Genomic DNA, 41,815 nt, shown 5'->3' with positions numbered 1-41,815 from the left:
GATAAAAAAAATACATTAGGATATTGTGTTAGCTATAACGTTGAAAGAACAATCGATGGTAAAGTCAAATCAGAAGAAAAAGATAAAAATAACTTTATCTATGTTGATAAAAATAAACCATTATCAATCTTTACAGGTAGTGAAGACTTTATAAAAGATGTTTGTGGAGATAGTTTTTACAATAAATATAAAAAAAATAATAAATAAAATATAATAAATGAGTATTTAGGCAATTATAGATATTGTTCTAAATACTCATCAAACACTTGTAGGTATCTTTTCGGTTAAAAATAAATGTTTTAATCGATGTATAGCAATCTAACTCTTACTTATTTCCATGCGTAATTTTACTCTATTTCATATAATCATTCGTAATTTCTAAATCACAAGAAATCACAGAGTAGTAATCACTGCCACAATGACAACAATAGAGCACCAATCGCTCATTCTCTAATTATGTCTAAATAGGTTTAATTCTTAAATACTATGCGCTTTTATCACGAATAATATTAGAACAGTTTTAATCTTAGAAACGAACCTTATTGACTTCAAAAATATCAAAATTTAAAAATAGCCAGTCTGTTTACTTATTAAAACCAAGCATTGTATCAAGGACTTTATCATCAATATAGAAATTAAAATCATAGCGTTGTCTATCAATATTATGACTAAATAACGTAATATCAGATTATTATATTTCTTCACAATCCTACCATTTTAAAATTAATATTATTATATTTAAATTATCTAAAAAATAACTTTATTAATAAATATTATAAGTCGACAAATTTAAAATTTTCATTTAGTGTTTTTAATTTAATGTATCTATATCTTAGAATAATTTTTCATATAAGGAATATTATGAAAGAAACAAAACATTATATTATTAATGAAATGTCTTCTTTTAAATCTCCATATTATGCAGATATCACATCAGAAAACCACCTTATAGATTCTATTAAAAATAAAAATTTAATAGTACCCAATATATTAGGAGAATAAAATGAAGATACTTAATAAATTAATAGTTACTTTACTATTTATTATCAATCCTATTTTGGTAGAAGCTTATCCAATAGTCAAAGATGCACAATTAGTTCCCGGATATAACGGTTTAGAATTACGTTATGACCAAAGATTACCACTTATTGCACCCTATCCTAGAATTGCTGAAGATGTGTACCCTTTAATAAAAAAAGCAGAGAAAAGTAGTAATGCTAACGATACCTATCTTATTGCATCTATTTTTTTTAAAGGATGCTCAAAAAATATTGATGATAATGATAAAGCACAATGTGTAGTATCTAATTATTTCTTAGATAAGACATTAAAACTAGATAAAAATCATGGATTAGCTTTATTTTATCAAGGTGTTATTTTAGAAAATGGTTACGGTATTGAAAAAGATATTGATAAAGCAATTCAAAACTATGACAAAACATGTCGAATAAAAGGGAATCGTATTATTTCAGCTTGTGACGCTCTTTTTTTGATTTATTTACATGGCGAAAGAGGAGTGACTCAAGATATTAATAAAGCAAAAGAATATGCTCAATGGGCGGCAGATAATGGCGATAAAGAATATAAAGGATATATCACTAATTGGCATTATATACTTTTCTCTCTCGATCAAAGAAAAAAAATAAAACAATGTAAAGAAAATGGAACTCATGTTTCTCTCTGTATTCAACAGAGCAACAAAGAACATATAGAATATAACGAAAAATATCTGATGAAAAATAAATAACTCATAAAAAAACCAGTCAACTTACGTTAACTGGCTTATATTTTTATCGCTAACTCAATATAAAATTAAGTTAATCGCATAATCTCTTATTGGTTATGAGAGCTACTACGACGACGTGGTGTACCTTCGCTGTTGCCACGACCACGGAAGTTACCGCGCTCGCCACGTTCACCATTACCACGACGTTGTGCTTGATCACCGCTAGAATTACGACGACCACCTTGTGGTTGACCATCACGGCGACTGTTGTTACGGCGCTCACGGTAAGGCTGAGCATCACCCACTAATTGCATATTCAGTGGTTTGTTCATAATGCGAGTACGTGTGAAGTGGCCTAATAAATCACCTGGCATACCTTTTGGTAATTCGATAGTTGAGTGTGAACCATACAACTTGATATTACCAATGTAACGACTGCTGATATCACCTTCATTTGCAATCGCACCAACGATATGACGAACTTCAACACCATCATCACGACCCACTTCAATGCGGTATAAATCCATTTCACCTGCATCACGACGTTCACGACGTGGAGAACGTTCACGATCATTATCACGACGACGATCATCACGATCGTTAAATTCGCGACGAGGACGACGAACAGGATCGGGTGGTAAAATCAGAGCGCGTTCACCTTGTGCCATTTTTAATAATACGGCAGCGAGTGTTTCCATATCTAATGCTTCATCACCTTGTGGTGCAAGCTTAGGTAATAGAGCGCGGTATTGATCTAAATTGCTGGTTTCTAACTGTTGAGCTATTTGTTGTGCAAATTTTTCTTGACGACGTTGGCTGATAAGTTCTGCATTTGGCAGTTCTACTTCAGGAATAGTCATCTTCATTGTACGTTCGATATTACGCAGTAAACGGCGTTCACGGTTATCAACGAATAAAATTGCACGACCAGCACGACCAGCACGGCCTGTACGACCAATACGGTGAACATAAGATTCTGAATCCATAGGGATATCATAGTTCACAACAAGGCTGATACGATCAACATCAAGGCCACGAGCAGCAACATCTGTTGCGATAAGAATGTCTAAACGACCATTTTTTAAACGCTCTAGTGTTTGCTCACGCAATGATTGGTTCATATCACCATTTAGCGCAGCACTGTTATAGCCATTACGCTCTAACGCTTCTGCAACTTCTAATGTTGCATTTTTAGTCCGTACGAAAATGATAGCAGCATCAAAATCTTCAGCTTCAAGGAAACGAATTAAAGCTTCGTTTTTACGTGCGCCGAATGTCATCCAATAACTTTGGCTGATATCAGGGCGAGTTGTAATACTGCTTTGAATACGTACTTCTTTAGGATCATTCATAAAGCGACGTGTAATACGGCGAATCGCTTCTGGCATTGTTGCAGAGAATAACGCTGTTTGGTGTTCTGCTGGGATTTTACTTAAGATATTTTCAACATCTTCAATAAAGCCCATACGTAACATTTCATCAGCTTCATCTAATACTAAGCCTTTTAATTTAGATAAATCTAACGTACCACGGTTTAAGTGATCTAATAGACGACCAGGTGTACCTACAACAACTTGAGGTCCTTGGCGTAAAGCACGTAATTGAACGTCATAGCGCTGTCCACCATAGAGAGCAACAACATTCACTTTTGGTAAATGTTTAGAAAAATCTTCAATTGCTACAGCAACCTGAACTGCGAGTTCACGAGTCGGTGCTAAAACTAAAATTTGTGGCGCTTTTAATGATTCATCAAGATTGTGTAACAAAGGTAGGCTAAATGCAGCAGTTTTACCACTACCGGTCTGTGCCATACCTAAAACATCATTACCGTTTAAAAGAAAAGGAATACATTGTTGCTGAATTGGAGAAGGCTTCTCGTAGCCTAAATCATTCAGTGCAGTCAAAATTGGTGCTGATAAACCTAGATCAGCAAAAGTCATATCGGTTTCAGTACTCATGTCACTGTGCCTCATTTATTATGGCAGCCAGTTGACATAACGTACCGCATGGTTTGTCGGTCTTTATCATCTAAAATGTGAACTGGCTCAAATTATGTTATTAAACGAACAAACAAGCCCTCATCTTTGATAGATGATGGCTTAAAAACTTATAAGAGAAATGTTCGTCAGCTATTGCTGGTCCGATTCTGCTAGGTCTTCTTGTTGGCCTAACAGTGCTAATTCCAACAATGCGTAGCGGTGCTCAACAAAGTTATGTGCGTTGTTGGCAACCGTCAGCTTGAATAACGCTGTTGCGCTATCCGTATCCCCCAGACTTAGGTAATATTTACCTAAATAGAAGTTAGTTTCACTGAGATGCTCAGCGAGCGAAGTGTTATCGGTTGAAGCTTCACGTAGTCTCGACATGAGTGTTTTTTCACTAATATCACCTAAGTAAAACTCAACTATATTCCATCCCCATTGCCCTGTTTTGTTCGCTTTTTGGTAACGCTGATTCAGCTGTTGTTTTGCTGTTTCAGGATTTATCTCTTTTTCAACAAGATATAACCAAAGCGAACGAATAGGGTCATTTGGATCGACCTGATAAAACGCCTGCAGATCATCCTGCGCCAATTTTAATCGTTCACCGTAGTATAAAGCGATACCACGATTAAAACGCGCATTATTGTAAGTTGGATCAAGCTCTAAAACAGAATCAAACGCTTCATAAGCAGCATCGTAATTCACTGCTTGCGTAAAATAGATACCTAGAAAATTAAAAATTTCTAGCATATCTGGTCTTATCGATAGCGCCATTGAAAAATCATTACGCGCTAATGCTCGTAAACCTAGACTATCATACAGCACACCACGCTCATATAAAAGCTGTGCATATTCATCTTCAGTTAATGAGCGACTCGCAAGAATTTGCTCTATACGAGCCAGTATTACTTCTTGTTGTAGAGAAGGCTGTAATGGAGTTGCAAAAATCGCATTCTGACGCCATTCAGGACTAGAGCTGCATCCAGAAATGAAGATGAAAACAGCAATAGAACAACTGCGCAGAAATGTTTTCATTTCTCACTCCCAAGTCAGACTCTTTCAACAAAAAGCATTTAATGACATCCTAATTGTCAAACCAAAATAAGTCTCTACCGATATCTATCTAGATACCGGTAGTAGAATATCATTAATTAGCTGAATCTTCAGAAGAAGTTTCAGTAACTTCTTGCTGAGGTGCTTGCGCTTCTTTCATGCTCAAGCGAATACGACCTTGACGGTCAATTTCCAGCACTTTAACTGGTACTTCTTGGCCCATAGTCAGATAATCACTCACTTTCTCAACGCGTTTGTCTGCGATTTGAGAAATATGAACCAGCCCTTCTTTACCACCGCCGATGGCAACGAAAGCACCAAAATCAACAATACGAGTGACTTTACCATTATAGATGCGGCCAACTTCGACTTCTGCAGTGATCTCTTCGATACGAGCAATAGCAAGTTTCGCCTGATCACCACTAGTTGCTGCAATTTTAACAGTACCGTCATCTTCAATTTCAATCGTTGTACCAGTTTCTTCTGTTAATGCACGAATAACAGAACCACCTTTACCGATGACATCTTTGATTTTATCTGGACTAATTTTGATAGTGTGAATGCGTGGGGCAAACTCAGAAATATCAGCACGAGGTTTGCTAATCGCTTCTTCCATAACACCTAAAATATGCAGACGTGCGCTTTTCGCTTGGTTAAGTGCAACTTGCATGATTTCACGTGTGATACCTTCGATTTTGATATCCATTTGCAGTGCGCTAACACCGTTATGGCTACCCGCTACTTTAAAGTCCATATCACCTAGATGATCTTCATCACCCAGAATATCAGAAAGAACAACAAAGTTGTCACCTTCTTTAACTAAACCCATTGCAATACCAGCAACAGATTCTTTAATTGGAACACCCGCATCCATAAGCGCTAATGAAGCACCACATACTGACGCCATTGAAGATGAACCATTTGATTCTGTAATTTCAGAAACAACACGTACAGTGTAAGGGAATTCTTCAATTGTTGGCATTACCGCTAATACACCACGTTTTGCTAAACGACCATGGCCGATTTCGCGACGCTTTGGTGATCCCATCATTCCAGTTTCACCTACTGAATATGGAGGGAAGTTATAGTGCAGCAAGAAAGTATCAGTATGCTCACCCATGATGTCATCAATAGTTTGAGCATCACGTGCAGTACCTAATGTTGCAGTGACTAATGCTTGTGTTTCACCACGTGTAAACAGTGCAGAACCATGTGTACGAGGTAATAAACCCGTACGAATGTCCAAGGCACGAACCATATCTTTTTCACGACCATCGATACGAGGCTCACCCGCAAGAACACGAGCACGAACGATATCTTTCTCTAAACCAGAGAAAATATCATTAATTTCGCCTTCGTCTAAAGCCTCATCTTCTGCTAATAATGTGCTAACAACGTCATCACGAATAGCATCGATTTGCTCATAACGTTCTTGTTTTTCTGTAATACGATAAGCATCACCGATACGTGTTTGCGCTAATTGTGCAATACGGTCATGTAAAGCTTGGTTGATGGCTTCAGGCGCCCAATCCCACTTCTCTTTACCAACTTCAGCAACGAGTGCATTGATGTTTTCAATCACAATTTGTTGTTGGTCATGACCAAAAACAACTGCGCCAAGCATTTGTTCTTCTGACAATAAATCAGCTTCTGATTCAACCATCAGAACCGCACCAGATGTACCTGCAACAACTAAGTCTAATTGGCTAATTTTCAGTTCATCAACTGTTGGATTTAACACGTATTGACCATCAACAAAGCCAACACGAGCAGCACCAATAGGACCATTAAATGGTACACCTGACAACGCTAATACCGCTGAAGCACCGATCATCGCAACGATATCTGGATTAACTTGTGGGTTAACAGAAACAACAGTTGCAACGATTTGAACTTCGTTTAAGAAACCTTCAGGGAATAATGGACGTAATGGGCGGTCAATTAGACGCGCAATTAACGTTTCACCTTCACCAGGACGACCTTCACGACGGAAGAAACTTCCTGGGATACGACCAGCAGCATAAGAACGCTCTTGGTAGTTAACAGTTAATGGGAAGAAATCTTGCCCAGCTTTCATTTTTTTCTTAGCAACAACGGTAACAAAAACAGCAGTGCCATCCATGTCAACCATTACCGCAGCAGTAGCTTGGCGAGCCATCATTCCTGTTTCAATCGAAACGGTATGTTGGCCATATTGAAACTTACGAACTGTAGGATTCAGCAAAATAATATCCTTTATTTTTTTGGTCGCTCTATTTTTTAGCGACGATAAATAATTTTCTCCGCTACGTCCCCTCGCGACTAATGAAAACATTTAGCTTATTTTATAAAGTGTTAAATGCTTTCATTAGCCGCGCGAATTGTCGTAACTAGAGACTAAATAACAATCACCACATTAAAACATAACGACTAATATTAAAAATAGCAATTTCTTACTTGTCTATCTTGTAGACTAGTAGAAAAGGGGCCAACAGGCCCCTTTCCACTGAAACTCGCTTAATTAGCGACGCAGACCTAAACGTTCGATCAGTGCAGAATAACGAGCAACATCTTTACGTTTCAGGTAGTCTAGCAGATTACGACGGCTAGAAACTTTACGCAGCAGACCACGACGGCTGTGGTGATCTTTCTTGTGCTCTGAAAAGTGACCTTGCAGGTGGTTGATTTCTGCTGTTAACAGTGCAACCTGAACTTCGCTAGAGCCGGTATCGTTAGGACCACGACCGAATTCAGCAACGATTTTCGCTTTCGCTTCAGTACTTAGAGACATAATAAACTCCAAAATGATTTAAAATTTTCAGATAGCCAATCTCTAATTCAGCTATCCAACGCAGCCACCTAAACAGATAGCCGCATTATTCTACGCTCCAAACACACTTAGCGCAAGAATTGCTATTAAGTGTTATTTTGGGCGCTATAATCAACAACCAGTCTTTTAGGAGCAACTAACCCATCTTTGATGGTAGCAAGGCCAATAAAAGTGTCTTCCTCACCTTCTGTTACTCTGAGCCATTCACCTTCATTAATTTGATGATTAACTCTAACAGGTTGCCCTAATTTCAGGTAGCTTGCGATAACACTCGTTAAATTAACTACTGGGAAGTGTGCAACCGCCGTATCCATAGGTAATAATAGCGCATCAAGCGAAATAAATGGATCTTCTTCTTGCAATTGTGCGTGTTCAATCATTGTTTTTAGTTGCTCAAGCGTGACCATTTTTTCTTTAGGGTAATCTGCAACTTCTAATCGACGTAAAAAAATAACATGTGCACCACAATGTAGTTTCTCACCAAGATCATCAATGATTGTGCGGATATAGGTTCCTTTTGAGCAATGGATCTCAAGCTCTAATTCATCGCCTTCCCAGCGAATAAATTGTAATTCATAGACAGTAATAGGTCTTGCTTCGCGCTCAACCTCAATGCCTTTTCTTGCATATTCATATAGCGGCTTACCTTGATGTTTTAATGCAGAATACATTGAAGGGACTTGCAATGTTTCTCCGCGAAAACTCTCTAAGGCGTCATCTAAAGCTTGCTGTGAAAATATAACAGGACGTTCTTGTATAACTTCACCATGTGCATCAGACGTATCTGTTCTTTGACCTAAACGCGCAATCACACGATAACGCTTATCTGAATCCAATAAAAACTGCGAGAATTTAGTCGCTTCACCTAAACAAATAGGAAGCATACCTGTCGCTAAAGGATCTAATGCGCCCGTATGTCCTGCTTTACTGGCATTGAACATACGGCGAACTTTTTGTAATGCATCATTAGAGGAAATATCTTGGGGTTTATCGAGTAACAATACACCGTTAATCTCACGCCCCTTACGGCGACGCCCCATTATTCGTCCTCTTTATGGCGACGCTTTTCATCATCTTTAACAACATTAGACACAAGGTTAGACATACGCATACCTTCAACTAATGAATTGTCATATGCAAATGTTAATTCAGGAACAACTCGTAAACGCATCGCTTTGCCTAATAAAGAACGAATAAAGCCGGCAGCTTCATTTAACGCTTTAAGACCATTCTCAACACGCTCTTCATCACTTTCTTCACCATGAGATAGGTTTAAGAAAGTCACAAACACTTTTGCATAAGCAAGGTCACGAGAAATTTCAACACCCGATACCGTTGCCATTCCAATACGAGGATCTTTCACTTCACGTTGTAAAATGATGGCGATTTCTTTTTGCATTTCCTGAGAAACACGTTGAGCACGGCTAAAATCTCTTGCCATTTTATCTCTCCCTGACAATAAGGCTTCTCCCTATTGCCACTGTTAATTTAATTCAAACCTAAAAATCTGATATCTAAAGAGTATACATAACATCACATTTAACAACTGCTTTCTGTTAATTATCTTTAGAACATAAAATTTTCTTTGTGACTATTTTACCTTGTTCTATCGCTTTCATAAATTGAAGAAAGCAAATCTATTTCGGTTATGTTGAAAAAGGAGATTAAAATAAAGGAGGATAGAACAAAGAAAGGAATAAAAAGGGAGCCACTAAGCTCCCCTTTCAAACTAAACGTATCTAATTTAAGAAATAGAACGTTTGATTTCGATAATTTGGAAGACTTCAATCATATCGCCAACACGGACATCGTTGTAATTTTTTACACCGATACCACATTCCATACCATTACGGACTTCGTTGACGTCATCTTTAAAGCGACGCAGAGATTCAAGTTCACCTTCGTAAATAACCACGTTGTCACGTAGAACACGAATTGGATTATTACGTTTGATATTACCTTCAACCACCATACAACCTGCGACTGCACCAAATTTAGGCGATTTAAACACATCACGAACTTCTGCAAGTCCCATGATTTCTTGTTTATATTCAGGCTCTAACATACCGCTCATTGCCAGTTTGATCTCATCAATCAGACTATAAATAACGGAATAGTAACGTAAATCAACGCTTTCTTGTTCAATAATACGACGCGCAGATGCATCAGCACGAACGTTGAAACCAAGAATGATAGCATTAGAAGCGGCTGCTAATGTTGCATCTGTTTCAGTGATACCACCAACACCTGAACCAATGATTTTTAGTTTAACTTCATCAGTGGAGAGTTTAGCTAATGCATCAGTAATTGCTTCACATGTACCTTGAACATCAGTTTTCAGTACAATGTTCAATTCAGAAACTTTACCTTCTTCCATGTTAGCAAACATGTTTTCCAGTTTAGATTTCTGTTGACGAGCCAGTTTCACTTCACGGAATTTACCTTGACGGTATAATGCTACTTCACGTGCTTTTTTCTCATCACGAACAACAGTAGCTTCATCACCCGCAGAAGGTACGTTAGATAAACCTAAAATTTCAACCGGCATTGAAGGACCCGCTGATTGAACTTCTTGGCCTAATTCATTACGCATTGCACGAATACGTCCGTATTCGAAACCACACAGAACGATATCACCTTTATTCAAGGTACCTTCACGAACAAGGATAGTTGCGACAGGACCACGACCTTTATCAAGGTAAGATTCAATAACCGCACCACTTGCCATGCCTTCTTTCACTGCTTTCAGTTCAAGAACTTCAGCTTGTAATAAGATAGCATCAAGTAATTCATCAATACCTAAACCTTGTTTTGCTGATACATGGATAAACTGAGTCTCACCACCCCAATCTTCAGGCAAGATGCCATATTGAGATAGCTCAGTTTTAACACGATCAGGATCAGCTTCGTGTTTATCAATTTTGTTCACAGCAACAACAACAGGAACGTTTGCTGCTTTTGCGTGTTGAACCGCTTCGATAGTCTGAGGCATCACACCATCATCCGCAGCTACAACGAGCACAACAATATCAGTGACTTGAGCACCACGAGCACGCATTGATGTAAATGCAGCGTGACCTGGGGTATCTAAGAAGGTGATTTCACCTTTGTCCGTTTTAACGTGGTAAGCACCGATATGCTGAGTAATACCACCCGCTTCACCTGATGCTACTTTCGTTGAACGAATGTAATCGAGTAATGAGGTTTTACCGTGGTCAACGTGACCCATGATGGTAACAACTGGCGCACGAGATACTGCCATTTCATCGCTAGTATCACGGTCATTCATTACTTGTTCTTCTAACTCGTTTTCACGACGTAAGATAACTTTATGACCCATTTCTTCAGCAACAAGCTGTGCTGTTTCTTGATCTAAAACCTGATTAATGGTTGCCATCGCACCCATTTTCATCATGGTCTTAATAACTTCAGAGCCTTTAACTGCCATTTTGTTAGCAAGGTCAGCAACAGAAATAGTTTCACCAATAACCACATCACGGTTTACCGCAACGGCTGGTTTATTAAAACCTTGCTGTAATGTGCTGTTTTTACGGCCTTTACCTTTTTTGTTACTGCGACCAGCAGCACGTGCTTCTTCACGATCTGCTTTTTCAGAATGGCGATTATTTTTCTTAGGACGAGGGGCTTTTGCAGGGCGACTACGTCCACGTCCACCTTCTACTTCAGCATCACTTTCATCTTCAGCATCACGAGCATAACGAGATGTTGTTACATGATAGTCTGAACCTTCTGTTTCAGTTTTAGGCTCTGCAGTCCATTTTTCCGCATTTTCTTCCGCTAAGAGGCGTGCTTTTTCTGCTGCAACACGAGCTTCTTCTTCGGCTTTAAGACGCTGAGTTTCTTCGGTTTTGCGTTTCAGTTCAGCTTGTTCAGCATGACGACGTGCTTTATCCTGATCTGCTTTATCAGCTTTTGGTTTCTCGTTTTGTTTCACTTTATCTTTTTCCGCTGCTTCGCGCTTAGCTAATTCCGCTGCTTCACGTTTTGCTTCTTCAGCTTCACGTTTCGCTTTTTCTTCGGCTTGTTTCTTAGCCGCTTCTTCAGCTTCACGTTTTGCTTTTGCTTCAGCTTCGCGCTGTGCTTTCTCTTGTGCTTCGCGCTGTGCTTTTTCTTCTGCCTCGCGATGCGCCTTTTCTTCCGCTTCACGCTGAGCTTGCTCTTCCGCTTTTGCTTCAACAGCATCACGGTTCACATAAGTGCGTTTTTTGCGGACTTCGATGGCTACTGATTTACTTTTGCCACCTGTACCAGGAACACTTAACGTACTACGTACTTTACGTTGTAACGTTAATTTTTCTGGTTGGCTAGTTGAGACGTCTTTATCACGATTCAACCAAGCCAGTAAGGTTTCTTTCTCTTGTTGGGAGACAGAATCAGAGACGGTCTTCTTAATACCGGCATCAGCAAACTGCTGTACCAAACGTTCAACCGGTGTCTGAATCTCTTCTGCCAGTGATTTTACTGTTTCATCTGTCATTCTGTTCCTTCCTGCTCAGTTGTTACGCATCATTCCCAAACCAGCAGATATTACGTGCGGCCATAATGAGTTCGCCTGCGCGCTCACTACTTAAACCTTCAATATCAGTTAGGTCGTCGATACCCTGTTCGGCAAGATCTTCCAGTGTGCAGATACCACGGGCAGCTAGATCAAATGCTAAAGAGCGCTCCAAGCCTTCGAGAGCTAATAAGTCCTCAGCTGGCTGGTTATCGCCAAGACTCTCTTTTTGAGCTAATTCAATTGTCGTTAAGGCAGCTTTTGCTCTATCACGTAGAGCTTCAACGGTATCTTCATCTAACCCGTCGATCGCTAACAGTTCGTCAATTGGTACATAAACTAACTCTTCAAGGGTAGAGAAACCTTCTTCAACTAAAACAGTTGCGAAGTCTTCATCAATGTCGAGATGCTTAGTAAATATTTCAATGGCTGCGTTTGCTTCCGCCTGATGCTTGGCATTCAGTTCATCTGCAGTCATGACGTTTAATTCCCATTTGTCATCACCACGATGTTTTTTCAGTAATTGTGCGGCTAAGCGTACATTCTGACCATTTCGGCCAATTGCTTGAGCCAGATTACTGCTTTCAACTGCCACATCCATTGTGCATTTATCTTCATCAACAACAATAGAAGCAACATCTGCCGGAGCCATTGCATTAATTACGAATTGTGCAGGATTATCATCCCACAATACAATGTCAATTCGCTCGCCGCCCAATTCACTGGAAACGGCTTGTACACGTGCGCCACGCATACCAACACAAGCACCGACTGGGTCGATACGTTTATCGTTGGTTTTTACAGCGATTTTAGCACGAGAACCTGGATCACGCGCTGCTGCTTTAATTTCAATGATCTCTTCGCCAATTTCTGGCACTTCAATGCGGAATAGTTCAACCAACATTTCAGGACGAGAACGAGTGACAAAAAGCTGAGCACCACGTGTTTCAGTACGTACATCATATAAAACACCGCGTAAACGGTCACCAGGGCGGAAGTTTTCACGTGGTAACATGTCTTCACGTAAAATAACCGCTTCTGCATTATTACCTAAATCTAAGGTGATATTATCGCGGTTCACTTTCTTCACAACACCTGTGATGATTTCACCAAGTTGTTCACGAAATTGGTCAACAACCATTGCTCTTTCAGCTTCACGTACTTTTTGTACGATAACTTGTTTAGCAGTTTGTGTTGTAATTCGGTCAAAAGTGACTGATTCAATTTGATCTTCGATGAAGCCACCTAAGTCAATTTCAGGCTCTTCATATTTTGCAGCGTCAAGAGTGATTTCGCGAGTAGGTTGAGTCACTTCCTCAACCACAAGCCAACGGCGGAAAGTATCAAAATCTCCCGTCTTACGATCGATGCTAACGCGAACATCTATCTCTTGCTCATATTTTTTCTTAGTTGCTGTCGCTAGTGCAATTTCCAGTGCCTCGAAAATCTTTTCACGAGGAAGAGATTTTTCATTAGAGACCGCTTCCACAACAGCCAGAATCTCTTTGTTCATCCTAGTTGCCTCTTCAAAACTCAAAAGTGGGGTACCAGGTTAGCTTTCTGGATGTTGCTCAGTGCGAACACTTCGTCTTTACCATCCACAGTAACCGTGATCATTTCGCCATCGACAGACTTAATAGTGCCCTGCCATTTGCGGCGGTTTTGCATTGCAATTCGCAATACGACAGCGACTTCTTCGCCGACAAATTGCTCATAATGCGTTGTAGTGAATAAAGGTCGTTCTAAACCAGGAGATGAAACCTCAAGGTTATAAAATGTTTGAATTGGATCTTCAACATCCAGCACAGCACTCACTTGGTGGCTAACATCAGCACAATCATCAACAGTGATACCTTCTTCACTATCAATATAGATACGCAATGTTGATACTCGACCACGAATAAACTCAAGACCAACAAATTCAAAGCCTAATGCTTCTACTGGTGCTGAAACCATCGCTGTTAATTTTTGCTCTAATGTGGACAAACCCACCCCCAAGGCATAAAAAAAGGGCCTATAGCCCAGTATTCTATTCTCTAATAACAAAAAACCCCGAAATTCGGGGCTTTATGCAACTGGACCCTGTAACTTGCCGTTCGAGGTAACCGCTTCTTACGGCACATTCCACTCAGGATCATAATCGATATTCAAGATGATTAATGAGAAAAGTGCTGTATTGTTAGAAGTGGTTGCGGGGGCTGGATTTGAACCAACGACCTTCGGGTTATGAGCCCGACGAGCTACCAAACTGCTCCACCCCGCGTTCGAAAAACGTGGCAAATTTTACGCTGATAACAAGCAAAACGCAAGCTATCTGGAATAATGGTGCCGAGAACGGGACTTGAACCCGTACGCCCGTTTTGTAGGCACTACCACCTCAAGGTAGCGTGTATACCAATTTCACCACCTCGGCACATTAATGAGACTGTTATTATATCTAAATTAACAATCTCATTTAAACTTTACTAACTTACTGAGGAATATCTGTATTATTTGTTGGCGCTACAGGCGGAGCTGATTGTTCAGCTTTTTTTGCTTCTTCTGTAGTCTGCTCGATAGACATCCACTTACTGTCTTCACGTGCAGATTTATTAGCACTTAAATTACCTAAAATTAGGCAAAGGATAATAAATACTGCTGCTAAAACAGCGGTCATACGGGTCATAAAGTTTGCTGAACCGCCTGAACCAAATACCGTACCGGAAGCACCTGCACCAAAAGAAGCGCCCATATCAGCACCTTTACCCTGCTGTAACAGGATCAGACCAACCAGCCCCGTTGCGGCAATGATAAGAATAACAATGAGTGCTGTATACATTTGCGTTACCTATTCTATGGAACTTATCGCGTTTACGATAACCTTCGATTGCTTCACCCGCTATAGTTCAACGACCTTACTAAGCGGGTGTGAATACTAACCAAACCTGAACTGACAAGCAAGGTTATTTTTCTATAAAGTGATTGATTGAAGAAAAAAACAGCAATTAACCAACATGCTTTACAGCGTCTGCAATTCGATTTGCCATCGCAGTCACTTGCTCTTCATTTTCGCCTTCAACCATTACTCTAATTAATGGTTCTGTACCCGATTTACGCAAGAGTACTCGACCTTTGCCAGCAAGCTCTTCTTCAACCGCTTTAGCGACTTGCTGAACTTGTGCTGATTGTAATGGATCAGTATCACCTGTAAAGCGAACATTAACCAAAATTTGTGGTAATAGTTTCATACCACTACACAAATCATGCAAACTCATATGGTTACGAACCATAGCACTTAATACTTGTAAGCCTGCAACAATACCGTCACCCGTTGTCGTTTTATCAAGTAAAATAATGTGCCCTGAGTTTTCAGCACCTAAACGCCATCCTTTTTCTTGTAATTTTTCTAACACATAGCGGTCGCCCACTTTTGCTCTAAGAAAAGGAATGCCAAGTTCTTTTAATGCTATCTCTAATCCTATATTGCTCATTAATGTACCAACAGCACCACCACGTAATTGTCCTTGGCGTAATGCTTCTCTGGCAATAATATAGAGAATTTGGTCACCATCAACTTTTAAGCCTTTATGGTCAACCATGATAATTCGGTCACCGTCACCGTCAAAGGCTAAGCCAACATCAGCCCCTTCTTCGATTACACGTTTTTGCAACATACGAACATCTGTTGCGCCGCATTCTTTATTGATATTAATCCCAGTAGGATCGCATCCAATCGTAATAACATCAGCACCTAACTCACGAAAAACATTAGGTGCAATGTGATAGGTTGCGCCATGAGCACAGTCAACAACGACTTTTAAACCATTGAGATTATTTTCACTCGGGAATGTACCTTTACAAAATTCGATATAACGACCAGCAGCATCAACAATACGGTTTGCTCTTCCTAGTTCTGCTGATTCGACACAAGTAATCGGCTTTTCCATTTCCGCTTCAATCGCTTCTTCTACTTCATCAGGTAGTTTTGTACCGTCAATTGAGAAGAATTTTATGCCATTGTCATAATAAGGATTATGAGATGCTGAGATAACAATACCCGCTTCAGCACGGAAAGTACGTGTTAAATAAGCAACAGCAGGCGTTGGCATTGGTCCTGTAAAAGAAGCAGATAAACCCGCGGCAGCTAAACCCGCCTCTAAAGCAGACTCCAGCATATAGCCAGAAATACGCGTATCTTTACCGATAATGATTTTTCGAGAACCGTGACGTGCCAACACTTTACCCGCAGCCCAACCCAGTTTTAATACAAAATCAGGAGTAATTGGGCTATCACCTACTTTTCCACGAATACCATCTGTTCCAAAGTATTTACGTTCGCTCATTCATTATATTCCTTAGCAGAAAGAGTGGCTTGTACGACTTTCATCGCATCAGCAGTCTCTTTAACATCGTGCACACGAATAATTTGTGCACCTTGCATAGCAGCAATCACTGCACACGCCACACTTCCAGCAACGCGTTGTTGTGGTGGCACATTTAATAATTGCCCAACCATTGATTTACGTGACATTCCGGCAAGAATAGGTAAGCCAAAATGATGAAATTCATTCAAATGGGATAATAACTGGTAATTATGTTCTAAATTTTTACCAAATCCGAATCCGGGATCAAGAATAATTTTATCTCTTTCAATACCCGCATTAATACAGCGTTGAATATGTTCACCTAAAAAAGAGTCAACATCTTTGACCACATCGTCATAATGAGGTGAATGTTGCATTGTCTTAGGTAAGCCTTGCATATGCATAATGCAGACGGGTAATTTTGTTTTTGCAGCCGCCTCAAGCGCACCCGGCTCTTGTAGTGAACGTATATCATTGATAATTGAGGCCCCTGCATTTGCAGATTCTGTAATGACTTGTGCTTTTGATGTATCAACTGAAATCCAGACATCAAATCGCTGGCTTATCGCCTCAACAACAGGAACAACACGATGTAACTCTTCTTCTATTGAGACATCACTTGCACCAGGTCTTGTCGACTCACCACCGATGTCGATGATAGTTGCGCCTTCATTAATCATTTTTATTGCGTGTTCAAGCGCATGATTAAGAGAGTTATGAGTACCACCATCAGAAAAGGAATCTGGTGTAACATTTAAAATACCCATAACTTGAGGTGTTGATAAATTAAGCTCTTTTCCTCTAGCAATTAATTTCATTTTGTCGATACCTTCAAAAAAAAACCCCAGAAGCCTGGGGTTTGTATTTATAGCTTACTCACTCTTGAAAACCGATAAGGTTTAGTGAGTATTATCATCAGAAGGTGCATCACTGTCTGACTCAGGATTATTTTTTGGCTCATTCGTCGCATAAGTTTGAGTTGGCTGTGCGTTTGTACCGCCATTACCTTCCCAACCTGCTGGTGGACGAACATCTCGACGATTCATTAAATCATCAATTTGTGGCGCATCAATAGTTTCATAAGTCATGAGTGCATCTTTCATTGTATGAAGAATATCTAGGTTATCCATCAATATCTGGCGAGCACGAACATAGTTACGATCGATAATTGCTTTAATTTCTTCATCGATTGTGCGCGCTGTTTCATCAGACATATGTTGCGCTTTAGCAACAGAACGGCCTAAGAATACTTCTCCATCCTCATCAGCATATAACAATGGCCCTAATTTCTCAGAGAAACCCCATTGTGTCACCATGTTACGAGCAATATTCGTTGCAACTTTAATGTCATTTGAAGCACCAGTAGAAACATGCTCTTCGCCGTAGATAATTTCTTCAGCTAAACGACCACCATAAAGTGTTGAGATTTGGCTCTCTAACTTCTGACGACTTGCACTGATTTGATCGCCTTCAGGTAAGAAGAAGGTTACACCTAATGCACGACCACGAGGAATAATCGTTACTTTATGAACAGGATCATGTTCTGGTACTAAACGGCCTATAATGGCGTGTCCTGCTTCATGATAAGCTGTTGATGCTTTTTGTTCTTCGGTCATCACCATAGAACGTCGTTCAGCACCCATCATTATCTTATCTTTGGCTTTTTCAAACTCAACCATTGAGACAACACGTTTATTTCCACGAGCTGCAAACAATGCTGCTTCATTAACTAAGTTAGCTAAATCTGCACCAGAAAAGCCCGGTGTACCACGTGCTAAAATTGCCGCATCAACATCCGGTGATAATGGAACTCGACGCATATGAACTTTAAGAATTTGTTCACGTCCGCGCACATCAGGTAAACCAACAACAACTTGACGGTCAAAACGACCAGGACGAAGTAACGCTGGGTCTAAAACATCAGGGCGGTTTGTTGCAGCTATGACGATAATACCTTCATTGCCTTCAAAACCATCCATTTCAACCAACATTTGGTTCAGTGTTTGCTCACGCTCATCGTGACCACCACCTAAACCTGCACCACGTTGACGGCCAACGGCATCAATTTCATCAATAAAGATGATACATGGAGCTGCTTTTTTAGCCTGTTCAAACATGTCACGCACACGGGAAGCACCGACACCGACAAACATTTCAACGAAATCAGAACCAGAGATGGTAAAGAATGGTACTTTCGCTTCACCGGCGATAGCCTTCGCTAATAATGTTTTACCTGTACCAGGAGGACCAACCATCAGAATGCCTTTCGGGATTTTACCCCCTAACTTCTGGAAACGACCTGGATCACGTAAGTATTCGACTAATTCACTAACTTCTTCTTTAGCTTCATCACAACCTGCAACATCAGCAAAGGTTGTTTTGATTTGATCTTCGGTCAACATGCGCGCTTTACTTTTACCAAAAGACATCGCACCTTTACCGCCACCACCTTGCATTTGGCGCATAAAGAAGATCCAAAGACCAATCAGTAATAGCATAGGGAACCAAGACACAAAAATTTGAGTCAACAGGCTTTGGCCTTCAAGAGGTTCACCCGACACTTTTACATTACGGTTCATTAAAGTGGTCAGTAGGTTGTCATCACGCATTGGCATATACGTGCTGTACTTTGAGTTATCTGTTTTAGTTACATTAATATCATAACCACTTATGCTGACTTCGCGTAACTGGTTATTAGTTAACTCATTGATAAAGGTAGAGTAATCCACCTTACGACTATTCGAATCGCTGGGTCCGAAGCTCTGGAATAATGACATCAAAACGACTGCAATGACTAACCAGAGGATCAGGTTTTTCGCCATGTCACTCAAGGGATTAACCTCATATTACAACTGTGTTAACAAATAGCTTTAGGGTACTAAAGTTTACGCCCTGTGGCTACAATATATACCTCACGAGAACGAGATCGCGAAGCGTCTGGTTTACGAACTTTCACCTTCGTAAACAGGGAGCGTATTTGCCCCAGGTATTCATCAAAGCCTTCTCCCTGAAACACTTTGACAATAAAACTTCCCCCGGGAGCCAGCACATCACGACACATATCAAGCGCTAACTCTACTAAATACATGGATCGAGGAATATCGACCGCGGGAGTCCCGCTCATGTTTGGAGCCATGTCAGACATGACAACCTGGACTTTATTTTCACCTACTCTATCAAGCAACGCCTTCAACACAAGTTCATCACGAAAATCGCCTTGAAGGAAATCGACTCCAACAATAGGATCCATAGGTAAAAGGTCACATGCAATAATTCGACCTTTGCTTCCTAACTGCTGTACGACATATTGAGACCACCCACCTGGAGCAGCACCTAAATCGACAACGGTCATACCTGGTTTAAAAATATTATCACTTTGCTGAATTTCATCCAGTTTAAACCAAGCGCGAGAGCGAAACCCTTTTTTCTTTGCTTGTTGAACATATTTATCACTAAAATGTTCTTGTAACCAGCGGCTAGAGCTTGCTGAACGTTTCTTATTGGCCATTGCGTTTTCCAACTATCATACACTTAGTAATCAAAAATTTTACTTTTTACACTCATTTTACCTTGTCTTGACGACATTTTATGGTGATAAAGGTGAGATGGCGTTAGAATAGACGGTTTTCAATCCCAACCAAGCAAAAATTAATGATGACTCTTAACAAAAAACAAATTCAACACCTGAAAGGGCTCGCTCATCACCTAAATCCTGTCGTTATGATTGGTAACAACGGACTGACTGAAGGCGTTCTCGCAGAAATTGAAATCGCTCTGGCACACCATGAGCTTATCAAAGTCAAAATCGCAGGCGAAGATCGAGATGTTAAAAACTTGATCGTAGCAGCGATTGTGCGTGAAAGCGGTGCACAGAATGTACAAGTTATAGGAAAAATTCTAGTTCTTTATCGCCCTTCACAAGAACGTAAGATTATTCTACCTAAATAAAACTTGCACCTTTATATAAAAATGCCATAACTAACCCTATGGCAAAAAAGGCCTTTTCAGGCCTTTTTTATATTACCACAGGATAGCAATCTAGTTTCCCATAGAAACGTAAAATTATGAATTAAATATACTCTACGTTTAAAATTTCATACTCAACTTGACCACCAGGCGTTGTAATAACAACTGTATCATCTAATTCTTTACCGATTAAGCCACGTGCGATAGGAGAATTAACTGAAATTAAGTTCTCTTTAATATTCGCCTCATCATCACCGACAATACGGTAAGATTGCTCTTCTTCTGTATCAACATTGAGCAATGTCACTGTTGAGCCAAAAATAATACGGCCAGAATTGGTCATTTTTGTAATATCAATAATTTGAGCATTCGATAACTTTGCTTCAATTTCTTGAATTCGCCCTTCACAGAAACCTTGTTGTTCACGCGCAGCATGGTATTCCGCATTTTCTTTTAAATCGCCGTGTTCCCGCGCTTCTGCAATAGCCGCGGTAATTTCTGGGCGACGAACACTTTTTAAAAATTCCAGCTCTTCACGTAATTTTTCTGCACCAAGAACTGTCATAGGGATCTGATTCATGTGTTAATACCTCAATACTATTCCTAATAAAAAATAGGTATCATCCTGATTTTTTATACTAACAACACAGAGAGAAGCACGAATTTGCTCTTCTCAAGACAAAAAAAAACACAGGCAACCTGAAATGGTGCCTGTCTCTATATATTCTATTTGTGAATTTAGGCTAGGTTAGCCTTCTTTCATATTATTAGGAAATAAAAAAATCCTTTCCTACATCTTTAAACTAAATCTAACACAACAAAAGAAGAGCTTCACGCCTTATCTTGCTTTTGAAATGCTTTTAGTTTGAAAAGCCACATACTAAGTCACAGCAAAGAAACAAATAAATAGACATATTCTGATAATAGAGATATCACACGTACTACCGTTTACTTTTGCCCTCATTGCCCTTTAGTATTAGCTTCTGGTAACTCATACTGTAACGTCATTACGCTATAATCACAGATAGAGAAATTATGCGCTTATTATCTACCGTTAAACGAATACTTTGTACGTTAAGTATTATTAGTTTTTCAACGCAGGCTCTTCCTGTTGAAAACTATATAGAAAATCTTCCTCAAGGGACTCAAGTTGGCTTAATCACGCAAAATGTTGGCGCCTCTTCTCCTAATCTGAATTATCACGCAGATCAATTAGCACTTCCAGCGAGTACACAAAAAGTGGTTACAGCACTGGCTGCATTGCTTCAATTAGGAGGTGATTATACATTTGTCACCACAATGGAAACTGAAGGAAAAATAAAAAAGAATCAGCTTGATGGTTCTCTTATTTTCAGATTTAGTGGCGATCCTACATTAACTCGCCAACAATTAAGAGCGATGGTTACCGTATTGAAGCAAGCAGGTGTAACTCAAATAAATGGCGATTTATTAATCGACACATCTGCATTTTCAAGCCATGACAAAGCACCTGGCTGGGTCTGGAATGATATGACACAATGTTTTAGTGCACCGCCAAGTGCAGCCATTGTCGATAAAAATTGCTTTTCAGTATTACTACAAAGTGGCAATAAAGAAGGTGATATTGCCACTATTCGTAAAGCGTCTTTTTATCCTGTCACCGTGTTAAGCGAAGTTGAAACTTATGAAAAAGGTTCAAATCGTACGCGCTTTTGTGAATTAGATGTCACTGTTCGTGATTTAAATACCTATGTCATCACAGGCTGTATACCTAAACGTGAAGATGCTGTGCCACTTATGTTCTCTATTCAAGATGGCGCACACTGGGCAGGTACGCTTATTAAAGAAGAATTACAACGAGCAGATATTACACTTAATGGATATGTTAAACGTCGTTCTCAATATAAAGAACCCGTAACAGTACTTGCACAAACACAATCCAAACCATTACATAATTTACTCACAAAAATGTTAAAAGAATCTGACAACATGATTGCAGATACTGTATTTAGAACCATTGGTCGTGAATATTATGGTGTAGCGGGTACTTGGCGTTCTGGATCAGAAGCTACCCGTGCTATTTTGAAACAAAAAGCAGGTATTGATTTAGGTACAACCATCATGGTTGATGGTTCTGGTCTTTCTCGCCACAACCTCATTGCACCTGCAACAATGATGCAAGTATTGCAGTATGTTGGACAACATGATAGCGAATTAAATTTTATCTCAATGCTTCCTCTTGCTGGCCACGATGGCACATTACAATATCGTGGTGGTTTTCATGAGGCCGGTGTTAATGGCAAAGTTTCAGCCAAAACAGGTTCATTAAAAGGGGTTTATAACCTAGCTGGATTTATGACGACAGCAAATGGACAGAAAGTTGCCTTTGTACAATATGTCTCAGCTTATTCGCCACCGACACAAAATCGTAATGCAGGTCGTGCTTATTTAGTGCGCTTTGAAACAAAGCTTTATAAAGATATGTATAACAATCGCTAAATATATTGTAATACAACATGATATGAAAGAAACGCCTGATTTATCAGGCGTTTCTTTTAGGTTCAGATAACAACGACATTAATCGAGGTTTAAATGATTAGCGTTTATAGATAAATTCTACGCCATCATCATCTTCTTCATCCCAATCATCGTCGTCGTCTTCGTCAAAGTCCGGATTTTCTAACTGCTCTTTGTGGTAATCATCCCACATAAAGTCAACTTTCTCTTCATCCGTTGTCACGATTGATTTATCTTGTTCACGAGGTGTTACATTGAGGAACTCCATGATATCCCAACAGAGTTTTTTCACGCCGTCTTGGTTAATTGCCGCTATCATGTAATAGTCGCCTTCCCAACCCAGTGCCTCAACAATCGCTTTTGCTTTTTCTTTCGCTTCTTCAGGAGAAAGAAGATCAACTTTATTAAAGACTAACCAACGTGGTTTTTGTGCAAGCTTTTCGCTGTATTTTTCTAATTCAGCAATAATGATCTTCGCATTTTCAACAGGATCTGATCCATCTATTGGATCGATATCAACTAAATGAAGTAATACACGGCAGCGTTCTAAGTGTTTTAGGAATTGGATACCAAGACCAGCACCATCAGCCGCACCTTCAATCAGACCTGGAATATCTGCAACCACAAAGCTTTGATGACTATCCATACGCACAACACCCAAGCTTGGCACTAGTGTTGTAAATGGATAATCAGCAACTTTAGGCTTCGCTGCTGAGACTGCTCTAATAAAGGTAGATTTACCTGCGTTAGGCATTCCTAGCATGCCGACATCGGCTAATAGCATCAGTTCTAGCAAGACTTCACGAGATTCACCTGGCGTACCCATTGTGCGTTGGCGTGGCGCACGATTAACCGAGGATTTAAAGCGTGTATTACCTAATCCATGGAAGCCACCTTTGGCAACCATTTGTTTTTGACCATGAACAGTCAAATCAGCAATAATTTCGCCAGTTGCCAGATCGCGAGCTCGTGTTCCTACTGGCACGCTAATTGTAATATCTTGACCACGTTTACCGGTACAATCCCGACTATGGCCATTCTCACCGCGCTCAGCACGATAAGATTTAGTAAAACGGTAATCGATAAGGGTGTTGAGGTTTTCGTCTGCAATCATATAGACATCACCACCATCACCACCATCACCACCGTCTGGTCCCCCTTTCGGGATATATTTTTCGCGACGAAAGCTTACACAGCCGTTACCACCATCGCCTGCGACGATTAGGATCTTGGCTTCATCAACAAATTTCATGATTTTACTCCGTATGATAGCCATTAACGAGCTGGATGGCCGAATTTACCCAGAGATGGCCTTTTTTAAATATAAAAAGCCCCGCAACAAATTTGCAGGGCTTTTGACTCGGTATTTAAAGGACCGGTAATATTATTCAGCGTCGATGCTGATAAATTTACGGTTGTTTGGACCTTTAACTTCGAATTTTACTTTTCCGTCAGCTAATGCGAACAGGGTGTGGTCACGACCACAACCAACGTTAGTACCTGCATGGAACTTAGTACCACGTTGACGAACGATGATGCTACCTGCTAATACAGCTTCACCACCGAAACGTTTAACACCTAGACGTTTTGCTTCAGAATCGCGACCGTTACGAGTCGAGCCGCCAGCCTTTTTGTGTGCCATTAATCTGCTCTCCTAAACCTTAAGCGATACCAGTGATTTTAACATCAGTAAACCACTGACGGTGGCCCTGTTGTTTACGGCTATGTTTACGACGACGGAACTTAACAATCTTAACTTTGTCGCCGCGACCGTGAGCAACCACTTCCGCTTTTACTTTAACGCCCGCAAGGATTGGAGCGCCAATTTGAATGTTGTCGCCATCAGCGACCATCATAACTGTGTCAAACTCAACTGTTTCGCCAGTTGCTACTTCGATTTTTTCTAAACGAATAGTTTGACCTTCGCTGACTCGGTGTTGTTTACCACCACTTTGGAAAACCGCGTACATATAAACTCCGCTTTCCGCACACTCTGATATGTATAATTTGAGTGCACAATTAAAATATTCACATAGGGCGCGAATTCTACGCAACTTTGGTGCCGATGACAAGTACAGATCGCAAACTACCGTTAAAAAAAAGAGTTTTTTACACGATATTTATTTCAGCCATTTTTAAAGTACAATCTAAATTATAAGAGAGTAAAATCTATGGCATGATTATTTTTTATTAATATAACGCGCTCATTGGCGAGCCAAAGTCGAAAAAACATGAATTTAGAATCTATTATAAAACTGACATCCGCTGACATGGCTGCGGTAAATGAGGCAATCCTTTACCAGCTTAATTCAGATGTTTCTTTGATAAACCAGCTAGGTTATTACATCATCAGTGGTGGTGGTAAAAGGATCCGCCCGATGATCGCGGTACTAACAGGGCGTGCATTAGACTATCAAGGGGATAAACATATCTCTGTCGCTGCACTCATTGAGTTTATTCATACAGCAACATTATTACATGATGATGTGGTGGATGAATCTGATATGCGCCGAGGTAAACAAACCGCCAATTCTGTTTTTGGCAATGCGGCAAGTGTTCTTGTTGGCGACTTCATCTACACACGATCTTTTCAGATGATGACAGATCTTGATTCAATGCGAGTCTTGAAGTTGATGTCTGGTGCAACGAATGTGATAGCAGAAGGTGAAGTGTTACAATTAATGAATTGTAATGATCCGAATATCTCAGAAGATGATTATATGCAGGTCATTTACAGCAAAACAGCCCGTCTATTTGAAGCGGCATCTCATGCTTCTGCGATCCTTTCTGGTGCAACACCAGAACAAGAAAAAGCCTTCCAAGATTATGGACGTTATTTAGGTACTGCCTTCCAACTTATTGACGATCTACTTGATTATGATGCCGATAATACACAACTAGGCAAAAATACAGGGGATGATCTAGACGAAGGTAAGCCAACCTTACCTTTATTACATGCAATGCATCATGGAAACGAAAAAGAATCTCAGCTAATTCGCCAAGCCATTGAACAAGGGAATGGTCGCCATCTATTAGAAACGGTTTTAACAACAATGAAATACTGTGGTTCTTTAGAATATACTCGTCAAAGAGCAGAAGAGGAAGCAGATAAAGCCATTGAAGCTTTATCCATTATTTCTGACTCGCCTTATAAAGATGCACTTATTGGACTTGCACACGTCGCAGTGCAACGCCAATCATAATTTGCGCTCAAGCTATCATAAGCTTAATAAGGCCCCTCAGAGCGACTATGTCGTCTCTGGTGGGCTTTTTAATTTTTTTAGCACTTCTTCATTATCTTGCTCAATTGCGTCTTGATTATCTGCATCAATATAACTAATTAACTTTGCTAATCCTTCACGCAAAACAAATTTTACAATTTTTTCGCGTTCTGATTTGGTAAGTTGATAATAAGCCTCAACCCAAATCAAAAATCCATCTTGACGTTTAGTTAAATACTCAGCAGGAGGCTCATGGGCGGCCAATACGCTGATAACTTCATCAGGTAAGCTTTTTACTGAATATTCGACGGCCTTTCCTTGTACGCCTCGTTTACGGCGGTTTTCCCACCCTTCGCGACGCGCCATTAAGTTAACGCCTTGCGGTGAATTGGGTAATCCCGCAAGCCCCACTAATTCTTTTGCTGTATACCATTCTTTTTTCATGATCTCATCTCACATGCAACTAAGAGGTTAGTCAGATATCTGTTGCGGATAACGCAATGAACCATTCTTTAAAATCACTTAATTATTGATGATTTTTTCTATAAAACTTCTAATACCATCGCGTAATATCAGCTCGGTTAATAATTTTTGCTCACCATCATTGAGTTGTTGGAATGCTTTCATCCAGATTACAAGTGGTTCCTCTTGGCTTAATTTGTAATGTGCTAATGGTTCATAAAGTTTCAGAGCAATTAAAGTTTCTTCAGGTAAACAGGAATAGTGATATTCAACACCATTACCTTGCCTATTCGCCTTTTTTTGTTTTTTCCAAGATTCACGTTTTGCTTTCGCATTTACACCTTGTGGTGATTTAGGTAATCCTCCTAAACCGGTCAATTCCATTGCCGTATACCACTCTTTTTTCATTGTGTTTCTCTAAAATTGTTATCAACTTCAAAAAAGAAATTATTAAGAAAAAAATCAGAAATATTTTTAGAAAAATAATGTTATTTTATTTTCTAAATAATCAGTTTAAATGCTTTTAGGCATTTCTAATAAACTGTTATTTATACCACTAACACAGCATTTAATTTTATAAAAAAAGGATTAAAAATGATTTCAAGGAAATCTGATTGGCATCCTGCCGATATTATTGCCGCACTCAGAAAAAGAGGAACAACACTTGCAGCTATCTCTCGCAAAGCGGGTCTAAGCTCTTCTACGCTGGCGAATGCGCTGTCACGACCTTGGCCTAAAGGTGAAAAAATCATTGCTGATTATCTTGGTGTAGCACCTTTTGAAATTTGGCCAAGTCGTTATTTTCATCCTGAAACAGGAGAATTACTTGAACGAAAAATTCGTGACAAAAGTAATAATTAACTAATCATTACTTACATTATAATTAATAAAAAAAACCGCTGATATAGTATCAGCGGTTTTTATTTAAATTAATATTATTTTATAGGAAAAAATAATTAGTTTATTTATTTATAAATTCTTCACCAAGAATTATATCTTTTCTCAATACATCAAGCATGTTATTCAGCGATTGTTTTTCATAATCACTTAATTTACCAATAGGTAAATATTCTTCGATACCATTTTTACCTAAACGAACAGGTTGTGCGAAGAAACGCGCATATTCGCCATCACCTTCAACATATGTGCATTCAATAACCTCTTTTTCGCCATTTAAAGCGCGAATTAATGAAAGACCAAAGCGTGCAGCTGCTTGTCCCATTGATAATGTTGCAGAACCGCCACCTGCTTTTGCTTCTACAACTTCAGTTCCTGCATTTTGGATACGTTTTGTCAGTGCAGTCACTTCTTCATCAGTCCAAGAAACGCCTTCAACTTGCGATAATAGAGGTAAAATGGTAACGCCAGAGTGTCCACCAATCACAGGAACATTCGTTTTTTGAGGATCTTTGTCTTTTAATTCAGCAACAAACGTATTAGCACGAATAATATCAAGTGTTGTGATACCAAATAGACGTTTTTTATCGTAAACCCCCGCTTTTTTAAGCACTTCAGCTGCAATAGCAACTGTTGTGTTCACTGGGTTTGTAATGATACCAATCAGCGCTTTAGGGCAGTTTATAGCGACTTTTTCAATAAGGTTGCGAACGATCCCTGCATTTACGTTGAAAAGATCAGAGCGATCCATACCAGGTTTACGTGCAACACCTGCAGAAATCAAAACAACATCGGCGCCTTTAAGGGCTGGAGAAGGATCTTCACCCGCAAAACCTTTTACAGTAACGTCAGTCGGTATATGACTTAAGTCTGCTGCAACACCTGGTGTAACGGGAGCGATATCATATAAAGAGAGTTCACTACCAGCTGGCAGCTGATTTTTAAGAAGAAGTGCTAATGCTTGACCAATACCACCTGCTGCACCGAGAACTGCTACTTTCATTCTGATACTCCTTAGTTGACTAAATAGTGGAACGTCTTTGAATACTCACTATTACGCAAATCACTTTGAGTAAAAACAATTATTTAACAGTAATATTGCATAATAAGACATTTGTAATAAAAATAATATTTACCATATTCTAAACAAAATGCTTATCTGTTAATGAGATAGTGGACACTCTTTTAAGAAAAAATTCCAATAAATATAATAAAGTGTTAACTAAACCATCTTAAACATAGCAACTATCTAACGTTATCATTTATTTAACAAGTATTTTACTTTAGATAGATTAGCGCATTCATAACTGATAATTAAACCTTTTTGTGCGCTCTTTATTTTATTATTTTTACAAACCTATTTTTCTCTTTTACAACATAATGTTGCATAAAAATTCACTTCTCAGCATAATATAATGGTTAATGATAACTCACTAAAGGTGAACTATGCGCACTCCATCGAAGCAAGAAGACTTGGTTAAAGCGTTTAAAGCCCTGCTGAAAGAAGAAAAATTCAGTTCACAAGGCGAAATAGTGACTGCATTACAAGAAGCGGGTTTTGATAATATTAATCAATCTAAAATTTCTCGAATGCTGACTAAATTTGGTGCTGTTAGAACGCGTAATGCAAAAATGGAAATGGTGTATTGTCTTCCTACTGAGCTTGGCGTACCAACAGCAAGCAGCCCATTGAAAAATTTAGTGCTTGATATCGACCATAACCATTCTGTTGTGGTGATAAGAACCAGCCCTGGTGCAGCGCAGCTAATCGCTCGCTTATTAGATTCATTGGGAAAAGCTGAGGGTATTCTTGGTAGTATTGCCGGTGATGACACTATTTTTTCAACACCTGCACCAGGATTTACAACAGAAGAATTACGCGATGCTATTTTAAATCTGTTCGATCAAGAACTGTAATTTATTTCTGTTTGCCAATATGCAACATTCTATTTGAATACTTCAAATTGAAATTAAAGCCACTGAACAATGTTCTTGTATCAGTGGCTTTATTATTTGTTTTTCTAATTAATACTGATTATTAGGTAATTTTGGCTCAGCTAATTTCGCTAATAGTTTTTTATGAATACCACCAAAACCACCATTACTCATAATTAATATATGATCACCAGGCTGAGCGTCTTTGGCTATCATATCAACTAATACATCAATATCCGTACTCCAACGCGCAGGTTGTACACATTTTTCAGCAATATCACTCACTAACCATTGAATATTAGGTGGCTGAAATAGAAAGACTTCATCCGCTCGACCTAGTGATGGCGCGATATCATCTTTGCTAATGCCCATTTTCATCGTGTTCGAGCGAGGCTCTAAAACAGCGATAATTCGAGCTGTACCACCAACCTTACTACGTAACGCTTCTAGTGTGGCTAAAATTGCCGTTGGATGGTGAGCAAAATCATCATAAACACAAATTTGATTAGCTTCACCACGTAATTCTAATCGGCGGCGAGCATTAATAAATTTATCAAGTGCTTTGCATGCATCTTCAGGTAAAACACCAACATGATGAGCAGCAACAATTGCCATCAAACCATTTTGCATATTATGCTCACCTGACAAACCCCAATGCACTTCACCTACACATTCACCTTTGTGAAACACTTCAAAATGGCTACTGTCGTTGATTAGTTTTTTTGCTTGCCAATCGCCTGTTTCACCCGTGTATTCCTGCTCACTCCAACATCCCATGCTAATGGTCTGTTTTAAGTTCATATCGTTATCAGGCATGATAATTTTGCCACTGCCAGGAACAATGCGAACAAGGTGATGAAATTGTTTTTGAATAGCAGCGAGATCTTCAAAAATATCAGCGTGGTCAAATTCAAGATTATTTAAAATTAATGTGCGTGGTGAGTAGTGTACAAATTTAGAACGTTTATCAAAAAAAGCACTGTCATACTCATCAGCTTCAATCACAAAAAAAGGACTTTTACCTAACTGAGCTGACACTTGGAAATTGCCAGGTACGCCACCGATTAAAAATCCAGGCTCATAGCCACAGTCTTGTAAAATCCAAGTAAGCATACCTGCTGTCGTCGTTTTACCATGTGTTCCTGCAACGGCAAGTACCCAACGCTCAGGTAAAATGTAATCATGTAACCACTGAGGACCTGATGTGTATGGTAAGCCTTTTTCAAGTACAGCCTCAACACAAGGATTACCACGAGTCATCGCATTACCAATAATAACCATATCAGGAGCGGGATCGAGTTGTTCTGGCGAATACCCTTCAATAAGTTCAATACCTTGATTTTCTAACAAGGTGCTCATTGGGGGATAAACATTAGCATCTGATCCTGTCACTTTATAACCTTGCTCTCTTGCAAGAATGGCAAGGCTTCCCATAAAAGTGCCACAAATACCAAGAATGTGAATATGCATGAATTTATTTCCAATAGCATGAAGTTGGTCACTATTCTAACGATCAAATAGCAGATTAGAAACGGATTAACCTTTGAATCATCCGATTCTTTGGATAAACTTGCCATCACCTAGGAGATTTTTCTCCTTTTTTACCTTACCCACTTACATTCAGGACCTGCGTCATGAAAACATTAGGCGAATTTATCGTCGAGAAACAACAAGATTTTCCCCACGCGACTGGCGAACTAACCGCATTACTTTCTGCTATTAAGTTAGGGGCTAAAATTATTCATCGTGATATTAATAAAGCAGGGTTAGTCGATATCCTTGGCACTAATGGTATTTCAAATGTGCAAGGCGAAGCGCAGATGAAACTGGATCTTTATGCGAATGATAAACTAAAAGCGGCATTAAAAGCGCGTGGTGAAGTTGCAGGTATCGGCTCAGAAGAAGAAGATGACATTGTTATCTTTGAAGGCGATCGTGGCGAAAATGCAAAATATGTCGTTTTAATGGACCCACTAGATGGTTCTTCAAATATCGATGTAAACGTTTCCGTTGGGACTATATTCTCAATTTATCATCGCATTACCCCTGTTGGGCAACCGGTTACTATTGATGATTTTCTACAACCAGGAAATCGCCAAGTTGCGGCAGGCTATGTCGTTTACGGTTCATCAACCATGTTAGTTTATACAACGGGTTGTGGTGTACACGCCTTTACTTATGACCCTTCTCTCGGTGTTTTCTGTTTATCTCATGAAAGTGTACATTTCCCACCAACGGGTAATATGTATTCAATTAATGAAGGTAATTATATTAAATTTCCATTAGGCGTTAAAAAATATATTAAATATTGCCAAGAACAAGATGCCGCAACGAACCGCCCTTATACTACACGTTATATCGGATCTTTAGTTGCTGATTTTCACCGTAACTTATTAAAAGGCGGTATCTATATTTATCCAAGTACAGCAAGCCATCCAACAGGTAAATTACGTTTACTCTATGAATGCAATCCAATGGCATTCTTAGCGGAGCAAGCTGGCGGTAAAGCGAGTAATGGTAAAGATAGAATACTCGATATTCAGCCTAAGGAGTTACATCAGCGTATGCCTTTCTTTGTGGGTACAAAATCCATGGTTGAACAAGCCGAAAGCTTTATGGCGCAATATCCTGACGAGGAATAATGCGTTAATATCCTTATCAGAGTAAAACATATAGATAACCGGATCTTCTGTATCCGGTTTTTTGTGCTTTAAAAATAGCCAATAGCTCTCTTTTATCTCCCCATTATGCGTAAATAACCAACAATCTACGGCAAAAAACGGGTATTGTTAAAGACTTTTCGTTATACTATGAATCACGTTAATTTATTTTTTCATAGGAAATTTTTTATGAGCCTGAATAATGTTCCTGCTGGTAAAGAGCTACCAGAAGATATCTATGTTGTTATCGAAATCCCAGCAAACGCGGATCCTATTAAATACGAAGTAGATAAAGAAAGTGGTGCGCTGTTTGTTGACCGTTTCATGTCAACAGCAATGTTCTATCCATGCAACTATGGTTACATCAACAACACATTATCTTTAGATGGTGATCCAGTAGATGTGCTAGTTCCAACTCCATATCCTTTACAACCTGGTTCAGTTATTCGTTGCCGTCCTGTAGGCGTACTAAAAATGACTGATGAATCAGGTGAAGATGCAAAATTAGTTGCTGTACCACACACTAAACTCAGCAAAGAATATGATCACATTAAAGATGTAAACGATCTGCCTGAGTTATTAAAAGCACAAATCAAACACTTCTTTGAACACTATAAAGATTTAGAAACTGGCAAGTGGGTTAAAGTTGACGGATGGGAAGGTGTAGAAGCAGCTAAAGCTGAAATTCTGTCTTCTTTTGAGCGTGCAAAAAAATAAGTATTACGTCATATCTTTATGACGAAGTCGCTATTGTTGATGCGATGTAAAAAATAAGCTCTTTTTTAAAGAGCTTATTTTATTTGTGTCTTATTTTCTTATTGATGTGTTAATTGCTTTTTGTTTTCTAAAGATAACTGTATTATCAATACTATGCCCGCCATTAATGTTATTCCAATAGATATTATCATTAGTAAATAAATAATCATTATTTCTCCTGTTGATAAAAATAAAATAGTGCCAACAATAGGTAAAATAAGCTGATTAAATAGAATAATTAAAGAAGAAATACTAGCTAACTTATCAATAGGAATTATTTTTATTCTTAATATTCGAAAAATATTTCCTGTAAATACTTTTCCTATAATAGAAATAGCATAGCAAAAAATAAATATAAAAAATGATGATGAGAAAATAATAAGAAAAGAAGAACTTACAATAATAATCACTAACGAAAAAATAAGTAATTTAATTCTACCTACACATTGTATTATATAGCTATATAGATAAGTACCTAAAACACCACAAACACCTGCAATAATATCAATAAAACCAAAATATTTAATAGGAAGATTAATCACTCTATCAATTAAAGCCGTTCCACTAGCTTCAATTAATCCATCAAACATATTATTACCTATTGCCATAAAAGTAGATAAAAGCAATATAGGTGTAGAAAGTAGATAAATAATATTAGCACTCGTTTTTTTATAAATATTAACATCATTATTAACTTTATTATTATTTCGTGAAACATCATGATAATAAAAAATAAAAAATATAATATTAATTAAATAAAATACTAGTGAGAAAAATAATAGATATTTATATCCACTATCAATAAATATTATTCCTATCGCAGGGCCAACAATCATCCCTAAAAAATCCATTCTAGAAAGAAGATTAACATGATTTTCTTTATCATCACTGATTAAAGCTATTATTTTTTCATAAGAAAGCAATGTTTGAGAATTTCCTATGGAAATCAAACTTCCCATTATGCCAAAACAGATAGCAATCATTAAATCAGACGAGAAAGTTACTAGTATTAAAAAAAGACAACCTATAATCTTACAACTATCGGAGATAATAGAGACTATCCTTATCCCTAAATTATCAATATATTTACCAATTAAAGGAATTAAAAAAACCCTAGGTAACCACCATAATGCGTATGTCAATCCAGCATATTCAATGCTTTTTGTCAGTGAATATACCATTACTGGCGCCAAAAAAACCATTAAGCCATCAGCAGTTAGCACAATAAAAAGCATATAAAAAAAGACGATACGCATAATGTGTATTAAACCTTTTCTTTTATGAGCACTTTAATAGGATTATTATTTTCATCAAAAATAATAATCGATTTTGGCGTGTTATGAGTTGGTGCTTCTTTTATCATTTCTTGTTGTTTCAGTGCTAAATGCTGATAGTAAGCTAAATCTGCCTCTCTAGTATTGACTTTAAAGCTTTGATAATTTCTATTATTAATTGGCCAGTCAATAACATCATGCCCTGGTATATATTCTTTATTGTCATCTAGATAAATAACGGGTCGATTCACAGTTGTAATATTTTTCAGATTAAAAAGTGCATGAGCAACACCGCAAGGAATCACTAATTCAACATTGGCTGCTGGTGAAAAAGTAATTTCATCTTCTAAAAAAACGGTTTCAGAACCTTCTCGCATATCCACCAATTTGAGCGTAATCAGTGAAGATGAATGCCCCAAAAATGTTAAATGATCTTCTTGCCCTAAATGTATTCCATAAGAATCAAAATCATAATTCTCATTTCCATGCTCAACAAGATACATGGGAGATTGCTTTGTTAGCGGTACAATGCCACTTAATTTTCCTGTTTTTAAAGAAGGTAATTCTCTAAATTCAACGCCTAATATTGCTGATTGTGGTAATGGCATTACTGCGGTTTCACCTATTTTCTCTCTTATTTTTATATTGATTTCTTTACCATCATCTAACACCATTTTTCTTGTTTCGGCGTGAACAAATAAATGCTTTTTTATATTTTCATGTTGGATTTCAGCAATTCGGTGATATACAAAATCTGAGGCTTCTTCTGTCATTGGTTCAACCCCTTCTATTTCATCAATATCAATATGCTCAGGAATATTTATCACGTCATTATCAGGTGACCAAGCTAGTGTCTCTTGTGCTAATTTATCGATTGAAGGTAAAAATAATGTATAACTATTTAACGTAAAAATATTTTCTAAATGATGAAAGGTATGTGCCACACCTGGTGGAATAATCAATGTTTTCGCAGATGACGGAGTAATATAAAACGTTAACATTGATTTGAATGTAGGAGATCCCTTACGACAATCAATAAATTTAGCTAATATTTTATGATTTTCATCACCTAAAAAAGTCAATGTATCTTGTTGACCAAGATGAATACCATATTGCCCATATTTAAATTGATCTTCACCATAATAGATAATATTTATAGGATAAGTTGTTGTAAAAGGAATAACATAAGCACCTTTTTTACCATTATTAATTCGCCATCGATAAATCCAATGTAAACCATCAATATTTATATCTTTGTTCAATTCAATAATATCCATATCCATTTTATATTCCTTAAATAATAAGCAGTCTTACGACTGCTTTATACTAAAACGACATGACTTCAATGTCATAGCCTAATTCTTTTGCACTCTCCAATAATGTCGTTAAATTAGCTGTATTTAATTTAGAATATTTATCATCTGCCGGTGCATTCTTTATGCCTGCGAGATAAGCTAGTTTATCGAATGTAGCTGATACTACTGTCTTCGTTTGCAATAATGCATCAGTAAAATCATTACTGATAGATTCTTGTGTTATCGGATTTTGGGGTGATTTATACAAACAAGTAAGTTGGTTTACTTTATTCATAGAATATCCTCTTCAAATAGATGAATAAAACTAAAATGAAACAAAATCTAGATTACATTTTATAAACAAAGTATTTCAAGGAAATTTTAAGCATTAGTATTTATTTAATTTAAAAACAAGAGTCCATTAATAACTTTCATATACATTCAGATAAAAAAGATATTAATTATTTTTCTTTTTTTTATTTATGAGTTTATTTTATATAAATTAATTAATATGTGTTTTTATAATGTCTAAAAAGACTAATAAGAGAATACATTAATAAAAATAGAGATAGCGCCCCACAATATATTAATAAAAATAATAAATATGAGGAGTTAAAAAGTATAAGCAGATTCTAACTATCATCAATAAGAATGGCTCGATAACCGTAAGCTATCAAGCCATTATTTGTATATATTACGTATACGGCTATATTTTTACTCTTCTTCGTGGCGCTTAAGCCAATCACCACTTTTTATCTGGCGTAATCCATCAACAGGATGCTGATAAAGATAGATCCAAGCACTACCATAAGGCGTTGAAATCAGCTCCCTTTTGTAGTCTTGATCATTTTTTTTCAATTCATCAAGCTCTGTCAATATTGATGGCGTTATGCGATAAATCTCACACTCAATTTCACCGTCACCTTCTACCACCGCAGGATAAAACCCTAAATCATAGAGTTTATAACCTGCTAATTTATACGCACCTAATAGCTGCGCATAGGTCATCCAGTGATGATTGCCTTGATTTTGCCGTAAACTACCATAAACAATAATTCGCATATAAATTAAAACTCAAATTGATAAAGCAGATCGATTGCCTGATTCATACCAGACACTGCTTGTAAATACAACCTAGGCATCAATCGATAACGTAGCGTTAACGTTGCTAGCGAATCAAATATACCCACGCCATACTTCACTTGTAAGTCATTAGTTATCTTACCACTCACAACAACTTGTGAATTATCACCAACACCTTGAGTATCTAAAGCTAAGTCAGAAACACCAAATGTTTCACCAATGCTTCCGACTAGTTGTCCACTTTGACCAACACCTAACCCTATTAGCATTGCCGTCATTTGAGCAGAGTCTGAATCACCGCTTTCTAACCCTTGGCCACGTAGCAAGTAAGATAAAGCTTCTTGCTGGGTTTTTGCAGGCTCTGAGAAAATTTCAACTTTTGGCTTATCAGCAAGTCCCGTAACCCTAACACCTGCGATAACGTTATCTGCTGTATTATCAGGATTGCGGATAGCTTCAATATTTAAGTAAGGTTGATCAACAGGTCCTGAGAAAAGGATCTGCCCTTTACGTACAATTAAGTCTTGTCCATAAGCGCGGAATTCACCACGAGGAATGTCAACCTGACCATTAAGCCCAAGCCCTTGTTTATCTTGATTGACTTTTAATGTTCCTGTCAATCTAGCTTTAAGCCCAAATGCGTCTAAGGTCACATCATCACCAATATTAATTGCTAAATTACTTTGAATTGGTATTGATGATTGTTTAGGTGCAATAGGTTGTAAATCTTTGTCTAACATAACCTCATCAGAAGATGCTGATACTGCTGACTCAGGTATTTCTTGAACAACAATACGCGCCCAAGGTATATCAATACGCCCATCTAACTTGAGTAAATTAGGACCAGCTTCAAAAACGAGATCAGGATTAACATCGATACGTACCATTGGCGGTAAAGATACGCGTAATTTATTACCATTAGCAGCAATAACAGCACGCCACTCATCTAATTTTCGCCAATCTGCATTACCCGTCAGATTTAAATAGCCTTCTGGTGTTTCAATTCGACCTGCTAAATCAGAAGTAGCCCCATCAAAATTAATATCAACATTTCCTTTTGTGATATCAAATGGTATCCAATGCCCAGTCACTTTTAGCTGATTAATACCAAAGTGACCGAATAAAAGTGGCGATTGTACATTTCCACCTAAACGTAGATTTGCACCAACTTGCCCTTGAGCTATTTCCCCCTTTCCTAAGAAAGGTTTAATAAGATCAAGAGTAAGATTATCAATATCAATATTTCCTGAGAGTTGGCGTTTTTTCTCAAGATCAGAGACATTCACATTCCCTTTAAAGTTACCATTACCCGCAATACTGATTAACCATTGTAATGTCGCTTTCCCATTATTAACGCCAGCATTAAGCGTTATAGCGTCAAAATCGATAGGAAGAATCGTGCCATCTACATTTTGTTTTAGCCCAACACCTTGGCCTTTAAGATTCACACTGGCTTTAGGTAACCCACCTTTTGCAGTCCATGTTGCCGTTGCATCACCCGTAAAGACACCTTTTAGAGAGGTTTCTGGTGGTAAAAAGGGTTTTATCATGGCTAAGTCAAAACGAGTTAACGTAATCGCAGCTGAGCCACTTTCACCCACGGTAATCGCTTTAGGTACGCATATTTGAGCATTAGGGTTAACCCAGCAATGAGAACCAATAGTCACTTGCTGTTTTTCAGCTAATAAATCAAGGGACATAGCTTTGTTTAAACGCCATTCACCAACGGGTGTATCAAATGCCGTATTGTTTAATGTGCCTTTCCATTGCTGTTTCTCTTTATCAAAAGAGCCCGCTAACGTTAAGCCTCCAGAAACAGGCTCACCATCAATTTTCAATGTCAGTTTATGTTGTTTTTCACCACCTGATGCATCAAGTGTTAACTGACGAACAATTAAATCAGCTTGTTTTAATTGATGTGCTGTTATCGCAAGTTTACCGCTAATTTCTTTATCTGATTGGACATCACCTTTGATAGTGACAGAATCAACACTCACTTGATCTTGCCATTTGATACCTTTGGCATTGATATCAGCAAAAATTTGCGGTTTATTGATATCACCACGAACATTCACTTTCCCTTTAATCACACCGGCTAAACCAGGCACTAAGCCATTCAATCCTGGCGCATTAATATCGGCATCTAATGCCCATTTATCACCTAAATGACCAGCAATATTGAGATTATTTTTACCTAAAATAATGTTTAATTGTGGGATATTCCATTGACCAGAGTTATTGCCGTAAGCATTGCCTCTCGCCTTAATAAGGTTATTTTTAATATTACCGTCTAACGTAATTTCGGGCACTCGTAATTGCCAACTACCGCCGTATAGACTTCCTGTTGTAGCAATACGTCCTTCAAGTTTTGCAGGTATATCTGGATATTGTTTTACAGTATTAATACCTGAAATAGTGAGCAACGCATTCCAACTAATCGCCTTACTCCAGTCTGCAACTCCTGTAATATCGGCATGACCCTGTAAAGCGGCTAAACGTAAACGTGTTAATTCAATTTTTTCTTCATTCCCTTTTGCGTCTAATGTCAATTTAGCAGGTGGAATTTCTTGGCCTTGGATATCAGAACGTAAAGAGAGGTCATAATTATCAGTTTGCCCATTGAGGCGTAATCGTGTGTCATTAAGCTGATATTGCACATCTCCCGTTAATGGCCAACGCACATTTTTACTCTCTAATGTTAATTTAAGAGGTAAATGCGCTTTTGCTAATTGCGCTTGTGCATCTAGCGTCGCAGTCACTGCACCAGTAAGAGAAAGGTTTAACGCAAGCTCATCGAGTAATGCACCACGTAAAGAAAGCGCGACTTGTTGATCTTTAAAATCTTCAAGCCCTTTCACCTCGCGAATAGCCGCATTCACATCTAATGTCACAGGCCATTGCTTATCAAGCGTGATACCACCTTCAATTGTGATTTCACCTTCTGGTGCATCTACCGTGAATTTATTGAGAGTGACGTGTTTATCTTGCGTATCAGCTTGTAAAAAGAGTTTATTGATAGTGACAGGTGTATCGCCTGTAACTTGTAACTGCTTACCTTCAATACCTTCAACTTTTACATCAACTGGAATAACAATATCGGGTAAATCCGCTAATAACGGTTTATCGAAAATAGCTTTTATTGTATCAGCAAGGGCCTGTTCTTTTTCTTCTGGTGTTTTAGGTTCTGGTTTCGGCTCTAATAATGCGGCATCTTTAACATTCTGAGCAATTGCTTGTGGACTACCTTCTTCTACAGGTTCTGGTGTTTTAGGAAGTGCCACCAGCAAGCTATCTATCACCGTAGGTTTTAAAATAACTTGATGTTCTTGCCACTGTGCTGCTGTTGTAAATTCATCTAACGATATTGCCATATCATCAATAGTTAGATGCGTATTTTTAAGAGATAAGGAATTAAGAAATATAGGTAGAGGCGCATTTAATTGTGTTAAAGGCTCTGAAGGTGGTGTTTCTTCTGATGGTGGAAAAGCACTCGTATCAATATTAACAACGACATCACGCGTTCCAAGCTCATCAATACAGACTTGCTTATCTTTTAAGCACGCAAGCTTTAATCCTAATGATAGTTCCCCTACATTAACATCAACACCTGGCATTTTATATTCAACACCGGATAAACGTAGGTCTTGCCATCCGCCTCTTACATCTTCAATAACTAATCCAGGAACCCAACGAGCCGCACTATTAATTGCAAAATGTAGTCCTGATTGTGTTCCTAAGATCCAGGTAAGCGCACCAACAATAAGTAAAAGGATGAGAAGGAGCGTTAGAACAATCCATTTCAACCACTTCATCATAACTCTGCTCCTAACCCGATATAAAATTGAACTTTACGCTTTTCACCACTACTCACAGGAAGTGCGATATCAAACTTAATCGGTCCAACAGGCGATGCCCATCGAACACCGGTACCAGCACCTGTTTTAAAATCACTTTTTGTAAAGTCATTAACAGCTTCACCGCTATCAATAAAAACAGCACTCCACCAATTCCCTGTTACATTATATTGATACTCGACAGATCCGACTAACATTCTAGAGGCACCCGTTAGATTACCTTTACTGTCTTCAGGTGAAATACTTTGGTATTTATACCCACGAACACTTCTATCACCCCCGGCGAAGAAACGCAGTTCAGGTGGGACTTTTTCAAAAGCATTTGTTTCTATCCAGCCCATATTGCCCCTGAAAACAAAACGATGACCTTCCCAAGGAGAACGTATCCACACTTGTTGTGCATTCAGCGCTAAGAACTCAACATCTGAGCCCCATATTTTATTGGAGTAATCAATAGAATAGCGTTGACTATCTCCCCAATAAGGCATCATTCCCCCTTTTTGACGCACACGACTGGCATTGACACCAGGATATAGTAGCATTGTTGTATTCGTGACATCGCCTTGGGTAAAGTGGCTTAAACTCCAACGAGTATTGATACTGTATTGCCATCCTGTTGTCATATCCCAGTTACGAGAAACATTTAATGTTGTCGTATCAGAACGTGTATCATTTAAATCAGTACGTTTAAATCCACCTTGAATACCATAATACTGTTCTAATGGATTGACTTTTAATGGAATTTTATAGTTTGCACCAATAGATTGTTCTGGTTTAGAGACGCTCATAGTAGATGTTAAGCTATGACCACGAGAGTTCATCCATGGTTTATCCCACTGCATATTAAGGCGAGGGCCTACATCCGTTGCAAAACCGCCCCCTAATTCGATGTAGTTACGAGAACGGGGTGTCACTACTGCATCCATTGGCAGTAAATAAGATTTTTCACTGCGTGCTTTGGCAATATCTGGTGTGACAACGGCAGAATTAAACCAGCCTGTCGCCGCTAAACGGCGATTAAATTCAGCGAGATCTTCTGAGGAGTAATATTCTCCCTCTTTAAAAGGAACAATATTTCTTAAATAGTCTTCTCTAATTTGCGAGCCGGTATAATAAACTTTACCAAACCGATAACGCTCACCACTATTAAAAATAAAATCCCAATAAGAGGCATGATTATCTAAAGAAACACCTAACTGGCTTTTTTCCATTTCAGCATCGAAATAACCTCGACGAATGGCTAAACCCGTTAATACGCCTTTGAGTTTTTCATATTCTCCATGATTTAATACGCTATCAAGTGGAGGTGTGTTTTCTTTAATGAATTTGGCATATTGTTCATCTGTTTTAGCACCACCTTCAAGAACAACACTCACCCCTTTTAATAAAACAGGCACACCCGCTTCAACTTTTGCCGTTAATACAGGGCGAGCAGGTGGCGTGTTTTCTTGATAAGAGAACGTGATAGTCGGTTGATAATAGCCTAA

37 protein-coding genes, 2 tRNA genes and 1 pseudogene (1 of these 40 running past the window's edge) are annotated in these 41,815 nt (G+C 38.5%); 10 read left to right on the top strand and 30 right to left on the bottom strand.

Annotated features, from left to right (window positions below; all coding sequences use genetic code 11):
* The 3 genes and pseudogenes from M983_RS17555 to M983_RS09905 all read left to right on the top strand — a co-directional run.
* A pseudogene (locus tag M983_RS17555) lies at nt 1–207 on the top strand (hypothetical protein); the annotation flags it as partial.
* 654 nt (nt 208–861) lie between these two features.
* Nucleotides 862–1,002 (top strand): hypothetical protein, encoded by a 141-nt coding sequence (locus tag M983_RS17400; RefSeq protein WP_157091949.1) that lies wholly within the window; start codon nt 862–864, stop codon nt 1,000–1,002.
* A 1-nt stretch (nt 1,003) separates the two neighbouring features.
* A complete protein-coding gene (locus M983_RS09905) occupies nt 1,004–1,747 on the top strand; it encodes a tetratricopeptide repeat protein (protein ID WP_066749912.1) in 744 nt (247 codons plus the stop codon).
* Nucleotides 1,748–1,833: 86 nt separating this feature from the next.
* Here the strand turns inward: M983_RS09905 and M983_RS09900 are convergent, their stop codons facing one another.
* The 16 genes from M983_RS09900 to rlmE all read right to left on the bottom strand — a co-directional run bounded on the left by M983_RS09900 (nt 1,834) and on the right by rlmE (nt 19,937).
* A complete protein-coding gene (locus M983_RS09900; RefSeq protein WP_066749910.1) occupies nt 1,834–3,684 on the bottom strand; it encodes a DEAD/DEAH family ATP-dependent RNA helicase in 1,851 nt (616 codons plus the stop codon).
* Between the two features lie 171 nt (nt 3,685–3,855).
* Nucleotides 3,856–4,743 carry a lipoprotein NlpI gene (gene nlpI, locus M983_RS09895; protein WP_066749908.1) on the bottom strand — a complete coding sequence of 296 codons (888 nt, stop codon included), beginning with the start codon at nt 4,741–4,743 and terminating at the stop codon, nt 3,856–3,858.
* A 112-nt stretch (nt 4,744–4,855) separates the two neighbouring features.
* A complete protein-coding gene (pnp, locus tag M983_RS09890; protein WP_066749906.1) occupies nt 4,856–6,985 on the bottom strand; it encodes a polyribonucleotide nucleotidyltransferase in 2,130 nt (709 codons plus the stop codon).
* Nucleotides 6,986–7,261: 276 nt separating this feature from the next.
* Complete coding sequence (gene rpsO / locus M983_RS09885) at nt 7,262–7,531, bottom strand: 30S ribosomal protein S15 (protein ID WP_066749904.1); 270 nt, start codon at nt 7,529–7,531, stop codon at nt 7,262–7,264.
* A gap of 125 nt (nt 7,532–7,656) precedes the next feature.
* Nucleotides 7,657–8,610 (bottom strand): tRNA pseudouridine(55) synthase TruB, encoded by a 954-nt coding sequence (truB, locus tag M983_RS09880; protein ID WP_066749902.1) that lies wholly within the window; start codon nt 8,608–8,610, stop codon nt 7,657–7,659.
* Nucleotides 8,610–9,011, bottom strand: coding sequence for a 30S ribosome-binding factor RbfA (gene rbfA, locus M983_RS09875; protein WP_066749901.1), 402 nt, complete (start codon nt 9,009–9,011; stop codon nt 8,610–8,612). Before rbfA ends, truB begins: the two co-directional genes overlap by 1 nt.
* 303 nt (nt 9,012–9,314) lie before the next feature.
* Nucleotides 9,315–12,068, bottom strand: a complete 2,754-nt coding sequence (gene infB, locus M983_RS09870) for a translation initiation factor IF-2 (protein ID WP_066749899.1) — start codon at nt 12,066–12,068, stop codon at nt 9,315–9,317.
* A 22-nt stretch (nt 12,069–12,090) separates the two neighbouring features.
* A complete protein-coding gene (nusA, locus tag M983_RS09865; protein WP_066749897.1) occupies nt 12,091–13,599 on the bottom strand; it encodes a transcription termination factor NusA in 1,509 nt (502 codons plus the stop codon).
* Nucleotides 13,600–13,619: 20 nt separating this feature from the next.
* Nucleotides 13,620–14,072, bottom strand: coding sequence for a ribosome maturation factor RimP (gene rimP / locus M983_RS09860; protein WP_066749895.1), 453 nt, complete (start codon nt 14,070–14,072; stop codon nt 13,620–13,622).
* A gap of 200 nt (nt 14,073–14,272) precedes the next feature.
* Nucleotides 14,273–14,349: transfer RNA gene (locus M983_RS09855), tRNA-Met, on the bottom strand.
* A 60-nt stretch (nt 14,350–14,409) separates the two neighbouring features.
* Nucleotides 14,410–14,499: transfer RNA gene (locus M983_RS09850), tRNA-Leu, on the bottom strand.
* 57 nt (nt 14,500–14,556) lie between these two features.
* Entirely contained in the window at nt 14,557–14,904 is a 348-nt protein-coding gene (gene secG, locus M983_RS09845) for a preprotein translocase subunit SecG (protein WP_066749893.1), read from the bottom strand.
* 166 nt (nt 14,905–15,070) lie between these two features.
* Nucleotides 15,071–16,408, bottom strand: coding sequence for a phosphoglucosamine mutase (gene glmM / locus M983_RS09840; RefSeq protein WP_066749891.1), 1,338 nt, complete (start codon nt 16,406–16,408; stop codon nt 15,071–15,073).
* Nucleotides 16,405–17,247 carry a dihydropteroate synthase gene (folP, locus tag M983_RS09835; RefSeq protein ID WP_066749889.1) on the bottom strand — a complete coding sequence of 281 codons (843 nt, stop codon included), beginning with the start codon at nt 17,245–17,247 and terminating at the stop codon, nt 16,405–16,407. The genes glmM and folP overlap by 4 nt, the downstream gene beginning before the upstream one ends.
* A gap of 81 nt (nt 17,248–17,328) precedes the next feature.
* Nucleotides 17,329–19,260: an ATP-dependent zinc metalloprotease FtsH gene (ftsH, locus tag M983_RS09830; protein WP_066749887.1), complete on the bottom strand. Its 1,932-nt coding sequence runs from the start codon at nt 19,258–19,260 to the stop codon at nt 17,329–17,331.
* A 47-nt stretch (nt 19,261–19,307) separates the two neighbouring features.
* On the bottom strand, nt 19,308–19,937 hold the full coding sequence (rlmE, locus tag M983_RS09825; RefSeq protein ID WP_066749885.1) for a 23S rRNA (uridine(2552)-2'-O)-methyltransferase RlmE: 630 nt from the start codon (nt 19,935–19,937) through the stop codon (nt 19,308–19,310).
* A 146-nt stretch (nt 19,938–20,083) separates the two neighbouring features.
* Here rlmE and yhbY point away from each other — a divergent pair, with 146 nt between their 5' ends.
* Nucleotides 20,084–20,377, top strand: a complete 294-nt coding sequence (yhbY, locus tag M983_RS09820) for a ribosome assembly RNA-binding protein YhbY (protein ID WP_066749915.1) — start codon at nt 20,084–20,086, stop codon at nt 20,375–20,377.
* Nucleotides 20,378–20,498: 121 nt separating this feature from the next.
* On the opposite strand, the gene greA is transcribed toward yhbY, so the two are convergent.
* Nucleotides 20,499–20,975 carry a transcription elongation factor GreA gene (gene greA / locus M983_RS09815; RefSeq protein ID WP_066749883.1) on the bottom strand — a complete coding sequence of 159 codons (477 nt, stop codon included), beginning with the start codon at nt 20,973–20,975 and terminating at the stop codon, nt 20,499–20,501.
* A gap of 455 nt (nt 20,976–21,430) precedes the next feature.
* Here greA and dacB point away from each other — a divergent pair, with 455 nt between their 5' ends.
* On the top strand, nt 21,431–22,873 hold the full coding sequence (gene dacB, locus M983_RS09810; protein WP_066749882.1) for a serine-type D-Ala-D-Ala carboxypeptidase: 1,443 nt from the start codon (nt 21,431–21,433) through the stop codon (nt 22,871–22,873).
* A gap of 97 nt (nt 22,874–22,970) precedes the next feature.
* Here dacB and cgtA read toward each other — a convergent pair whose 3' ends face one another.
* From cgtA to rplU, 3 genes are all read right to left on the bottom strand, one after another.
* Entirely contained in the window at nt 22,971–24,143 is a 1,173-nt protein-coding gene (gene cgtA / locus M983_RS09805; protein ID WP_066749880.1) for an Obg family GTPase CgtA, read from the bottom strand.
* A 132-nt stretch (nt 24,144–24,275) separates the two neighbouring features.
* Complete coding sequence (gene rpmA, locus M983_RS09800) at nt 24,276–24,533, bottom strand: 50S ribosomal protein L27 (protein ID WP_066749878.1); 258 nt, start codon at nt 24,531–24,533, stop codon at nt 24,276–24,278.
* Between the two features lie 19 nt (nt 24,534–24,552).
* A complete protein-coding gene (gene rplU, locus M983_RS09795; protein WP_066749876.1) occupies nt 24,553–24,861 on the bottom strand; it encodes a 50S ribosomal protein L21 in 309 nt (102 codons plus the stop codon).
* Between the two features lie 261 nt (nt 24,862–25,122).
* On the opposite strand from rplU, the gene ispB reads away from it, so the two are divergent.
* Nucleotides 25,123–26,094 (top strand): octaprenyl diphosphate synthase, encoded by a 972-nt coding sequence (gene ispB, locus M983_RS09790; protein ID WP_066749874.1) that lies wholly within the window; start codon nt 25,123–25,125, stop codon nt 26,092–26,094.
* A 45-nt stretch (nt 26,095–26,139) separates the two neighbouring features.
* Here ispB and M983_RS09785 read toward each other — a convergent pair whose 3' ends face one another.
* The gene (locus tag M983_RS09785; RefSeq protein ID WP_066749872.1) at nt 26,140–26,556 is read right to left on the bottom strand and encodes a DNA-binding protein; all 417 of its coding nucleotides are present in this window, start codon (nt 26,554–26,556) and stop codon (nt 26,140–26,142) included.
* A gap of 78 nt (nt 26,557–26,634) precedes the next feature.
* The gene (locus M983_RS09780; RefSeq protein ID WP_066749870.1) at nt 26,635–26,982 is read right to left on the bottom strand and encodes a DNA-binding protein; all 348 of its coding nucleotides are present in this window, start codon (nt 26,980–26,982) and stop codon (nt 26,635–26,637) included.
* 186 nt (nt 26,983–27,168) lie between these two features.
* Here M983_RS09780 and M983_RS09775 point away from each other — a divergent pair, with 186 nt between their 5' ends.
* The gene (locus M983_RS09775) at nt 27,169–27,435 is read left to right on the top strand and encodes a helix-turn-helix domain-containing protein (RefSeq protein ID WP_066749869.1); all 267 of its coding nucleotides are present in this window, start codon (nt 27,169–27,171) and stop codon (nt 27,433–27,435) included.
* A 100-nt stretch (nt 27,436–27,535) separates the two neighbouring features.
* Here the strand turns inward: M983_RS09775 and mdh are convergent, their stop codons facing one another.
* The gene (gene mdh, locus M983_RS09770; protein WP_066749866.1) at nt 27,536–28,474 is read right to left on the bottom strand and encodes a malate dehydrogenase; all 939 of its coding nucleotides are present in this window, start codon (nt 28,472–28,474) and stop codon (nt 27,536–27,538) included.
* Nucleotides 28,475–28,917: 443 nt separating this feature from the next.
* On the opposite strand from mdh, the gene argR reads away from it, so the two are divergent.
* Nucleotides 28,918–29,388 (top strand): transcriptional regulator ArgR, encoded by a 471-nt coding sequence (argR, locus tag M983_RS09765; RefSeq protein ID WP_066749865.1) that lies wholly within the window; start codon nt 28,918–28,920, stop codon nt 29,386–29,388.
* Between the two features lie 108 nt (nt 29,389–29,496).
* Here the strand turns inward: argR and mpl are convergent, their stop codons facing one another.
* Entirely contained in the window at nt 29,497–30,876 is a 1,380-nt protein-coding gene (gene mpl, locus M983_RS09760; RefSeq protein WP_066749863.1) for a UDP-N-acetylmuramate:L-alanyl-gamma-D-glutamyl-meso-diaminopimelate ligase, read from the bottom strand.
* A 164-nt stretch (nt 30,877–31,040) separates the two neighbouring features.
* On the opposite strand from mpl, the gene fbp reads away from it, so the two are divergent.
* Together fbp and ppa are read left to right on the top strand one after the other, a co-directional pair.
* Nucleotides 31,041–32,048 carry a class 1 fructose-bisphosphatase gene (gene fbp / locus M983_RS09755; RefSeq protein ID WP_066749862.1) on the top strand — a complete coding sequence of 336 codons (1,008 nt, stop codon included), beginning with the start codon at nt 31,041–31,043 and terminating at the stop codon, nt 32,046–32,048.
* A gap of 207 nt (nt 32,049–32,255) precedes the next feature.
* The gene (gene ppa, locus M983_RS09750) at nt 32,256–32,783 is read left to right on the top strand and encodes an inorganic diphosphatase (protein ID WP_066749861.1); all 528 of its coding nucleotides are present in this window, start codon (nt 32,256–32,258) and stop codon (nt 32,781–32,783) included.
* A gap of 98 nt (nt 32,784–32,881) precedes the next feature.
* On the opposite strand, the gene M983_RS09745 is transcribed toward ppa, so the two are convergent.
* From M983_RS09745 to tamA, 6 genes are all read right to left on the bottom strand, one after another.
* Nucleotides 32,882–34,078, bottom strand: a complete 1,197-nt coding sequence (locus tag M983_RS09745; RefSeq protein ID WP_066749860.1) for an MFS transporter — start codon at nt 34,076–34,078, stop codon at nt 32,882–32,884.
* An 8-nt stretch (nt 34,079–34,086) separates the two neighbouring features.
* Complete coding sequence (locus M983_RS09740) at nt 34,087–35,379, bottom strand: dTDP-4-dehydrorhamnose 3,5-epimerase family protein (protein WP_066749859.1); 1,293 nt, start codon at nt 35,377–35,379, stop codon at nt 34,087–34,089.
* A 43-nt stretch (nt 35,380–35,422) separates the two neighbouring features.
* Nucleotides 35,423–35,686 carry an XRE family transcriptional regulator gene (locus M983_RS09735; RefSeq protein ID WP_066749858.1) on the bottom strand — a complete coding sequence of 88 codons (264 nt, stop codon included), beginning with the start codon at nt 35,684–35,686 and terminating at the stop codon, nt 35,423–35,425.
* A gap of 419 nt (nt 35,687–36,105) precedes the next feature.
* Nucleotides 36,106–36,453, bottom strand: coding sequence for a gamma-glutamylcyclotransferase family protein (locus tag M983_RS09730; protein ID WP_066749857.1), 348 nt, complete (start codon nt 36,451–36,453; stop codon nt 36,106–36,108).
* Nucleotides 36,454–36,458: 5 nt separating this feature from the next.
* Nucleotides 36,459–40,289: an autotransporter assembly complex protein TamB gene (gene tamB, locus M983_RS09725; RefSeq protein ID WP_066749856.1), complete on the bottom strand. Its 3,831-nt coding sequence runs from the start codon at nt 40,287–40,289 to the stop codon at nt 36,459–36,461.
* On the bottom strand, nt 40,286–41,815 hold the 3' portion of the coding sequence (tamA, locus tag M983_RS09720; RefSeq protein WP_066749855.1) for an autotransporter assembly complex protein TamA. It continues 213 nt past the right edge of the window; 1,530 of the gene's 1,743 nt are visible here — the last part of the coding sequence; the start codon falls outside the window, past its right edge; the stop codon is at nt 40,286–40,288. The genes tamB and tamA overlap by 4 nt, the downstream gene beginning before the upstream one ends.

Source organism: Proteus myxofaciens ATCC 19692 (assembly GCF_001654855.1).
Classification (GTDB): Bacteria; Pseudomonadota; Gammaproteobacteria; order Enterobacterales; family Enterobacteriaceae; genus Proteus; species Proteus myxofaciens.
The sequence above is the reverse complement of the archived record's forward strand: the minus strand, read 5'-3'. Positions and strand labels throughout refer to the sequence as shown.

Excerpts from the sequence above, each read along its gene's own strand:
- M983_RS17400 (WP_157091949.1), top strand. The coding sequence starts at position 862 with ATGAAAGAAACAAAACATTATATTATTAATGAAATGTCTTCTTTTAAA.
- M983_RS09785 (WP_066749872.1), bottom strand. The coding sequence starts at position 26,556 with ATGAAAAAAGAATGGTATACAGCAAAAGAATTAGTGGGGCTTGCGGGA.
- glmM (WP_066749891.1), bottom strand. The coding sequence starts at position 16,408 with ATGAGCGAACGTAAATACTTTGGAACAGATGGTATTCGTGGAAAAGTA.
- M983_RS09905 (WP_066749912.1), top strand. The coding sequence starts at position 1,004 with ATGAAGATACTTAATAAATTAATAGTTACTTTACTATTTATTATCAAT.
- ispB (WP_066749874.1), top strand. The coding sequence starts at position 25,123 with ATGAATTTAGAATCTATTATAAAACTGACATCCGCTGACATGGCTGCG.
- truB (WP_066749902.1), bottom strand. The coding sequence starts at position 8,610 with ATGGGGCGTCGCCGTAAGGGGCGTGAGATTAACGGTGTATTGTTACTC.
- greA (WP_066749883.1), bottom strand. The coding sequence starts at position 20,975 with ATGAATCAGATCCCTATGACAGTTCTTGGTGCAGAAAAATTACGTGAA.
- dacB (WP_066749882.1), top strand. The coding sequence starts at position 21,431 with ATGCGCTTATTATCTACCGTTAAACGAATACTTTGTACGTTAAGTATT.
- M983_RS09775 (WP_066749869.1), top strand. The coding sequence starts at position 27,169 with ATGATTTCAAGGAAATCTGATTGGCATCCTGCCGATATTATTGCCGCA.
- ppa (WP_066749861.1), top strand. The coding sequence starts at position 32,256 with ATGAGCCTGAATAATGTTCCTGCTGGTAAAGAGCTACCAGAAGATATC.
- folP (WP_066749889.1), bottom strand. The coding sequence starts at position 17,247 with ATGAAATTAATTGCTAGAGGAAAAGAGCTTAATTTATCAACACCTCAA.
- cgtA (WP_066749880.1), bottom strand. The coding sequence starts at position 24,143 with ATGAAATTTGTTGATGAAGCCAAGATCCTAATCGTCGCAGGCGATGGT.
- fbp (WP_066749862.1), top strand. The coding sequence starts at position 31,041 with ATGAAAACATTAGGCGAATTTATCGTCGAGAAACAACAAGATTTTCCC.
- argR (WP_066749865.1), top strand. The coding sequence starts at position 28,918 with ATGCGCACTCCATCGAAGCAAGAAGACTTGGTTAAAGCGTTTAAAGCC.
- M983_RS09780 (WP_066749870.1), bottom strand. The coding sequence starts at position 26,982 with ATGAAAAAAGAGTGGTATACGGCAATGGAATTGACCGGTTTAGGAGGA.
- tamB (WP_066749856.1), bottom strand. The coding sequence starts at position 40,289 with ATGATGAAGTGGTTGAAATGGATTGTTCTAACGCTCCTTCTCATCCTT.
- mpl (WP_066749863.1), bottom strand. The coding sequence starts at position 30,876 with ATGCATATTCACATTCTTGGTATTTGTGGCACTTTTATGGGAAGCCTT.
- rlmE (WP_066749885.1), bottom strand. The coding sequence starts at position 19,937 with ATGGCCAATAAGAAACGTTCAGCAAGCTCTAGCCGCTGGTTACAAGAA.
- M983_RS09735 (WP_066749858.1), bottom strand. The coding sequence starts at position 35,686 with ATGAATAAAGTAAACCAACTTACTTGTTTGTATAAATCACCCCAAAAT.
- rpsO (WP_066749904.1), bottom strand. The coding sequence starts at position 7,531 with ATGTCTCTAAGTACTGAAGCGAAAGCGAAAATCGTTGCTGAATTCGGT.
- M983_RS09730 (WP_066749857.1), bottom strand. The coding sequence starts at position 36,453 with ATGCGAATTATTGTTTATGGTAGTTTACGGCAAAATCAAGGCAATCAT.
- M983_RS09900 (WP_066749910.1), bottom strand. The coding sequence starts at position 3,684 with ATGAGTACTGAAACCGATATGACTTTTGCTGATCTAGGTTTATCAGCA.
- rpmA (WP_066749878.1), bottom strand. The coding sequence starts at position 24,533 with ATGGCACACAAAAAGGCTGGCGGCTCGACTCGTAACGGTCGCGATTCT.
- nusA (WP_066749897.1), bottom strand. The coding sequence starts at position 13,599 with ATGAACAAAGAGATTCTGGCTGTTGTGGAAGCGGTCTCTAATGAAAAA.
- M983_RS09740 (WP_066749859.1), bottom strand. The coding sequence starts at position 35,379 with ATGGATATGGATATTATTGAATTGAACAAAGATATAAATATTGATGGT.
- secG (WP_066749893.1), bottom strand. The coding sequence starts at position 14,904 with ATGTATACAGCACTCATTGTTATTCTTATCATTGCCGCAACGGGGCTG.
- rplU (WP_066749876.1), bottom strand. The coding sequence starts at position 24,861 with ATGTACGCGGTTTTCCAAAGTGGTGGTAAACAACACCGAGTCAGCGAA.
- yhbY (WP_066749915.1), top strand. The coding sequence starts at position 20,084 with ATGACTCTTAACAAAAAACAAATTCAACACCTGAAAGGGCTCGCTCAT.
- infB (WP_066749899.1), bottom strand. The coding sequence starts at position 12,068 with ATGACAGATGAAACAGTAAAATCACTGGCAGAAGAGATTCAGACACCG.
- rbfA (WP_066749901.1), bottom strand. The coding sequence starts at position 9,011 with ATGGCAAGAGATTTTAGCCGTGCTCAACGTGTTTCTCAGGAAATGCAA.
- mdh (WP_066749866.1), bottom strand. The coding sequence starts at position 28,474 with ATGAAAGTAGCAGTTCTCGGTGCAGCAGGTGGTATTGGTCAAGCATTA.
- M983_RS09745 (WP_066749860.1), bottom strand. The coding sequence starts at position 34,078 with ATGCGTATCGTCTTTTTTTATATGCTTTTTATTGTGCTAACTGCTGAT.
- nlpI (WP_066749908.1), bottom strand. The coding sequence starts at position 4,743 with ATGAAAACATTTCTGCGCAGTTGTTCTATTGCTGTTTTCATCTTCATT.